The organism is Thalassospira xianhensis MCCC 1A02616 (genome assembly GCF_003326475.1).
GTDB lineage: Bacteria > Pseudomonadota > Alphaproteobacteria > Rhodospirillales > Thalassospiraceae > Thalassospira > Thalassospira xianhensis.
The window spans coordinates 1-57671 of record NZ_JPWA01000029.1 but is presented as its reverse complement, the minus strand read 5'-3'; the positions used below and the strand labels follow the sequence as shown (position 1 = coordinate 57671).

Sequence of the window (57671 nt, the reverse complement as noted above, 5' to 3'; positions counted from 1 at the left end):
AAGCGCCTCATCATCGACCGATCCGGTCGTGAAGGGCTGGATCACCTTATAGGCAACCTCGGCATAAGTCAGAGTTCGCAGCGCACGAATGTCATCCGCGGTGAAGGTCGGCCAGGTTTCCGGCACATACAATCCACCATCACGGGCCAGACCGGCCAAAAGGACATCATCAAACTGCAAAACGGGGGCGGTTCCCCGCGTACTGACATAACGCAACGACCTGTGCTCCTGAACTGGGCTTTCACAACATTCAGGCGACCCTGCCCCAAACGGACAAAGACACTCCAAACCCAGAGTTAGTGAGGGGAACAGCCGCCATAGTCAAGGGTCAATCAGGCAGATCAGGCGTGCTTTGCGCAATATCGCGCAAGGCCGTGTGATCCTTGCCTATTTATCAAGCTCGATCCCGTGTTCCTTGAGCTTGGCTTCGGCCACGGCGGCACGGCGCACCACGGTGCGATAGTTATTCAAAAGAATCCGCAGGATCGCCTTGATGAAGCGGTCCGACGCCGCCATTTTTTTCTCGAACATCTGGCGATTGATTGCAATCAGGACCGTCCGTTCGCAGGCGCGCGCGGACGCCATGCGCGGCTCGTTATCGACAAGCGCCAACTCGCCAAACAGGCCACCGGCTTCTATCCTGCCCAGAATGACTTCTTCGTCGCCATTCATGGTCTTATAGATTTCAACCCGGCCTTCCTGCACGACAAAGGCCGCACTGCCGGGCTTTCCTTCCCGGAAGATGACCTGACCGGCGGCATAAACATGCCGGTCCATGACTTTCTTGTTGCCGTCGGTTATTCCCATGACGCTTCCGGGAAAATGGACATTAAATCAAAATATCCTGATGTGGGGCCGGATGCCTGCCGTCACCTGTGCCGGAAGGACGATTGATGCTAGCAGATAAGCACTGCCAATCAATCAGTTTTACCCGCCATACCTGTTTTCCATATGTGCCTTGAACGCAGCCACGCCAAGGGGTTGCCCGGTTGCCTCGATCAATATCTCGTCGGTTGATTTGCTCGATGCCTTGCCATGGATATTTTCGCCAAGCCACCCCATCAAGGGGCTGAAATCACCGCGCGCCAGTGCCGCAGGAATTTCCGGCTTGGCCTTTTTCGCCGCGGCAAAAATCTGCGCTGCCGCCATCGCACCCAGCGTATAGGTCGGGAAATATCCCCACGCACCTGATGGCCAATGGATATCCTGCATGCAGCCATCCTTGTCATCGGGCGGCGTAATGCCCAGCAACTTGCCCATCATCTCGTTCCAGGCGCCCGGCAGATCGGCAAGCTTCATGTCGCCTTCGATCAGGGCGCGTTCCAACCGATACCGCAGGATCACATGCGCTGGGTACGTCACCTCGTCCGCATCCACCCGGATCAGGCCCGGCTCGACCCGTGTATAAAGCCGATGCAGGTTGCCTGCATTCCATGCCGCATCATCGCCACCAAATGCCGCCTTGAAGACCAGCCCGGCATAGGTCAGGAATTCTTCCGACCGGCTGGCCTGCATTTCCACCAGAAGCGACTGGCTTTCATGCATGGTCATGCCGCGTGCCTTGCCGACCGGCTGATTGCGCCACGCGCCGGGTAATCCGCGTTCATACATCGCATGGCCGGTTTCATGCAGAACCCCCATGATCGCCGATGTGAAATCATTTTCGTCATAGCGCGTCGTGATGCGCACATCATCGGGAATGCCGCCACAGAACGGATGATGCGAAATATCCAGACGCCCGTGGTCGAAATCAAACCCGACCGCCTTCATCAGATCAAGGCCAACCTTGTTCTGAACCGAAACCGGGAACGGCCCGGTCGGACGGGTCGGGGCCTGTTCGGATTTCTGGCGCTCGATCACCTCGGCGGTAAAGGACGGCAGAAACGCCTCAAGTTCGGCAAACAGGCTGTCAATCCGGTCTGATCGCATCATCGGATCATACTGATCGAGAAGCGCATCATAGACCGACGTGCCCAGCGCCTCGGCCTTTGCCTTGCCCGCCTCGATCGACAGGTCCAGGACGGTCTGAAGTTTCGGCAACAGTCCGGCAAAATCGTTATCGGCACGTGCCCCGCGCCACGCGACCTCGCACGAAGTCGCCGCCAGTGACATTTTCTCCACCAGATCGGATGGCACCGCCGTGCCATGCACCCAATTGCGTTTCATCTCGGCCAGATTGGCTTTCTGCCACGCATCAAGGTTTTCGCCCCCGGCGGCTTCGATCAGATCGCCCATATCGGGTGCATTGACCAGTTCGTTGGCCATGACATCAAGGGTCGCCAGTTGCTCGGACCGGGCATTGGCCCCGCCATTGGGCATCATTGCCGCCATATCCCAATGCAGCATGCCGCCGATATCGGACAGCACATTGATCCGGCGAAAACGGGCTTCAAGCGATTTATAGGCGTCAGTCATGGGAACTCCTGTTCGGCGGAACCGGAAAATCTGGCAAACCGGGCAAACGAAACGCCGCAACCGGTATCGGGCAGCGTTGCGAAAAGCGGCTGGAAATATCGTCAGAAAGGATCAGCTTTCGGCGTCATCTTTCTGCGGGCGGCGGTGATACAGAATAAAGATCACAATCAGCGAAAGCGCAAGGCTGTACCAGGTGATCGCATATTCAAGATGATTGTTCGGCAGATCGATTTTCGCCTGACCGCCAATCGGCAACCCGCCGGGGATTTCCGTTTCGTCAAGTTCAAGATAATAGCGGCTGGCAAGGTCTGCCCCACTATCCTCGGCCATCGCATCGACATCGACAAAGAACCACTGGTTTTCCAGCGGTTCGTTTTCCGGCTGCACCCAGTGGCGGGTTTGCGGCAGGCGCAACACACCGGTTACCCGGACATTGCCGTCAATCAGGCTGTCGGGCCGTGTCGAAGGATCGCGATAATCCTGCGGCACCCAGCCGCGATTGACCAGAATGATCCGGCCATCTTCCTGTTCAAGCGGCGTGATCAGATGAAACCCGATATTGCCGCGGCGTGTGCGCGCCATCAGATACATTTCCTGATCGTTCAGAAAATGCCCTTCGGCATAGGCAGCCCGGAATGCCATCGCCGGGTCGGGCGCAACATCTGTCGGCACGGCAATAGGCGGCTGGGTCGCCTGCGCCTGGCGTTCCGCGATCAGGTTCTGTTTCCAGAACAGGCGATCCACCTGCCAGGAGCCAAGTCCCAGAAGGATCACAAGGGCAAGACCGGCACAGATTTTGATCGCGGGGCTTGGGCGTGTCGTCAGAAGCGGCATCTATTGAGTTCAATCCTGTTCGGAAGTCGACCGGTGGCGATATTGCAGCGCCACCATGAGGCCTTTTAACGGTCGCAGCAAGGCCAGTGTTACCCCGATGATGGTCGGAAACCATAACACCGCATGCAGCCACAAAGGCGGCATATAGGTCATCTCGACCCAGAGCGCCATCGGCACCACGATAAAACCGAGAATGAAGATGATAAAAACGGCCGGGCCATCACCGGCGTCATGACCGCGAAGATCAAGACCGCATTGCGAACAGCTTTCGCGAACATTGAGAAAGCCCGAAAACAGCTTTCCCCCGCCACAGCGGGGGCATTTGCATGCCAGCCCGGTGCGGATGGGGGAAAGTGCAGGATAATAATCCAGGGTCATTGGCTGACCGGTATCCTTTATTCGCCGCCCCAGATGTAAACGGCAAAGAACAGGAACAGCCAGACAACGTCAACGAAATGCCAGTACCATGCGGCGGCTTCCAGACCGAAATGATGGTCGGGTTTAAAGCCGTCCTTGATCGCCCGCACAAGGCAGACCGCAAGGAACACGGTGCCGACAAACACGTGGAAACCGTGGAAACCGGTCGCCATATAGAAGGTCGACGAATAAATGCCATCGGCAAAGCCGAATGCGGCATGACTGTATTCATAAGCCTGCAGGCACAGGAAGATGACGCCAAGGGCAACCGTAATCGCCAGCCCCTGCACCATGTCCTTCTTCTTGCCTTCAAGGCAGCCATGATGCGCCCAGGTCAGCGTGCAGCCCGACAGAAGCAGGATCAGGGTGTTGATGAACGGCAAATCCCACGGATCAAGGACTTCAACGCCTGCGGGCGGCCATTCGGTCACACCGGGGCTGAAAATAATGAACGCGTTGTGGAAGAACGCCCAGAAGAAGGCGACAAAGAACATCACCTCGGACGCGATAAACAGCGACATGCCATACCGCAAGCCGATCTGCACAACCTTGTTGTGGTAGATGGTGGACTCGCTGATCACGTTGCTCCACCAGCGGAACATCACGAACAGAATGCCCGCCAGTCCAAGTGCTGCCAGCCAGAAATCTGTCGGCGCACGATCCGAATGCATGAACATGACCATGCCACCGGTAAACAGTCCCGCAGACAACGCAGCCACCAACGGCCACGGGCTCGGGTCTACCAGATGGAACGGATGTTTCTGAGCGTGATCACTCATTCCTCGCCCCCCTCAATCCTCACAAATGAAACCTTCAAAGCTCTCTTCATTGGAAACACGGAACCTGCCAACCGGTCAGGCCCCTAGCCTCCTTTTCCTTTATCCCCGCCCGGACCTTCAACCGATGCCTCGGTCTTATAGAAGGTATAGGACAGGGTAATCGTCTTCACGTCCTGGGTATTCGGGTCTTCTGCGATCGCCGGATCGACATAGAAACTGACAGGCATATCCACGCGCTGGCCGGGTTCAAGCGTCTGCTCGTCAAAACAGAAACAGGCGATCTTGCTGAAATACTGCCCGGCCTTAAGCGGCGTTACATTGTAAAGCGCCTGACCGGTGACCGGTTTGACCGACATGTTTTCGGCGACGTAATAGGCAAGGTTGTCCTCGCCCAGCTTGACGGTGATTTCACGCTGCTCGGGCTTGAACTGCCACGGCAGGCGGGAATTCACATCGGCATTGAAGCGGATTTTGATGGTCTTTTCCGAAACATCACGCGGCGCGTCGGTGGCGACCTGTGTGGTGCCGCCATATCCCGTCACCTGACAAAACAGCGCATAAAGCGGGACCGAGGCATAGGACAAACCGATCATGCCGCCAACAATGGCAACACAGCTCAGCAATACGCGCTTGTTGCGCGCCTTTGTTTTATCCGCATGCTTCTGATCAGCCATATATGCCCTAGCTCATCTTAAGAATGGTGATGGCGAAAAACAGAACCGCCAGCCCGCCAAGAATGGCAAGAAACGCCCAGTTCTTCTTGCGCCGCTTGGCGTAAAACGCATCCAGTTCGGCTTTGCTCATTTTGGGTTCGGTCATGCCAGATATCCTTTGATCCAGACATCGGCGACCATCGCACCAAACAGAACGAACAGATAAAGGATCGAATATCCGAACATCTTGTGCGGTGCTTTTTCTTCGGCATTGCGCAGCACGCGAACCGCATGGCGCAGGAACCACAAACCGGTCAGTCCCGCCGTCACACCGTAAAACACGCCAAGCAACCCGGTCGCGACCGGCACAAACGTGATCGGCAACAACAGGATCGTATAGATCAGCATCTGTTTCTTGGTCGCGACTTCACCGGCCACAACCGGCATCATCGGTACGCCGACCTTGGCATAATCGCCACAGCGAAACAGGGCCAGCGCCCAGAAATGCGGCGGCGTCCACATAAAGATAATCAGAAACAGCGCAATCGAATTGATATCGATCCCGCCGGTCACCGACGCCCAGCCGATCATCGGGGGGAATGCCCCGGCTGCACCGCCAATGACGATATTCTGCGGTGTGCTGCGTTTCAGCCACATGGTGTAAACGAACACGTAAAACGCAATAGACACCGCCAGAAGGGCGGCGGCGGCAAAATTGATCGCAACCGCCATGACGGTCACGGAAAGGATGGATAACGCGATCCCCAGTGACAGCGCCTCGTCGGCGGGCACGCGGCCGGCCGGGATCGGGCGGTTCTGGGTGCGTTTCATGTGGATGTCGATATCGCGGTCGTACCACATGTTGATTGATGCCGCCGCCCCGCTGGCAACGGCAATACAGGCAATCGCAACCAGCGCCAGGAACGGATGCATTGTTCCCGGTGCAATCAAAAGACCCACGGCACCGGTGAACACCACAAGGGTCATTACACCGGGTTTCAGCAACGCAATATAGTCGCGCACTTCCGATACCGGTAATGCGGCGATGTTATCGATTGCAAGGGTCTGCTGGGCGGCCTGCTTGGTCATGTAATCCTGGTCTTTTCTTCTTTGGGCGGTCGTATGTTCCCCGCCGGGACCGGCTGGTCACGGCGGGGAACGCAAGATCGGATCAATTACTTGATGCGCGGCAGTTCGTCAAAGGTATGGAACGGCGGCGGCGAGCTGACGGTCCATTCCAGTGTATCCGCACCTTCGCCATATGGGTTGGCTTCGGCCTTTTTGCCACGGATGAAAGCATGCGCCACCAGCCCGACAAAGAAGATCGTCGCCGCGAACGAAAGATACGCGCCATAGGATGAAACCAGGTTCCAGCCCGCGAACGCATCCGGGTAATCGGCATAACGACGCGGCATGCCGGCCAGCCCCAGGAAGTGCTGCGGGAAGAAGGTCAGGTTCACACCGATAAAGAACAGCCAGAAGTGGATTTTACCGCCGAGATCGGAAATCTCGTAACCCGACATCTTGCTGAACCAGTAATAGAAGCCCGCAAAGATCGAGAACACGGCACCCAGCGACAGCACATAGTGGAAATGCGCCACCACGAAATAGGTATCGTGCAGCGGCAGATCCATGCCGGAGTTCGCAAGGATAACCCCCGTCACACCGCCAACGGTGAACAGGAAGATAAAGCCGATCGCCCACAGCATCGGTGCGCGAAGCTCGATCGAACCACCCCACATGGTTGCAATCCACGAGAAGATTTTGACCCCGGTCGGCACCGCAATCACCATCGTTGCCGCGGTGAAATAGGCGCGGGTATCAACATCAAGGCCGACGGTATACATGTGGTGTGCCCACACGATGAAACCGACAACACCGATTGCGACCATGGCGTAAGCCATCCCGAGATAGCCAAAGATCGGCTTGCGCGAGAAGGTCGAAATGATGTGGCTGATGATGCCAAAGCCCGGCAGGATCATGATGTAAACTTCCGGATGCCCGAAGAACCAGAACAGGTGCTGGTACAGGATCGGGTCACCGCCACCGGCCGGATTGAAGAAATCCGTGCCAAAGTTACGGTCGGTCAGAAGCATCGTGATCGCGCCACCAAGAACCGGCACCGCCAGAAGCAGCAGGAACGCTGTCACCAGCATCGCCCATGCAAACAGCGGCATCTTGTGAAGTGTCATGCCCGGTGCGCGCATGTTGAAAATGGTGGTGATGAAGTTCACCGCCCCAAGGATCGAGCTCGCACCGGCAAGGTGCAGGGCAAAGATCGCCAGATCAACAGAAGCATCCGGATGACCCAGCGCGCTTGAAAGCGGCGGGTAAACCGTCCAGCCGGTCCCGGCACCGCTGCCGACAACCGCCGACAGCATCAGAAGCGCAAAGGCCGGAACGATCAGCCAGAACGAAATGTTGTTCAGACGCGGGAACGCCATGTCCGGCGCACCGATCATGATCGGCACGAACCAGTTGCCAAAACCGCCAATCATGGCGGGCATGACAACAAAGAACACCATGATCATGCCGTGCGCGGTGACCAGAACGTTAAAGAACTGGTGGTCTTCGATGATCTGGGTGCCCGGATGGGCCAGTTCCATACGGAACCAGACCGAGAACGCCCCGCCGATCAGACCGGCAACCAGCGAGAACGCAAGATAAAGCGTGCCGATATCCTTGTGGTTGGTCGAAAGGAACCAACGGGTAAAGAAACCGGGCATGTGATCATCATGCGAATGTGTGTCAGCGTGAGCCATAAATCTCTCCCTCACTCTGCCGAAGCTACGGAAACCGCCGACGGCAGGTCAACCGACGCGAATTTCTCCTGGGCCTCTGCGACCCATGCCTCGTATTCTTCCATGGTCACGGCTTTCACCGCGATCGGCATGTAGGCGTGGTTCACGCCACACAGTTCCGAACACTGGCCATAGAAGGTGGTGCCTGCATATTCGCCCGGAATGCGGGTCCAGGTTTCGTTCAGGCGGCCCGGCACGGCATCCAGCTTGATGAACAGCGACGGCATGGCCCAGTTATGGATCACATCGTCCGATGTCATGATCAGGCGGATATTGGTGTCAACCGGCAGAACAACGGGGTTGTCCACATCCAGAAGGCGAATTTTGCCTTCTGCAACGGCGGTTTCCTCGTCGATCATAAGGGAATCGAACGTGAAATTGCCATTGTCGGGATATTCATACGTCCAGTACCACTGTTTGCCGATGATCTTGAGCGTCATATCGGCATCTTCGACGTGATCTGCATAATACAGCAGACGGAACGACGGGATCGCAATGATCAGAAGGATCAGTACCGGCGCCACGGTCCATACGATTTCAAGAAGCGTATGGTGGGTGGTCTTGGACGGGACGGGATTGCGTTTCCGGCTAAAGCGGAAAAGAACATAAAGCAACAACAGCAGGACGATCACCGTAACGGCGGTCATCAGCCATGTCAGAAGAATAAAGAAATCATGGCCCTGTACAGCCACCGGCGAAACCGGGTGCTGAAGACCCAGTTGCCATGGCTCAGGCTGACCAACCGCGGCAAGCGCGGCACTATCCAGTCCGGTCAGAACTGCCAATCCCAGCAAAAGAATGGGAAACAGCATCTTGATCGACATGCGAATCTGCCCCCTCGCATTACATCTCAAGGCAATTTGTCCAAAGGAAAGCCACATCGTGACCATCGACATTTACGAACATAACGGGTTGTTCGTTCACCGAAAAGGCATGCCGTGATGACTCAACCATAAATCGGCAAGCCATCAGAATCACAACACAACATCAGACAAACCTGATTTTTAAACCCGCATGCACTGCGGCACAACGGTATGGCAGGCAAATAGCCTATCTTCACTACCTGTTCCAGAAAAAACCTCGCTGCGTTGCACAAAAATATTACTTGTCCTTTCAGGAATTTAGCGCACTGGTTCAATTTTTTTCTAAATCCAATGCCCTACCCCTGCGATAGAAATCCTGCCATTCCTTATCGCGCCGGGCCATCATAGCCCCGATTGCTGCCACGCAACAGACAGCAGGAAATTATCCTTTAGACGATACAAACCGCAGGTAAAATAATCATTTAGGTACGGATTTATCGGCATCCCCCGAACGACGCGACTTTGATCGCAAAACCGGGGCCGGTTCTGGCAAGTTATCCACAGGCAAAGCCATCGCAATCAATCATTTACCGCCCCACCGAGTCGTAAAACCCGCCCGACCTGATCTGTACCCGACCTGCACCCGCTCTGCCCCGTCCTGTTGGTTTCGATCCTCAGAAACCGGATCGCGCATGAAGTTTTTCGAATGCACCGCACAAAGGTTGATAATCGCCGCGATCTCTGTGATTGTTGGCACAAGGAACCTGCCGGATCACTTGCGCGCCGGGCTTCCGCTTTCGGGACACGAAACCTACATAAAAACGCGCATATGCCTTTAATTGCGGGATTTTTTCCCAATATCAGGAGAATGGTATCAGCAACCTGACCGGTTGGCTGGAACTGTTCTATTCGAAAGTATTATTTTTCCTGTCCTTCCGATAATTCTCGATTATCATCCGGGCAGGATTACCGTGACGTTTCAGATCGAGGTTCGCTCATGTCCCGCCAAGGAAGCAAAAAGCTTTTCACCGCAGAGCTCCGGCTGCTCAACAAGCTGGAAAGTATGAGTGATATCGTATCCATGCCGTTACCGGCACCGGCCGCTGATGGCGGTGCCACCGGTGGTGCGGATATGTCCTCACTCCATAATGCGATCGAGGATCTGAAGGTGGAACTTCTGTCCGACATCCGCATCATGATGGAAGAACAGAAAAAGCTGAATGCGCGCGCCGATGACGAAGATCAGGACGATGCGCGCAACGAGCTTCGCATGCTCAAGACCGAAATCCGCGCACTCGCCAATTCCATTCAGGAAACCAAGCGCGAAATCGCCGCCCTCTATACCGCCCCGGATGATAGCAGCGGCACGCGGCTTAACATCGTCAAGGGCGAGCTTGATTCCGTCGTCGCCGCGACGGAGGATGCCACCGCCAACATCCTTGAAACCGTCGAGAAAATCGATGCCGTCGCCCACAATATCCGCTCCGCCGCCCCGGATGACTACACCCAGGGGCTGGCCGACGATATCGTCGATCTGGTGGTCAAGGTGTTTGAATCCTGTAACTTCCAGGACCTGACCGGGCAGCGCATCACCAAAGTCGTCAACACCATGAAATATATCGAGGAACGCGTGACCCGCGTGATCGAAATCTGGGGCGAGGATGACTTTGGCGAGTTCGATCTGCCCGCCGATCCCAAAGGCCAGGACAATCTCGATAAAACCGTCACCCGCGCCCCACAGAATGTCGAGCGCGTCAGCCAGGACGAAATCGATCAGATTTTCTCGCAGGAAGAAATCGACGCCCTGTTCGACTGATCCGTTTATTGGCCTGAAACGTCACCAAAACACCAAAGCCTGCCGGAAACGGCAGGCTTTTTCATGTGCGGAGTTTGGTCCCGTGGTCTGACGCATGCTCTCAGGCGTGGCCCGCCTCACCCGAAAGAAGTTCGGGGGCAAAGCCCAGCTTGGCAAAGGCCCGTTCCCATTTGTCTTCGCAATCGGTATCAAACAGAAGGTCGGCATCCGCATCAACATGCAGCCAGCCATTGGCAAGGATTTCACTTTCAAGCTGCCCGCTGCGCCATCCGGCATAACCAAGGGCGAGAATGCTGCTTTTCGGACCTTCGCCGAGCGCAATCTGTTCAAGGATATCGACCGTCGCCGTCACCGACACACCGGGATCGACATGCAGGGTCGCCTCGTTTTCAAAATCGGTACTGTGCAGAACAAACCCCCGCCCGCTTTCAACCGGGCCACCGAAATGTACCTGAATATCGGCAATCGTCGGTGCCGGGCGCGCAATGCCAAGCTGTTCAAGCAGTTCGGGAAACGTGATGCTGTCGATCAGCCGGTTGACCACCAGCCCCATCGCCCCATCCTCGTTATGGGCACAGATATAGACCACGCTTTGCGAAAAGCGGGGGTCACGCATGCCCGGCATCGCCACAAGCAGCTTCCCTTCCAGATATTCGCCAGTGTGTTCTTTAATTCCCATTCCCGAACTTTTCCTGTTTTGCTCATACAAACCTAACGCGATCCGTCGTCCATTACCACCGAAAGCCACCTTTGCCTGAAAACAGTCCAAAAATGACATCGATCAAAGACGAAACGCGCCACTGCTTTACATGTAGGTAGTCCAACATGCAATCGACAGGAATATCACCATAAATTTGATGGCATCCTGCAATTACACGCCCCGGCACACAACCCGGTAACGCAGTCGTGCCTTGCATTGAACATGAACCGGGATTAGCCATGATTTCCGTTGCATTTCCATGGCATGCCGGTGGCACAAAGCCCGGTTTCGTGCCATATCCATCAGACGGAATATCGTCGTGCCTGTGTCGAAAACCAGAAGGAAACACCCGTGATCCGGTCTTTGCTTGTCACCCTCGGCCTGTTTATCGCCGCCCTCGCCCCGCTCGGCGCAGGTCCGCATGCCCAAACAGCCGCCAGCAACCGGGTTGACGAGGATTTCGCATCGGTCCGCCTGCTCAGCGCACGCGACGCCATCAATGGCCGCGATGAAATCCGCCTTGGTCTTGAATTTGAACTTGAGCCCGACTGGAAAATCTATTGGCGCAGCGCCGGGGATGCCGGTTTCCCGCCGCAGCTTGACTGGGCCGGATCAACCAATATCGGCAATGGCGAAATCCGCTGGCCCGCCCCGCACCGCTTTTCGATCTTTGGGCTGGAAACATTCGGCTACAAGGATCACATCATCCTGCCGATTGATGTCCCGGTGACCGATCCCGCACAGGCCGCCCATATCGAGCTTGATGTCGATTATCTGGTTTGCAGCGATGTCTGCATCCCCGCACAGGCCCACCTGACCCTTGATATCCCGGCAAGCCTTTCGGGCGGCACAAACATCGATAACGCCGCCATCAGCAGCTTTGCCCATGACATCGAAAAATTCGCATCCCGTGTCCCGCTTCGCGGGGATAACCTGCCGATGTCGGTCACCGATATCTGGCAGTCGGTCGACACATCGGGCGAAAATGACAAAACGGTTCTCAATGTCACCGTCTCGGGACTTGATCAAACCGCGACCGACCCGGTCGAAATCCTGATCGAAGGCAATGTCCGCCTTGGCTTTGGCGTGCCGGTCCCGACCGCGACCGATGACGCAACCGGCACGCAGCAGTTCCAGATCCCGATCTATGGCCTGAAGGACGGTCAGACCACGATTGGCGATGACGTGATCGTCACCGTCATTGCCGGCCCCCTTGCCATCGAACAGGACCGCCAGATCGCCGCTTCCCCGTCTGGCTCCGGCACCAGCAGCAACACCGTTTCCGGCACCAGCATCGCCGCCACCAGCCTGTGGCTGATCGGTGCACTCGCCCTTCTGGGCGGTTTCATCCTTAATTTCATGCCCTGCGTCCTGCCGGTCCTGTCGATCAAGGTCATGTCGGCGATGAAGGCCCAAGGTTCTGAGCGCAGCGCCACCCGGCGCGGCTTCCTTGCCAGTGCGGCGGGCATCATCACGTCCTTCTGGCTGATCGCCGCCATGCTGATCGCGATCAAGCTTGCCGGTGGCACGATTGGCTGGGGCATTCAGTTCCAGCAACCCCTGTTCCTGACCGTGATGACCATCATCGTGGCCCTGTTTGCCTTCAATATGTGGGGCCTGTTTGAAATCAATGGCCCGGCCGAACTCGGCAATGCCGCCAATGATGCGATCACCACGCGCGAACAATCCGGAAGCCACCTTGGCGGTCATTTCCTGACCGGCATGTTTGCCACCCTGCTGGCAACCCCGTGTTCGGCCCCGTTCCTTGGCACGGCGGTCGGTTTCGCGCTGGCCGGCAGCAGCTTTGATATCTTCTGGATATTCACCCTGCTGGGTATCGGCTTGGCCATTCCTTATCTCGCGATTGCCACCCGGCCCGAAATTGCCCGCCTGCTCCCCAAACCGGGCCGCTGGATGGGCTTTGTCAAAGGGGTTCTGGGCGTGGCCCTTGCCGGAACGGCTGTCTGGCTTCTGTCGGTTCTGGCGGTTCAGATCGGCATGGGCGGGGCGATTGCGGTTGGTGTGGCCCTTGTGATTGCGGGCATCCTTCTGTTTGCCCGCCACCGCACAACGGTGCAGAAACGCAAATTTACCTTCACCGCACTCGCAACCCTTGGCGTTCTGGCCGCCCTATTTGCGCCGGGCTTTTCCAAGGCCCCGGTGCGCAACACGGGGGCGACCGAAACCGCCACCGGCAAACTCCCGTGGCAGCCCTTCGCCCCGGATGAAATCGCCCGCCATGTGGCCGATGGCAAAACCGTTCTGGTCGATATCACCGCCGAATGGTGCGTCAGTTGTCAGGTCAACAAGAAGCTCGTGCTTGAAACCGATGAAATCGCCACCGCCCTGTCGGCGGATGATGTCATTGTGATGCAGGGCGACTGGACCCGTCCCGACCCGGTCATTGCAGGCTACCTTGCTGGCTACGGCCGCTATGGCATTCCGTTTAACGCGGTGTTTGGCCCGAACGCCGAAAAAGGCATCCTGCTTTCGGAACTTCTCAGCAAAAAAGAAGTTCTGGATGCACTGGCCGAAGCAACCGGCAGGGCCGACCTTGTCAAAAACTGATCCGGTCCATGTCTTTGCATGGCGCTGCCAGCATGCCGGAATGGATGACAAAGATTTGAAACCATCGCAACATCACCGGATATGATTGAAGATCAACCCGTTTTGCTGTTTGATGGCCCTATCCCAGAACAAGGGCGGCAATAAAGCCACCCGCATGACGGAGAAAACCCCAATGACCATCGAAATCGGCAGCACACTGCCCGAAGTTACCCTTTTCCGCGCAACGGCTGACGGCCCCGAAGCCGTCAACACCAAGGAATTTTTCGCCGGTCGCAAGGTCGTTGTCTTTGCCGTACCGGGAGCCTTCACCCCGACCTGCTCGGCCAAGCATCTGCCGGGCTTCGTTGCCAATGCCGATGCCATCAAGGCAAAGGGCGTTGATGAAATCGTCTGCCTGGCATCGAACGACGCCTTTGTTCTGCGTGCATGGGCCAAGGCGGAAAACGCCGGTGACAACATCACCATGCTTTCGGATGGCGATCTCGCCTTCGTCAGCAAGACCGGTCTTGAACTGGACCTGACAGGTCGCGGTCTTGGCAAACGCGCCAACCGTTTTGCGATGATTGTCGATGATGGCAAGGTCACCGACCTCGCGGTCGAAGCACCGGGCGCGTTCGAGGTATCAAACGCTGAAACCGTTCTGGGCAAACTCTGATCGGCTCTACCCAAACGACACGGCCTGAAAACAAAAAAAAGCTCCGCAGCAATGCGGAGCTTTTCCTTTAAAGGCGCTTTTTCTTCAAAGACGGGCGCCTAACGCGGCAGCAGAACCGGAATCGGATCCGACTTGCTGTCAAAATCGCATTCAAAAGTCGGATTGGTGTGTTTGGCAATGAAATGCACCACACCTTCGCGGTAATCCGCCTTGATCGGGGACCAACTCATGAATACGCCGCCCCGATTATCATATTCGCGAATATCGCGATCACGGAAAAGCTCGCGGAAACTGTGGCCAAGATCCTCGGTCGCTCCGGCAACCAGCCACGACGGCTTCAAACCACCATGCCAAAGCAGATAAACACCACCAACATTGTCGAGCTTCAGTTCGCTGAAATCATCAATCATGAACAGACGATAATATTCGCCACGCGGGCTTTTCCGCCATTTGATATCTTGTGCCTTTGGCTGACGCATACCGCCAAGCGACCAGAATCCCATTTCATCCTCCAAGCGTGCCTGAATGCGCGCAACTGCCCGTCACACGCATCCCAACACAAGCTTTTGTTTTTATGAACAGTACGATATCGGGAAACTGTAAACTTTTGGTTGACCGATTACAGTTCGCGATTTCGCAAGATCTTGTTCTGGCGCAAGACTCACTCCGGGTTTCAACCTGGAATATAATAATCCTGCCAGCATTTTGGAATAGTCAGTCAAACAATTTATCGATGTCGTCCTGGCTGATTCCCTCGCCTTCAAGCTGCGGACCGTTCAGAAGATCGTCGTCTTCATTCCTCGGTGTTCCGTCATCATTTTCGGGAACCGGAAGATCGCTAAAGGCGTCCTCGCCCCAGATCAGGATCATGTTGTGAACCCGTTCCTCAACAAATTCAAGGGTTCTGACCACCTTGTTGATGCGCTGTCCGGTAATATCCTGGAAGTTACAGGACTCGAAAACCTTGGTGACCAGAAACGCAATCTGTTCGACATGGTCGGCAACAAAATCGTTCGGCGCCGCATTTTTAAGCGTCATCGCCAGATCATCGATCTGTTCGGCGGACTCAAGGATCGTATGCGTTGCCATTTCCGTATCCTTGATGATCGCATCAAGTTCGGTGGTCGCACTGACCAGACGGTCATCCTCAGCCTTCGGATGACGCAGCGACGCGATCTGCATCTTCGCCCTGTGAATATGTTCGTTCATTTCCTCGATCTGCTTGCGAATCAGTTCGAGGTCGTCACGGTCGGGCTCGGATGCCCCCGGACGGTTGCTGTGGGTAAAATTGCTGCTGACCGGCTCGGGCAGAACATCCATCGCGCTGTCACCGGATGCGGCCGAGCTTTCAAGATGGGCCGGCTCAACCGTGCCACCGGCACGAACCGCATCGCGAAGCTGGGCGACTTCGGATCGAAGGGCACGGATTTCATCCAGAACCGCCTGATTGATCCCCGTCGCATCCGCCGTTGCAGCCGTTTTGGGTGCCGGCAGCGCTTCCCCCGCACCGATACCGCTTTCCAGCGTCGGATCGAAAAAGGAATCCGACCAATCTTCGACCACACCACCCGAACGTTCTTTTAAACGGCGTTCTGCGGTGAAAACCTTCTGCACGCGACGTGACATGACTGACTTCAATCCTCCGGCAACGGGGTGCATTCCCCGATCCCAATTCCCCCGATCATCCGTCCCCGTGGTCAGATGATCACATTAAAACAAGTATAAGGGTCCAGATTGCTACAAGTCCAATGGGTTTCAAGAACAACCCTTTGAAAAAGAACACCCCGGCCAAATGACCGGGGTGTGCAAAAAGGCTTTGCTGCGTTGCAAATCAAGCAGATTCAGGCATCCAGCGCAGAACCGGCTTTCTTGCGGCCGCCGTTTCGTCAAGACGACGGCGCGGCGTCAGATACGGCGCATTTTTGAAGAATTCCGCATCGCCCGATTCTGCCTTGGCCACCAATGCCAGAACCGCATCGCAGAACTGGTCAATCGATTCCTTGGTTTCGGTTTCCGTCGGCTCGATCAAAAGCGCACCATGAACCACCAGCGGGAAATACATGGTCATCGGGTGGAAGCCCTCGTCGATGATCGCCTTGGCAAGATCCAGCGTCGAAACACCGGTATCTTTCAGGAAATCATCGTCAAACAGCGCTTCGTGCATGCAATAACCGGGGAATGCCACGCTCAGCTTGTCTTTCAGACGCGCAAGCAGATAGTTGGCATTCAGCACCGCATCGCCCGATGCCTGACGCAATCCATCCGCACCGTGGCTTTTCATATAAGACAGCGCCCGAATGAACATGCCCATCTGACCGTGGAAGCCCTTCAGACGGCCGAACGGCTTTTTGCCATCCTGTTCTTCGGCGGTTTCCACCAGATGGAATTTCTCGCCCTTGCGCACGACATAGGGGATCGGTGCAAACGGGGCCAGTGCGTCGGAAAACACAACCGGACCCGAACCCGGTCCACCGCCGCCATGCGGGGTCGAAAAGGTCTTGTGCAGGTTGATATGCATCGCATCAATGCCAAGATCGGCCGGGCGCACCCGTCCGACAATCGCGTTGAAATTCGCCCCATCGCAATAGAAATACCCACCGGCCGCATGGACCAGATCGGCAATCTTGCGAACGTCGCGTTCAAACAGGCCACACGTATTCGGGTTGGTCAGCATGATACCCGCCACATCGTCGCCAAGCTTGGCTTCGAATGCCGCAAGGTCCACACGGCCATCTTCGGTTGCCGGGATCGAATCAACCGTGAAACCACATGCGGCTGCGGTTGCCGGGTTGGTCCCGTGGGCTGATTCCGGCACCAGAACACGACGACGGTTTTCACCGCGCGCATCAAGGGCCGCACGGATCGCCATCATGCCGCAAAGCTCGCCCTGTGCACCCGCTGCGGGCGACATGGAAACGGCGGGCATCCCGGTCAGAACCAGCAACCAGTGCGCACAACTGTCAATCAGTTCAAGCGCCCCCTGAACCGTGCTTTCGGGCTGCATCGGATGCAGGTCGGCAAGACCGGGCATACGGGCAACCTTTTCGTTCAGGCGCGGGTTGTGTTTCATCGTGCACGAACCCAGCGGGAAGAAGCCGGAATCAATACCAAAGTTTTTCTGCGACAGGCGCGTGAAATGGCGCACCACCTGCGGCTCGGACAGGCCCGGCAAACCAACATCGCTATCGCGATCAAGGCCGCCAAGGCGTGATTTGATGCCCGCTGGCTTCGGAAGGTCAACACCGGTACGACCCGGTTCGCCCTGTTCGAAAATCAGCTTTTCCTCAAGAACGAGGCCGCGGTTACCGGTATGGGTGGTAAAGCTCATGCCAGCACCTCCTTCAATGCAGACGCAAAGTCCGCGATGTCTTCGTCGGTGTTGGTTTCGGTCGCCGCCACCAAAAGGTAATTGCCCAGATCGTCACGGTTCGGATAGAGGCGCGACAACGGAACGCCGCCAAGGATACCCTTGCCAACCAGTGCCTCGACCACCTCGGCTGCCGGTTTGGCAAGCTTGACGGTGAACTCGTTAAAGAAGCTGTCATTGACAACTTCCGCACCCGGCACCGCATCAATCGCATCGGCGGTCTTGCAGGCGGTTTCATGGTTAAGCATCGCCACACCACGATACCCGTCTTCACCCAGAAGGCTCATATGCACCGTAAAGGCCAACGAACACAGACCGGAATTGGTGCAGATGTTCGATGTCGCCTTTTCGCGGCGGATATGCTGCTCGCGGGTCGAAAGTGTTAGAACAAAACCGCGTTTGCCGTCCTGATCGACCGTTTCACCGCACAGGCGACCCGGCATCTGGCGTACCAGTTTGCTGGTCGTCGCAAACAGACCGACATACGGCCCGCCATAGTTCAGGTTGTTACCAATCGACTGGCCTTCGCCGCAGACGATATCCGCGCCAAAGCTGCCCGGCGATTTGATCGCGCCAAATGCCATGGCCTCGGTAAACACCACGATCAGAAGCGCCCCCTTGGCATGGCACGCGTCCGCAAGCTTCGTGTGATCCTGAATACGGCCAAACACGTCCGGATACTGGACAACCACGCACGCGGTCTGATCATCGATCAGATCGTCAAGCTCATCGGCGGTTGCCTGCTTTTCCGGGTGCCCGTCACGACCAGCAACTTCGGTATCGCTATACTGGCAATAGGTTTCCGTGACTTCACGGTAATGCGGATGCAGACCACCCGACAGAACCGCCTTCTTGCGCCGCGTGGCGCGGCACGCCATCAAAACGGCCTCTGCGCACGACGTTGCCCCATCCCACATCGATGCGTTCGCCACATCCATGCCGGTGATCGATGCCACCTGGGTCTGGAATTCGAACAGATACTGCAACGTACCCTGTGCGATTTCCGGCTGATACGGGGTATAGGCCGTCAGGAATTCACCGCGCTGGATGATGTAATCGACCGTGGCCGGAACATGGTGGCGATATGCGCCCGCGCCCAGGAAGCTCGGCACGCTGGCCGTGCCCATGTTTTTGGCGGCCAATTTCGCCATGTCGCGTTCGACCTGCAATTCGCCCAGATGATGGGGCAGATCGACCGGCTCGGACAGCAACGCGCCTTCGGGCACGTCGCTATATAATTCGTCAACGGACTTTGCCCCGATGGTTTCAAGCATCGAGACGCGATCCGCCTTGGTTAGCGGAAGATAACGCATAACTTACAGGCCTTCGACAAAGTCTTTATACGCAGCTTCGTCCATCAGCTCATCAAGCTGGGACTCATCGGAAAGTTCCATGCGGAAGAACCAGCCATCGCTTTCCGGTGCTTCGTTCACCAGTGCCGGATTGTCATCAAGCTCTTCGTTGGCTTCGACAACCACGCCATCAAGCGGCGCATAAACGTCGCTGGCGGCCTTGACCGACTCAACAACTGCCGCATCGCCATCCTTGGTCAGCTTTTTGCCAACTTCCGGCAGCTCGACATACACGATATCGCCAAGCGACTGCTGGGCGTAATCGGTAATACCAACGGTCGCGACACCGTCTTCATATTCAACCCATTCATGTTCCTGCGAGAATTTTTTAGCCATTGTAATCGTCCCTGTAAGATCAGTTGTCTCTAAAATCTGTGGTCTGTCCGGTCTTCCCGTTTTCCGGGATGTTCCGGTTTTGCGGCGTCCCGGTTTTTCCGGTTGTTCCGCTAATTCAATCCCGGAAGGGCGACGTCGCGCCGCCCGCCCGATCCGTTCTGGCGATCAGCCGCGATAATAACGGTGCGGTGCAAACGGCAGCTCGACGATTTCCGCCGGGCGGGCCTTGCCGCGCACCATCAGATCGACTTTGGTACCCGGGGCGGCAAATTCAATTGCGACATATCCCATCGCAATCGGGCCATCCACGGTCGGGCCGAAACCACCGCTGGTGATTTCGCCAATTTCTTCACCGTCACTATTCAGGACCGGCGTATGTTCACGCGCAGGTGCCTTGCCTTCGGGTTTGATCCCGACACGTTTGCGATCCGCCCCATTGGCAAGCTGATCAAGGATGATGTCTGATCCCTTGAACCCGCCTTCTTCGCGGCGACGCTTGTTGATGATCCAGTTAAGGTCGCCTTCGACCGGGGTGGTCGTGGTGTCGATATCGTTGCCATACAGGCAAAGACCGGCTTCAAGACGCAGCGAATCACGCGCGCCAAGGCCAATCGCCTCGACTTCTTCCTCGGCCAACAACTTGCGCGCCAGTTCTTCGGCGCGCTCATTGGGCACGGAAATCTCATACCCGTCCTCGCCGGTATAGCCCGACCGGGTGACAAAGCACGCGATACCGGCAATATCGATCTCGGCAAAGCTCATGAATTTCATATCGGCAACCGACGGTGCAAACCGTGCCAGCACGCGGGCGGCGTCTGGTCCCTGCAAGGCCATCAATGCCCGGTCGTCAATCTCGATCAGCTCCACACCGTTATCCAGATTGGCCCGCATATGGACAATGTCATCATCCTTGCACGCGGCATTGATCACCAGAAACAGGCTGTCGCCCGCATTGGTGATCATCAGATCGTCCAAAATCGTGCCATCGTCATTGGTAAAGGCGGAATAACGGGTGCGACCGGGCTTCAGGATCGCGATGTCACCGGGCACAAGCTTCTCCAGCTCGGCCACGCGATGTTCACCGTTCAGGCGGACCTGCCCCATATGCGAAACGTCAAACAGACCGGCCTTCGCGCGGGTATGCAGATGTTCGCCCTTAACCCCCAACGGATATTGCACCGGCATGTCATAGCCTGCGAACGGCACCATCTTGGCACCCAGTTCCACATGCAAATCATAAAGGGCGGTCTTAAGCAGTTCGGTTTGATGATCGGCCATCAAGGTCTCCAGACAGGCGTTGCGAAACATAGCCGACCAATGGCCAACCACGTCCCCCTCTGTCTTGGAGCCTGAAAGAATCACAGCCGGTTTGGACACCGGTCTGCTTACATCTTCGGCGAGACGCACATCGATTTCTGATGCCGCCTGCTTTCCAGAGTCCCATCTCCCCGCGGTCCGTTTGCCTGAGAGTTTCCGGGGTGGTTGCTCCTTCGGCGTCCGCGCAATCCCTATCGATGCGATCACACACATCGATCAAGACCGTGGCACTCTCCCACGGGGATCATTTGGGTATGCCCCCTTATACGGATTTGAATCCGACCAGACCAGCCCCAAAAATCATATCCTTTCGACCCCACCCATTGGTATGAGGATTAAAAGCCCTTTTTTAGTCCCTCCGGCAAATGTCCATTATTTTGTATGAGGATTACCGAAAACGAACTTTTGTCCAAAAACGAAAATCCCGCCACGCGATGCGGGCGGGATTTGATTACTCACTAAAAATGAATAATAGGCCGGATTATTAATTTTTTCCGAAGCGACGATTATAATCAAGCTGGTCGGCACTCAGCTGGAAACCAAGATAGATTTCATAATCCGGACCTGCCCAGACATCGTCCAGCGGCACGTTCAAAGTCACCTGCTCGTCGCGATACCGCGCCAGGTTCAGGTTGTTCGGAAAGACCATGTCGACATCAAACAGATTCTTCTGGATGAACTCGCCAGACGGGTCCTTAAGGGCTACGAAATACTGGAGTTTTGCGTTGCGTCCCTGTGCTGCCGGGCCCAGTTCGGCATTGATGATCGGGCTGATGACGACATTCAGGACCTTGTCATCAAGGTCATAACCGCAATCGCCAAGATAACCGCCAAACTCGGCTTCAAGGATCACATCGGTCAGGTCCTTGCCCTGACCATTGAACTGCACCAGACGGGCGGTATCATTGGGCAAAAAGGCCCGCGGGCATGCCGGGACCGGCTCTTCTTCGAACGTGCCACACGCCGCCAGGAAACCGGCAAACGACACCAAACCCAATGCACAAATACGCCGCAGTCCGTTCGCAATCGTCATCCAAGCCTCTATAGAACTGGTCAAATTCGCTGTCATGCCCGATCCGGGCACAGCCGCGCGCAGTCTATTCGCTCCGATATGGCGACACAACCCGCTTCCGTTTCAAATCACGGTATGCGCAACAATTACATCGCCAAACATACCTGAACACGCATCTTTACACGGTTTTACACGGTGTCTGTCATTGCGTGTGCGGTGCTGGCGGGTTATGTAACGAAGACATTTGAATAACCGTGCCATTGCATGGCGCGCATCATGAACATTCGGACCCGTATCATGTCTGACAAAGCCGACCTTCGGATCATTCTTGCCAACCCGCGCGGTTTCTGTGCCGGGGTGGATCGCGCGATCGAGATCGTCGAAAAGGCGCTGGTGAAGTACGGCGCGCCGGTCTATGTCCGCCACGAAATCGTCCACAACAAATTTGTGGTCGACCGCCTGCGCGATATGGGGGCTGTTTTTGTCGATGAACTTGATAGCGTCCCGGACGGGGTTCCGGTGATCTTTTCCGCGCACGGGGTACCGAAATCGGTCCCCGAAGCCGCCGAAAGCCGCCAGCTTGAATATCTTGATGCCACCTGCCCGCTGGTCTCCAAGGTCCATCGTGGTGCGGAACGCCACCACGCGGATGGCAAGCATATCCTTCTGATCGGCCATGCTGGCCACCCCGAAGTCATCGGCACCATGGGGCAGTTGCCACCGGGCAGCATGACCCTGATCGAAACGGAACAGGATGCCGAAAACCTTCAGGTCGAAAACCCGGAAAACCTTGCCTTTGTGACCCAGACCACCCTGTCGCTGGACGACACGGCCAAGATCATCTCGATCCTGCAAAGCCGCTTCCCCGCGATCGAGGTCCCGAAAAAAGAAGACATCTGCTATGCGACCACCAACCGCCAGCACGCGGTGAAACTGATCGCAACCGATGCCGATGCCATTCTGGTGCTGGGCGCGCCAAACTCGTCAAACTCGAACCGTCTGGTCGAAGTTGCCAAACGCGAAGGATGTGACCGTTCGGTTCTGGTCGAACGCGCCAAGGATATCGACTGGTCCAAGCTTGACGGCATTTCGACGCTTGGCATTACCGCTGGCGCATCCGCCCCGGAAATTCTGGTCGAGGAAGTCATTGATGCCTGCCGTGAACGTTATAACGTCACGGTCGAAACCCTGACTTTGACCAACGAAAACGTCACCTTCAAGCTGCCCCGACAGCTTGCCAGCTAACCCAGCTCTGATCCAGGAAATCCGGACATCACATGGCCGTCTATACCGACGTTTCTGACGAAGACATCGCCCGTTTTGTTGCCGAATACGATATCGGCAATGTGATTTCGTTCAAAGGCATCGCCGAAGGTGTCGAAAACACCAACTTCCTGCTTCAGACCGATCAGGCATCCTTCATCCTGACCCTGTATGAAAAGCGTGTGAACCCCGATGATCTGCCGTTTTATCTCGGCCTGATGGATCATCTGTCGGCCAAGGGGCTGAACTGCCCGACGCCGATCCACGGCAGGGACGGGGTTGCATTGCGTCGCCTTTGCGGACGTCCGGCCGCCATCACATCCTTCCTGAACGGCATGTCGCCGCGCCGGATCATGCCCCATCACTGCACGGGTCTTGGTGCGGCACTGGCGCAACTGCACACCGCCGGGCAGGATTTCGAGATGTATCTTGGCAATGCGCTAAGTGTGAAGGGCTGGCGACCGCTGTTTGAAAGCTGCCGTGCCGATGCTAACGGCGTTCAGCCCGGCCTTGAAAAACTGATCGAGGATGAACTGGTTTTTCTTGAAGCCAACTGGCCCCATCAATTGCCCGCAGGCGTGATCCATGCCGATCTGTTCCCCGATAACGTGTTTTTCTTCCCGGGCAAGGATGACGTATCGGGCCTGATCGATTTCTATTTCGCGTGCAATGATCTGCTGGCCTATGACATTGCGATCTGCATGAATGCATGGTGTTTCGAACCTGATAACAGCTTCAACGTCACCAAGGCGCGCAACCTTCTGTCAAGCTACGGCAAGGTGCGCGCATTGTCCGATGACGAACTGGCAGCCCTTCCGATCCTTGCGCGCGGGGCGTCTTTGCGGTTCCTGCTGACCCGTCTGTATGACTGGATCAACACGCCCAAGGATGCGCTGGTCACACCGAAAAATCCGCGCGAATACATCAATAAACTGCGTTTCCATCAGCGCATCGACAGTGCCGGCGCCTATGGCCTGGGCGAGGAATAGGATCTAATGGCGGCAACCGAAGACAACCGCGTCGAGATTTACACAGACGGCGCGTGCAGCGGCAATCCCGGCCCCGGTGGCTGGGGCGCAATCCTGCGATTTCGCGGGGTGGAAAAGGAAATGTCGGGCGGTGATCCCGAAACCACCAACAACCGTATGGAAATGATGGCAGCGATCAGTGCACTTGAAGCATTGAAACGCCCCTGCATCGTCGACATTTATACCGACAGCAGTTATGTCCGGGACGGAATTACCAAGTGGATTTGGGGATGGCAAAAACGCGGATGGAAGACCGCTGACAAGAAACCGGTCAAAAATGTCGAGCTATGGCAAAGGCTTCTGGATGCCCTGAAACCTCATAAAGTTGAATGGCACTGGGTCAAAGGACATGCCGGGCACCCCGAAAACGAGCGGTGTGACGAGCTCGCACGACAGGCCGTGCCAAAATAAACTTCTCCGACAAGTGCTTGAAGCTGCTGGACTTCGATCCAAAATAGATGGATCGGGACAGTTTTTCTGAACGCTATATGAAAAAAATGAAATCAAACTTGCTTTTGGGCTGACTTCCAGATTGAGTAAGGACAGTCTTAGGGGTATTGGAGCCCACCCGAAGGTCGAGTATGGTTGCCATTAACTAGTCGATAGTGGGTGCCGAGGAGAAATACGCTTGTCGCGCGGATCGTACGGCTTTTTACAACGGAAGTCGCTTAGCAGCCGATTGCTTTTTATCGCGCTGCCGCTGGTTTCCTTGTTCTCCCTCGCCCTGTTCGTTGTCTTCGGATACGTCAGTTACACTGTGCTGCGCGACGATCTGACGGAAAAAATCGAACAGACGGCCGATATCAATGCTCGCGTTCTGGCAACACCTTTCTGGTATCTGGATGTCGATAATATTGAATCAGCCCTGAACGCCATGAGCCGCGATCGCGATATCGTCGCGGTGCAGGCATTGGGGGCTGATGGCACCGAATTTGCCCATACCGGCGTATCCCAGTCCGAACTGAAAGACACCCTGCGCCTGTCGCGTCGCGTGTTTTTTGAACGCAACAATGTGCGCCATGATGTCGGCGAACTTGTGATCTTCTTCACAGAAGCCCGCGTTCAGGATCTGTTGTTCCGCCGGATCGTGATCGACATGATCCTGTTCGGCCTGCTGATTGCGGTTGTCGCCGCAAGCCTCCTGATCGCGAACAAGCGTTCGATCAAGGAACCGCTAAACCGGCTTTTGCATTCCATCCGCATGACCAAACATGGCCGGCTCCGCCGCCCCGTGGAATGGAACAGTTCGGACGAACTTGGCCTTCTGATCCGCGAATATAACGAAATGGTCGCCCTGCAGGGGCAGGCACAGGAAGAAGCCCAGCGCAAACAGGCCCTTCTCGAAGCCACCCTTCACAATATCGGCCAGGGGATATGCCTGTTCGATCAGGACCTGAACCTGATGGTCTGGAACGAACGCTATATCGAATTGCTGAACCTGCCGCGCGATCTGGTCAAGGAAGGCACGCCGCTTTCCGATATCCTGCGCTATAACGCCGAACGCGGCGAATATGGTGATGTCAGCATTCAGGCCCTGATTTCCGACCGCGTTGCGATTGCACGCCGTCGCGAACCCTATCGCATGGAACGCACCCGCCCGAATGGCCGTGTGGTTCAGGTCGATCATAACCCGATGCCCGGCGGCGGTTATGTTGCAACCTATACCGACATTACCGAACGCAAACAGACCGAAGCCCGCATGCGCCATCTCGCCGTGCATGACGTGCTGACCAGCCTGCCGAACCGCACCCTGTTCCTTGACCGTCTGCGTCAGGCATTGCTGTCCGCCCGCCGGTTCCAGCGCGGGGTCACGGTCCTGTTTGTCGACCTTGACCGGTTCAAGGACATCAACGATCACTTTGGTCATGATGTCGGCGATCTGATGATCCAGGAAATGGGGCAGCGCCTGTCGCGGATCATCCGCGATTCCGATACCGCCGCCCGTCTTGGCGGTGATGAATTCGCCATCATCCAGACCGACGTTCAGAATATCGAAGACACCATCGCCCTTGCCCAGCGCATCATTGATGAACTGTCCCAACCGTTCGATTGCCGTGGCATCCGCCTGCATTCGACCGCCAGTGTCGGCATCACCCTGTTCCCGGAAGACGGCGAAAACCCCGAACAGCTGGTCAAAAACGCCGATATGGCGATGTATGCTGCCAAGGCCGAAGGCCGCAACAATTATCGCTTCTTCCTGCCGTCGATGCATGAACGGGTCAAGGAACGCAAAACGATCGAAGAAGATCTGCGCAACGCGCTCGAATATGATCAGCTCGAACTTTACTATCAGCCGAAAATCGATTGCCGCACCGAAAAGGTCGTCGGGGCCGAGGCACTGGTGCGCTGGCACCACCCGGATCGCGGTATGATCCTGCCGGGCGAATTCATTTCGGTGGCCGAGGAATGCGGCCTGATCAACCGTTTGGGTGCGTGGGTTCTGAACAAGGCCTGCAAACAGACGCAAATCTGGCGTGAAACCACCTTGCCGGGCCTTCGGATTGCGGTAAACCTGTCACCGGCACAGTTCCAGGATGCCGAACTGGTCAGTTCCGTCACCCAGATCATGGATCAGACCCGCCTGCCCGATGGCACGCTGGAACTGGAAATCACGGAATCGATCCTGATGAACAACCCGGAAAAAGCCGTTTCGACCTTGAACGAGCTTAAGGCGCTTGGCGTACGGATCGCGATTGACGATTTCGGCACCGGTTATTCATCGCTGAACTATCTGAAACGTTTCCCGGTTTCATCGATCAAGATCGACCGGTCATTTGTCAACGACATCCATGTCGATATGGATGACAAGGCGATTGTCGATGCGGTCATCGGTCTGGGTCACAGCCTTAATCTTGAAGTCGTCGCCGAAGGTGTGGAAGAAGTCGAACAGCACGAATATCTGCGTGACAAGGGATGCGACTTCATTCAGGGCTTCCTGTTTGCCAAACCGTTACCTGCCGTAACCTTTGAAAACTGGGTTCTTGAACGCCACAGCCGCCAAACAGCACGGATTGCAGTCAAGAACTGATCGGGCTTTAAGGGTTCAGGCAACAGGGATTGCGACAACATGGCGTTGCGTTCATTCACCGACATCATCACTGAAACCGCCGCCCTCAAGGGTGGCATGGATGCCATTGACGCCCGACTGATCACCCCCAAAACCCCCGATGAAATCCGTAAAATCCCGTCGGACCGATGGCTTTCGGTCATGACGATGTGTGTGTTTCAGGCAGGGTTTAGCTGGAAGGTGATTGAAAACAAATGGCCGAACTTCGAAGCCGCCTATGACGGGTTCGATATCAGCCGCTGGTCGATGATGCATGACGAGGACATTGATCGCCTGATGGCGACCGACGGGCTTGTCGCCCATGCGCCCAAAATCAGATCCGTTGGCCCCAATGCCCATTTCCTGTGCCAGATCGAAGACAGGCACGGCACCGTCGGCACATGGTTTGCCGATTGGCAGATTGCCGATTATTGCAACAATCTGCGCATCGTTCAAAAAGGCGGATCGCGCCTTGGCGGCAAAACCGGGCAGATGTTCCTGCGCCGGATGGGGGTCGATACGCTGGTCTTTTCCAACGACGTGATCAAGGCCCTGGGCCGTGAAGGCGTGGTTTCGAAAATGCCATCATCGGGCAAGGATTTTGCCGCTGTTCAGGACGCGATTAACCACTGGCACGGCGAAACCGGCCGTCCGCTGACGCAGATCAGCCAGATACTGGCATTGTCGGTGGACTGACTAGCCTGCCCACCGGCAACGTTATTTCGCCTTTAACAGAAACCCCGTTTCCGTTACGCATTCATCCCGCTATCGACCGTAAATTCCGAACCGGTCACAACCTTGGCCTCCGGCCCGGCAAGCCATGCGACAAGCCCGGCTGTATCATTGGCATCGCTGTAATCAGGGATGGCCATGACGCTGCGTGCGGCATCGGCGATGTCGCCTTCTGCCGGGTTCATGTCTGTTTCGGTTGGTCCGGGGTGAACGACATTGACGGTAATCTTGCGCGGCCCCAAATCACGGGCCGCCCCACGGGTAAAGCCAATCAGGGCCGATTTTGACAGGGCATAAAGGCTTAAGCCCGGCCATGGCACCTGGTGCGCAAGGTTGCTGCCGGTCGTAATGATCCGCCCGCCATCGGGCATATGCGCCAGAACCGCCTTGGTCGCGACAAAGACAGCACGGACATTGACATCGACCGTCCGGTCGAACTGCTCGATGCTTAATTCACCGACCGGTCCCATTTCGATAATCCCGGCATTATTGACCAGAATATCGATCTTGCCGAATTTCGCGGCCACCTCGTTGATCGCCGTCTCGATTTCCTGTGCTTTGCGGTTGTCGGCCTTAATCGCCAATGCCACGCCGCCTGCTGCTTCGATTTCACCGGCGACGTCACGGGCCCGGTCCGGCGTGCTGACATAGCTGAAGGCAACTTTGGCACCTTCACGCGCCAGACGTTTTGCAATGGCGGCACCGATTCCACGGCTGCCGCCGGTAACGAATGCGACCTTGCCTGCAAGGTTCTGCATGATGAACTCCATTTATGTAATGATCACTACATAATTGGTGACAGGCTTGCATTTTTCCGTCAAGTGATTTATTTAGTGATCGTTATATAATTAGATGAGCAGAAGATGGCGCCACGCGGAAGACCACGTGCATTCGACCGGGACAACGCCTTGAACAACGCCCTGGCCCTGTTCTGGGAACGGGGATATGACAACACGTCCATGGCGGACCTGAGTGCGGCCATGGCACTGAGCCCACCCAGCATCTATGCCGCCTTTGGCAGCAAGGAAACGCTGTTTGACGAAGTCATCACGCATTACACCAAACATCATGGTGCATCGATCTGGGAAAATCTGGAACGCTTCAAACTGGCAAGCGAGGCGACCCGTCATGTGCTGATCGCGTCCGCCCATGCCTTTACCCGCGACGATACGCCGCATGGCTGCCTGGTTGTTCTGGCGGCACCACAGGCGGAATCAAACCATACGACGGTCAATCAGACCCTGCGCGGTCATCGCCGCCAGGTGACAGAAATCCTGAAAAACCTGTATGAAGCAGGCTTGGATCGCGGCGACATCCCGCGCGGGACGAATATCGATAAAATGGCGAACTATTACGCAACCGTGCAGCATGGCATGTCAATCCAGGCCCGCGATGGCGCGACGCGTGACGAACTGATCGCCGTTGCCGAGGCCGCCATGGCAACCTGGCCCGTCCTGATCAGCACCACCTCATCGGTCGAAGCCTGAAACGGAACCCGCCACAATCAATAGATCGCCGTTCCGGCCCCTTCCGATTTGCCCCCGGCATTACGCGGCGCCGGATGTTCGGTTGATTTGCGATCCACCAGATCGACAATTTCCGAAATCACACGGACCAGTTGGTAATCCTTGGGCGTATAGACCGCCGATACCCCCATCTGACGCAGAACAAGCATATCCGCATCCGGGATGATGCCGCCAACAACGACGGGGATATGCCCCGCCCCGTGGGCGCGCAGTCCATTCACAACCTCGCGCACCAGTGGCACATGCGACCCTGACAGGATCGAAAGCCCGATCACATGCGCGCCTTCGTCAATCGCATTGCGCACCAGTTCATCGGGCGTCCAGCGAATGCCATCATAAAGCACGTCGATCCCGGCATCGCCCGCCTTGACCGCAATCTGTTCGGCCCCGTTGGAATGACCATCCAGCCCCGGCTTGCCAACCAGCATCTTCATGCGTTCGCCAAGCTTCTCGGAAACTTCATCCACACGACTGCGCAATTTTTTGATGTCTTCTTCGTCGCCGGTCACAATCATTGATGTGATGCCGGTCGGCGCGCGATATTCACCAAACACCTGACGCAGCGTTTCGGACCATTCCCCGGTCGTGACCCCGGCATGGGCACAGGCAATCGAACTTTCCATGATATTGCGGTCTTCACGGGCGGCAGCTTCAAGATCGGCAAGGCTTTTGGCAACCGCGGCCTGATCCCGGCCGGACCGCCATTCTTTCAGTTTTTCGATCTGTTCCTGTTCGGCCATGTCATCGACCGTCAGGATCGATTTTTCACCCGATGTCAAAGGCGATGGCTCGGTTTCGGTATAGGCATTCACACCAATCACCTTGGTCAGCCCGGTTTCGATATCGGCCAGACGGCGCGCATTGGACCGCACCAGTTCCTGTTTCATATAGCCGCGATCCACCGCCGTAATCGCTCCGCCCATCTCATCGATTTTCGCCAGTTCCGCACGCGCCCCTTCCTTAAGCAATCCGACCTTGCGTTCAATCGCCGGGTTGCCGTCAAACAGGTCGTCATATTCCAGAAGGTCGGTTTCATAGGCCATGATCTGTTGCAAACGCAGCGACCATTGCTGATCCCACGGGCGCGGCAGACCAAGGGCCTCGTTCCACGCAGGAAGCTGCACGGCACGCGCCCGGGCATTTTTCGACAGCACCACGGCGAGCATTTCGATCAGGATGCGATACACATTGTTTTCGGGTTGCTGTTCGGTCAGGCCAAGCGAGTTGACCTGCACGCCATAGCGGAACCGGCGATATTTTTCGTCAGCGATGCCGTAACGATCCCGCGTGATTTCATCCCACAATTCGCAAAATGCCCGCATCTTGCAGATCTCGGTCACGAACCGGATGCCGGCATTCACGAAAAATGAAATGCGCCCGACAACCTTGGCAAAATCTTCTTCGGGCACCTGACCGGATGCCTTGACCGCATCAAGCACGGCAATCGCGGTCGCCAGCGCATAGGCCAGTTCCTGTTCAGCCGTCGCCCCGGCTTCCTGCAAATGGTAGGAGCACACATTCATCGGGTTCCATTTCGGGACCTCGCGATAGGTAAAGGCCGCAACATCGGTAATCAGTTTCAGGCTGGGTGCCGGCGGAAAGATATAGGTCCCGCGTGACAGATATTCCTTGATGATGTCGTTCTGGGTCGTCCCCTGCAGGCTGTCGCGCGGCGTTCCCTGCTTTTCGGCAACGGCAATATATAACGACAGCAACCATGCCGCCGGCGCGTTGATCGTCATGGATGTGTTCATCTGATCAAGCGGAATACCGTCAAACAGGGTCATCATATCGCCCAGATGCGATACCGGCACGCCGACCTTGCCGACCTCGCCGCGCGCCAGAACATGGTCCGAATCGTAACCGGTCTGGGTCGGCAGATCGAACGCGACCGACAGTCCCGTCTGCCCCTTTGCCAGGTTCTGGCGATACAGCGCGTTCGATGCACTGGCCGAACTGTGCCCGGCATAAGTCCGGATCAGCCACGGGCGATCGCGTTCCGACTTTGCTGCACTGCGTTGATTTTCCATCGACATGCCGACCTCGCGTATCTTTATTACCCAAAAGCTTTTTGTTTATTACAAGAAAACGTTATTAAATTACCCACTAGACATCAGTTGGATAATTATATAACAATTTGTGCAACGCGATAAAAGCGAAAACTAAGAAAGCATTCGGGAACCCCATCCAGAAACCAAGGGAAACCGGTGCATTTCAGGGAAAATATCACAAAATCCGTGGCTTGGAGGATTCGTCGACCGCAGCGCAACACAGGATAATTTTATTACCATCCTTTTACAGCGCGATTCGGATCGACCCGAACAAGGAGTGAAGGCCATGAATACGACTGCTGAAGTTCTGCCGTTCCGTGGTGGTCATGAAGAAAAAGACCTGTATGAAATCGGTGAAATCCCGCCGCTGGGTCATGTGCCAAAGAATATGTATGGCTGGGCCATTCGCCGCGAACGTCACGGGGAACCTGATACCGCTATGCAATGCGAAGTCCTGCCAGTCATTCAGCCCGACAGTCACGAGGTCCTCGTTCTCGTGATGGCGGCCGGCGTGAACTACAACGGTGTGTGGGCGTCACTCGGCAAGCCGATCTCGGTCTTTGACGTGCATGACCTGCCCTATCATATCGCAGGATCGGATGCGTCGGGCATTGTCTGGGCGGTCGGGTCAAAGGTCACGCGCTGGAAAGTCGGCGATGAAGTCGTCATTCACTGCAATCAGGATGACGGCGATGACGAGGAATGCAACGGCGGTGACCCGATGCTGTCCCCCACCCAGCGCATCTGGGGTTACGAGACACCGGACGGATCATTCGCCCAATTCACCTGCGTACAGGCGCAGCAGCTTATGCCGCGCCCCAAACACCTGACATGGGAAGAAAGTGCGTGTTACACGCTGACCCTTGCCACCGCATACCGCATGCTGTTTGGCCATCGCCCGCATATCCTGCGCCCCGGACATAATGTTCTGGTGTGGGGGGCCTCGGGCGGCCTTGGATCGATGGCGATCCAGTTGATCACCACGGCGGGTGCCAATGCGATTGGCGTGATTTCCGATGAAAGCAAACGCGATTTCGTGCTGGGCCTTGGGGCCAAGGCCGTGATCAATCGCAAGGATTTCAATTGCTGGGGCCAGTTGCCAACCGTGAATGGTCCGGAATTTGGCGACTATATGAAAGAAGTCCGCAAATTCGGCAAGGCGATCTGGGACATCACCGGCAAGGGCAATGACGTCGATATCGTCTTTGAACATCCGGGCGAACAGACCTTCCCCGTATCGTGCAACGTGGTCAAACGCGGCGGGATGGTCGTGTTCTGTGCCGGGACGACGGGCTTTAACCTGACCTTTGATGCGCGCTTTGTCTGGATGCGCCAGAAACGCATTCAGGGCAGCCACTTTGCCAACCTGAAACAGGCCGCCCAGGCCAACAAGCTGGTAATTGAACGCCGCATCGATCCCAGCATGTCCGAAGTCTTTGGCTGGGACGATATTCCGCGCGCACATATGAAGATGATGCGCAACGAACACAAACCCGGAAACATGGCCGTTCTTGTCCAGGCCAAACGCCCGGGCATGCGCACCCTTGAAGAAGCAGTCGACGCCTAAGCCCACATAAAGCGTCGGCTGACCGTTGGTGGCCCTGATGCGTTCTCGCCCGATCCGCATCGGGGCTGCCACTTTTCAATTCCTGTCGAACCGGCAGGACAAGATGATAGTCTGCTTCATGCACCAAATGGACCGAACCCGAGGACCAGACCGATGAGCGATAAAGCCCTGCTGCCTGAACTGACCCGGCTTTGTGATGATGCGCTGGCGGCCCTTGCCCCGGTGCATCAGGCCGCCGAAACCGCAATGCGCGAAATCGTGACGGTGGATGGCAAAATCGATGCGAGCGCACTGGATGAAAACCAGTATGCCGCCCACGGCTTTGCATGGTTTTCAACCTATGTCACCGCCCTAAAGCAGATGAAGGCATGGGCTGATCGGCTTACGACACAGGGAAAGTTCGGAACGCTTGAACAATTGATCCTTCAGGCGGCCTTTGGCGAATATCTGGCACAGATTCAGGGCGGCATTGCGATGTCGCAGGGCGAATTCATCCGCCTTTCAACCCTTGGCGTTCCGGGCGATGTGATTGCTGCCCTTGGCGATAGCCGCGCGGTTGCGACCCTGACCGGCATGGGCAACAGTGACGCCACCCGGCGCGCCATTGCCGATCAGATCAAGGACAGCCTTGATACCGGCCGCTTTGGCGAAACCGGGCTTGAAGACGAAACCCTTGATATGGTGCGCGATCAGTTCCGGCGATTTGTTGACGAAAAAGTCAGCCCGCATGCCCATGGCTGGCACGAACGCGATGAACTGATCCCGATTGAAATTATCAACGAAATGTCCGAACTGGGCGTTTTCGGTCTGACCATCCCCGAAGAATTCGGCGGGCTTGGCATGGGCAAAACCGCGATGTGCGTCGTGACAGAAGAACTCTCGCGTGGCTATATCGGGGTCGGCTCGCTTGGCACACGGTCGGAAATTGCCGCCGAACTGATCCGCCTTGGCGGCACCGACGCGCAGAAAGAACATTACCTGCCGAAACTGGCATCGGGTGAAATCCTGCCAACCGCGGTCTTTACCGAACCCAATAACGGATCGGATCTGGCACATCTGCGCACGCGCGCGATCAAGGATGGCGATACCTATAAGGTCACCGGCAACAAGACATGGATCACCCATGCCGCCCGGTCCGACCTGATGACCCTTCTAGCGCGCACCAACCCCGATGAAACCGGGTATCGCGGGTTATCCATGCTGCTTGCCGAAAAGCCGCGCGGCACGGATACCGATCCGTTCCCGGCCAAGGGTATGAGCGGCGGCGAGATCGAGGTGCTTGGCTATCGCGGCATGAAGGAATACGAACTGTCCTTTGACGGCTTCGAAGTCCCCGCCGAGAACCTTCTGGGCGGGGACGAGGGCCAGGGCTTCAAGCAACTGATGGCGACCTTTGAATCCGCCCGCATCCAGACCGCCGCCCGTGCCGTTGGTGTCGCGCAGAACGCGCTTGAAATCGGCATGCGTTACGCACAGGACCGCATCCAGTTTTCCAATCCGCTTTACAGCTTCCCGCGGGTTTACGGCAAAATCGCCTGGATGGTGGTTGAAACCATGATCGCCCGTCAGCTCACCTATTTTTCCGCCATCGAAAAAGATCAGGATATCCGCTGCGATATCGAGGCCGGCATGGCAAAACTTCTGGGCGCACGCGTTGCGTGGTCGAACGCCGATAACGCGCTTCAGATCCATGGCGGTAATGGCTACGCGCTTGAATATCAGATCAGCCGGGTTCTGTGCGATGCCCGCATCCTGAATATTTTCGAAGGAGCGGCCGAAATTCAGGCGCAGGTCGTGACCCGCGGTCTTTTGGGCCGATAGATGGGGCAGTCTCCCCCAGAAGCCTCTTTTAGTTCCTGTTCCAGCGAACCGTGGCCCCGGTGAGAAACCTGGGCAAACTTGGCCCGTCACCCTTGACGGGCCTCTTTCTTATATCAACCTAAAGTATGATATCTGTATACCTACCCTGCGGTGGTAACATCACTTTAATCAACAGGTAAAAAATCGAAAAATCGAAGCCTGTGCGGCCTGATGTGCCGAAGGGGAAATAGGGAGAGACGTTTTTATGAATCACGCGTCTGCATCACCGGAAAATACAATTTTCACGCGTGCACATGCTGCGCGCGAGGTCTTTGACAAACATGCCGACAAGCTCGCCGAAAGCCTTCTGGCAGAGCTGTTTGGCGCTGGCCAAAGCAGCAGCGATCCGCACGACCCGAAAGCCCATGTCAGCGCACTGGCAAAGCGCCTGCGCACATTGATGGCCGCCACCAGCGGATCGGATTTTGACGCCTGCTTTGCCGATCACATTCTGGCCGATGCCATTACCGGCACCCCGGCAAGCCGCATCGTTCAGGCCTACCACAACACGGTCGAAAATTTCGCCCGACTGGCGGCGTCCGAGGGACGCGGGCGACGTGATCCCGGCGTGCTGGACGCCTGCCGTTCGGTGCTGATGGGGGATATGGCCTGCCTGATGGCCAAGGCCGAACGCCGGTCGGCACAGGAACGATCCGCATCGGAAATCCAGTCGATGTCGGAAATCATCGAACGCGAAACCGATAACATGATCGCCGAAGTCGGGTTTCAGGCCGGTCGCACCAATGACGTCGCCCAAACCATGGCATCCGATGCCCATGACCTGTCGGAACTGGTCGAACGGATCACGTCAACCACCGCCATTGCCAGCAACAATGTATCCACCGTTGCCTCCGCGACCGAGGAATTGCAGGCATCGAGCGAGGAAATCGCCGATCGCATCCACAAAACCAACGATATCGCCAGTCAGGCCGTGACCCGTGCGCAGGAAACATCTGTCACGATGAACAGCCTGTCAGACACCGCAAGCGAGATCGGCAAGGTTGTCGATATCGTCAAACGCATTTCCGATCAGACCAAGATGCTCGCCCTTAACGCGACCATCGAGGCCGCCCGCGCAGGCGATGCTGGCAAGGGCTTTGCGGTTGTGGCAAACGAGGTCAAGAACCTCGCATCGCAAACCGAAAAGGCCATTTCCGATATCAACGCCCAGATCACCGCCATTCAGGATGCCACATCCGAGGCGGTCGGCGCGATTGAAGGCATTGGTGGCGCGATTGACGAAGTCAGCCAGTTGTCATCTGATATCGCCTCATCCGTCCAACAGCAAACCGCCGCCATCAGCGAGATTTCAACCAGCGCGCAGGAAGTTTCCACCCATATGCAGGGCATTTCCAGCGACATCGCACTGGCCAGCGAAAGATCGCACAACGCCAGCAAGACATCGGAAAACCTGCGCATTCTGGCATCGAATATCCGCAAGGATATCAACGAAATGGAAAACCGGTTCCGCGTTGTCCTGCGTTCGGCGGACTCCGGCAACCGCCGCAATCAGGAACGCGTCCCGATTGCCGTTGATATCGAAATGGATTTCGGCAATGGCGACAAACGCAAGGGCGTTACCGCCGATATGTCGGTTGCCGGTCTTCTGGCCCGCATCAAGGCCACCGATCAGGACAATGGCAAACCGGTTTCGATCCTGCTCGATGGCAGCACGCGTTTGCATGGCATCCTGAAAGCGGTTTCAGGTCTGGGATCGCATGTCCAGTTCACCGAACTGGACGAAGAAGCCAACCGCACGATCATGGGGCTTTTGCAAAAAACCCGCGATCACGACAACAAGATCGCCGAACTGGGCGCCCCCCTGGCGGCCCAACTGGCAAAGACACTCGAAAACGGCATCCGCAATGGCGAGATCAGGAAAGAAGATCTGTTCCGTCCCCGCTATGAACCGATCGAGGGCTCTGATCCGATACAGTTCATGACGCCCTATATCCCCTACACCGACCGGCATTTCACCCCGTTACAGGAAGAAATCCTGCAAAAGGACAAACATATCGTGTTTGCCGCCGGGGTGGATATCAACGGCTTCCTGCCGACCCACAACAAGGTCTACAGCCAGCCACAGCGCCCCGGTGAACCGGCATGGAACATGGGCAATTGCCGCAACCGCCGTATCTTTGACGATCGGGCCGGCCTGATGGCGGCGCGCAACACCAAACCCAAACTGTTGCAGACCTACTTCCGCGACATGGGATCGGAAGTCGTGTTCATGAAGGAATGCGACATCCCGATTGTCGTGAATGGCGAACAATGGGGCAATCTGCGCATCGGATATCGCGCCTGATCAAATAGGCAGCCAGACAGATCGCAGATTGAAAAAAGGGGCAGGTCGCAAGGCCTGCCCCTTTCGCATTCTGGCTTATCTAAACTCGAACAGTTCAGTGTGGAATGATTTGGCAGGCAACCCCTGACGGACCAGATCGCGTTTCAGGGCTGCCGCAAACGGCTGCGGCCCGCAGAACCAGAAACTGGCGGCATGCCAGTCGGGAATATCGGCTCGAACCCGGTCCGCTTTCAAAAGGCCATCCACATCGTCGCGCCAGACATGCAGGACAACCCCGGCTTTGTCCGCCAGTTGCCGGATGCGGTCCATCAGGGTCGCATCCTCGCTCGGGGCGACCTGATAGAAATCGATCTTCTGTTCGCCCGCAGCCGGTTTCAGCGCGAGCTCTTCAAGTTTTGCAAGGAACGGGGTCAAACCGATACCACCGGCAATCCAGACCTGACGATCATTTCCCTGCTCGAAGGTGAACCGGCCATAGGGCCCTTCAAGCCGGACGTCACCCCCGACGCGCAAATTATCCGGCAGTGTTTGCGTATAATCGCCCAGCGCCTTCACCAGCAGGGTGATCTGCGGGAATTCCGGGTTCCAGTGCGACGAAATCGTAAAGGGATGCGGGCGTTCACCATCCCCAAACGCGATGCAGACAAACTGACCGGCCTTGTGCCCCTGCCAGCCCGCCTCGGGCATGATGGTGATCTGCATGGTATCGATATCAGGCAGACGCACCAGATTGACGATCTTTCCGGCGACCTGCCGGTTACGGCCCACCCGCCCGGCAAGGACAAGACATGCCGATATCGTGCCCGCAACCAGAAGCACAGCCGTCACAATGCCAATCGGGCTGATCCAGTTGCCAAATTCAAACAGGAACATCGCATGCACCACCAGCACCAGATACGCCCCGGCGATGAAGGTGTGTGTTTTGGCAAACCAGCGATAGGGAAACCATTTGATCAGGGCAATGATCATCAGGGCCACGGCAACATAGAACGCCCATTCGCCAATCCCCTCGGCAAAGCCGCGCTGACCGGCAAAGAAGCCCTGTAACTGGGAAAATCCGGTCTGATCCCCATGCGACCTGCGCCGACCGCCTTCAATCAGGCCAAGGGCCGATGCCCATTTCGGGCCATTCGACCAAAGCCAGTGGATCACGGATGTCACCAGAACCGTAATGCCAAGCCATTTGTGTAGCCGATAGGTTTTATCCAAGCCGCCGGTATAATCTTCAAGCCATACCGGACGTGTCGCCAGGATCATGATCAGGCTCATGATAGCAATCGACAGGGTGCCGAAATACTGGACCATGAAATTTCGAAGCTGAATGAATTCGGCAACCTCGAACAGGCCCGGATTGGCCGCCAGCCAAAGCAGCGTAACGACAGAAAGAAAACCGGCATAAATCAGCGATATGTTTTTCATGGTCGTGGTCCCGAATGTCACCCCGCAGTCGGGAACGCCCCGACACCGCGATGAATTAACCAGAAAAACTTCACCATATTATGCCAGATGACACCTTAAGTTGTATCAAACCGTATCAAAATACCGGTTCTGATACAGAAAGGCGGGAAATCGATATCCCCCGCCCTGTTGCATTTTCAAGATTGTCAGCTATGCGACCGTAAAACCGCCTCGGCGATTTCACGTTCAACGTCCGCCGGATAATCATAGAATCCCGGCTTGAACGACGATGCCCCACCCGATGCCAGCCAGTCGATCCCGCGGATCAGAATGGCGGAAAACGGATCAAACAGGTCCTTGCCCGAACCGCCCATGCCAGGCGCCAGATTAAGCAGACTGCCACGGTTCAGAAGGTAGACTTCCTTGCCATTCTCAAGCGTGAAACGTTCGATATAGCGGCGCATGCGGGTGCGTTCCTGCGTATCAAGCCATTTGACGTCAATTTCGGTATTGGAATGCCCGACATTGACCAGAATGACACCACGACGCGCCAGCTTGATCTGATCCGCGCCAAGAATGCCGGAAAAACCGGTGGCGGTAACAACAATCGCACATTCCCGAAGGCCGTCTTCAAGCGCCACAACCCGGCAACCATGATGCTGGGCTTCAAGCGCCCGAACCGGATCGCGTTCGGCGACCGATACCACAGCACCCAGATTGCGCGCCCGTTCGGCAACGCCGCGTCCGACCGGCCCAAAACCGATCACAAGAACCGAACGGCCATAAAGCGCCAGACCGGTCACATTGGAAAAGACCGGCCACATTTCCTGTGCCACGTGATGGCGGTTATGCAGGCGATCCTTGATCGCGATATCGTTCCAGTTAAAGACCGGGAAGGTGAAATCAAGCTTTTCAACCCGGTGAACGCCGGTCGTGGTCGCTTCAAGTGCACCATCAACCTTATGGCCCTTTTTCACGAACGCCTCAATCAGCTCACCCCCCATGTCGGCCACGATATCGGCCGGGCTGTCTGACAGGATATCGATGCTTTTGGCGTATTCATCGGGCGTCATGCCGGAAAAGGCATGGACCTCAACCCCGTTCGCCGCCAGATAGGCCGCCGCAACATCATCGGTGCTATCGGGGTTGCACGCACCGACCTTGACCGTGGCACCTGCTTTGACAAACGGCAGAAGGGTCGGAATGGTGTCTTCAAGAACGTGCTGGAAACTGACGATGGTTTTGTCACGCAGATCGCGTTTGGCAACGTAATTGCCGTATTTGGCGGTCACCGGGCAGATCACCTCGCGCCAGGCAAGGGTTTGATCGGTGATATTGGCGGCAAGTGCCGGGTCCTTGATGCGGCTGATGGTCTGGGCGGTCATGGGTGGGCTCGCTTGAAACGTGGGACGAATACTGGATTACCCCCATGTGTTAATCCCAGCCCGACCGGATGAAAAGCATTTCTGACCGTCTGGTCAGATTTTTCATCCGGTGGGCAGGATCAAGGACGCGAACCCCGTACTTTAAGGACGCGCCGGAATTTCCAAACCGCGCTTCACCGCCGGTCGCGCAAGCCCGCGTTCAAGCCATGCCGGAACGTTTTTCAGGCTGTCATAATCCACCAGTGCCCCGGCATCATAGAAACCGACCAGATTGCGCACCCAGCCAAGGGTTGCGATATCGGCAATGGTATATTCATCACCCATGATCCAGTCACGCCCGGCAAGACGCCTTTCCAGAACACCGAGCAGGCGTTTGGATTCTCCAACATACCGATCCCGCGGGCGTTTATCCTCATACTCGCGACCGGCAAATTTGTGGAAGAAGCCAAGCTGGCCAAACATCGGGCCAATTGCCGCCATCTGGAAAAACACCCACTGGATGGCTTCGATCCGGGAAATCGGATCAGACGGCAGGAATTTTCCGGTTTTTTCTGCCAGATACAAAAGAATTGCGCCCGATTCAAACAGGCCAACCGGTTTTCCATCCGGGCCGTTCGGGTCAATGATTGCCGGGATTTTGCCATTCGGGTTCAGCGAAAGGAATTCCGGCGTCCAGGTTTCGTCCTTGCCGATATCGATGAAGTGCGGCTCGTAATCGATGCCGGTTTCTTCCAGCATGATCGAAACCTTGACCCCGTTTGGCGTCGGCAGGGAATAAAGCTGCAATATATCGGGGTTCTTGGCAGGCCAGCGTTTGGTGATGTCAAATGCGGACAGATCAGCCATCTGATTGTTATCCTTCGTAATTATGGTCATTCCGGCTGATGGGCCCGGCATTGCGCCAGATCACCAACCCTTATCCAACGTGATGCCCCCAAGATGTAGGATAAGATGGCCTTCCCGCCAGCGCGAATTTGGCAATGGACTGTTTCCCGCCCCGTTTCAGTCCTGCGGCAAAAACAGATCAGGCCAACCCGCAAACGCAGATTGGCCTGACTGGACTGCGACATGCGGACCAATAGTCATCCGCTGCCGATATGGGATTGCCTTAACCGCGTGTGATATTACCAGGCGCGATACGGCAGGAATTTACCATCAAGGGTCACGACGACGCGGTCGCCCTTCGGATCGGCCTTGCGTTCGATATACATCTCGTAATCGATCGCGCTCATGATGCCGTCGCCGAACTTCTCATGGATGATTTCTTTGATCGTTTCGCCGTAAACACCCATGATTTCATAAATGCGGTAAACCGCCGGATCGGTCGGCACCGCCTGTTCCCAGATTTTCATCGGGCATTCCTGCAACACGGCGGATGCCTCCGCCGGAAGCTCCAGCAGGGCCACCAGCATGTCGGCCTTTTCCTTGGGCGCGGAATTCATGCCAAGGCAGACCGATGTGGTCCAGACCGGGGACATGCCGATCTTGCTGGCGATTTCTTCCCAGCCAAGCCCCTTAGCTTTTTTGGACGTAATGATCAGTTCTTTCACATCTGCTTTTTTCACAGCTTTTCTCCACTTCACTGTCTGTGTCGTTACGGATTAGTCGGCACCATTCACCACCCGCGCACGCGCAGGTGGTTCCTCGGCACCTTTGTTGGATTTATTGGCAACCGGCCCGTTCAGGCCAAAACGGATGACGTTTGGTTCTGAAACGCCGTCCTCGTCGCGTTTTCCGGCCAGTTCGCGGGACCGCTTGGCAAGGAATTCGACCAGATGGTTGCGAATGTCGTAATAGTCGGGATGATGGATGATATCGGCGCGAACACGCGGGCGTTCGATATCGACCTGTACCGATTCCGCGACCCTGGCATAGGGGCCGTTGGTCATCAGAAGGATGCGGTCGGCAAGAAGGATCGCCTCGTCCACATCATGGGTGATCATGAAAACAGTCTGATCCGACCCGGCCCAGATACGGATCAGTTCATCCTGAATGCTGCCACGCGTCAGGGCATCAAGTGCCCCAAACGGTTCATCCAGCAGCAACAGTTCCGGCTGAATGGCAAAGGCCCGCGCAATCGAAACGCGCTGGCGCATGCCACCCGACAATTGCGATGGCTTGCGAAGCTCCGCCCCGCCGGTCAAACCCACCATTTCGAGATATTTGATCGAATGATCATGGACCTGCTTCTTGGTCCAGTTGCGATGACGGGCCTGCACGGCAAAGGTCACGTTTTTAAGTGCGGACAACCATGGCAACAGGGAATAGTTCTGAAACACGATACCGCGGTCAAGACTTGGCCCCGATACTTCCTTGCCATTCATGATCACCGCACCGTCGGTCGGCTCGTCCAGCCCGGCAAGGATATTCAGGATCGTCGATTTGCCGCAGCCCGAATGACCGATAATGCAGACAAATTCGCCCTTTTCGATCCCCAGATTGACATTTTCAAACACGGTTAACGGATCGGATCCCTTTGGACCGGGGAACCGTTTGCTTAGTCCCTGTACGCTCAGGAAGGGTGTTGGCATGGTGCTTTTCCTTATTCCTGGTACTGCACAAGGCGGGCGCAATAGGCGAACGCCGTATCAAGTAGCATGCCGACAAGGCCGATCATCAGGATCGAGAACACGACACTGGTCAGATCCAGATTGTTCCATTCGTTCCAGACGTAATAGCCAATGCCGGTACCACCCACGAGCATCTCGGCGGCCACAATCACCAGCCACGCAATCCCGATGGAAATCCGCATCCCTGTCAGGATGGTCGGTGCCGCCGCCGGAAGAATGACGATCCACGCGGTTTTAAGCGTGCCAAGTTCATGGGTGCGCGCGACATTGACCCAATCCTTGCGCACACCGGCAACGCCAAAGGCCGTATTGATCAGCATCGGCCAGATCGAACAGATAAAGATCACGAAAATCGCCGATGCCTGACTGTCCTGAATGACAAACAGCGCAAGCGGCATCCAAGCCAGCGGCGAAATCGGGCGAAGGATCTGGATGAACGGATCAAGTGCGCGATACATCAATGGCGACATGCCAATCAGGAACCCGGCCGGAATGGCAATTGCGGCGGCCAGAAAATATCCCGACAGCACGCGATAAAGCGAATAACCGATCTGAATGCCAATCCCCTTGTCGTTGGGACCGGCATCATAGAAAGGGTTGGAAAGTTCTTCCCACGCCTTGACGAACACCGCAGATGGTGGCGGCACGGCTGCCTTTGGCTCTGCCCCGCCCATCAGGATTTCATATTCCGTCAGTTCACTGCCCAGTTTCTGCTGGGGGCTGGCGGCCTCCCATATTCCAAGAAGAACCGCCAGCAAAACAGCAGACAACAGCAGCGCCCTGGCATTCAGGGATGCGATCATATCAGCTTACCCCTTTGCCAATCGGGAAGCTGTTGACATAGGCCTCGGGCTGATCAGGATCGAACTCTTTGCCCATTATCGTGTATTTCTGATAGGTGCTGTCTGGTGCTTCGTAACCAAGGTCCTTCATGATCTTGGCGCAATCGCTCGCGACATAGACTTCTTCGGCGATTTTCTTGTAATCGACATCGCCGTCGATATAGCCCCAGCGCTTCATCTGCGTCAGAATCCACACACCCATCGAATGCCACGGGAACGGATCGAAATCGATGCGGTCCGGCACGTTCTTGACCTCGCCCAGACCATCGGCATAACGCCCGGTCAGGACCTGTTCGATGACCGGCACCGGCTGGTTCAGATAGTTGGTCGGCGCGATTGCTGCCGAAATTTCCTTGCGGTTTTCCGGCTTGGATGCGTACTGCGTCGCATCGACAATCGATTTCAGAAGCGCGCCATAGGTATTGGGCATTTCATCGGCAAACGCCTTGGAACAGGCAAATGCGCAGCACGGATGACCTTCCCAGATATCCTTGGTCAGGGTGTGGATGAAGCCGATTTTTTCCCAGACGGCACGCTGGTTGAATGGATCAGGCGACAGATAGCCATCAAGGTTCCCCGCACGCAGGTTGGCGACCATTTCGGGCGGCGGAACGACACGGATCTGGATGTCTTTATCCGGGTCCAGACCATGTTCGGCGACGTAATAACGCAGCAGGAAGTTATGCATCGAATATTCGAACGGCACACCGAACTTGAAGCCCTTCCACTGTTTTGGATCGCGTTTATCAAGATGGTCGTTATGCAGGACAATCGCCTGCCCGTTGATGTTTTCAACTGCCGGCATCAGGAACGGGGTCGCGGTCGAACCCGCCCCCATGGTGATCGCAAGCGGCATCGGGGTGAGCATATGCGACGCGTCATATTCATTGTTCAGGGACTTGTCGCGTGCGACTGCCCAGCCCGCGGTTTTGATCACATCAACATCAAGACCGTATTTCTCATAAAAGCCCATCGGCTGGGCCATGATGATCGGGGTAGCGCAGGTGATCGGAACAAAGCCAATATTAAGCTTGGTCTTTTCCGGCGTGCCCAGATCATCAAGGATCGCCGCCTTGACCTTATCAAGCGGCAGGACCGACGCCAGTGCCGCCATCATCGTTCCGCTGCCAACCATTTTGGCAAAGGAACGACGCGAAATTTCGTTATGCCCGAAGACAGAGCGGACCACCGCACTTTCAATCGCGCGATCCAGCATTTCCTCGTTGCTGGCAAGCTTGCCAGACGGTGACGCCGCGCCATCCACAGCCATATCGCTATGGGCGGGCATCGATGCCAGATCGTATGTGTCTTCGTGATGGTCATGACCGGCATGGTGATGTTTGCCGGTTGCGCAAGCCTCGCAGCCGCACGATTTGCTATGCCGCAGATCGCTTTCGCCACTGAATGGATCGCCCAGACTTTTGATAGACATGTGGTCACCCCCTGTTTTGTTTACGCCGCCCGTCAGGCGACACCGATATTCGGGGTGATAACAGCAACCGGCGTGCCAGATTTGTGCGGCGCGAAAAACTCTAGGGAAAGACTGGACTTTGGCCCGAAACAGGCGCAATCTCGGGTCATACGAAATTTCGTAATTTACGATATTTCGTAACCATATTTACGAAATATCGTAGGTCGATCATGATGGATCAGATTGCAAACCCGCCACCCCCAACGGTTTCGGACGCCCTGTATCAACAGGCGCTTGCATCGCATATTCATCCGACTTTGCTGGTGCATCCGCAAAGTGATCGCATCATGTTTGCCAATCAGGCGGCGGCGAACTTGCTGGGCCGCAGCATTTCCGATCTGAAATCCACCGCCATGAGCAGCCTGCACAAGGGGCAGGTGCCAAGCCTTGTGGTGTTCAGTCAGGCCGCCCTTTATCACGGCTTTGCCTGGACGCGGGGCCTTAACCTGATGCATGCGGACGGCACCGAAATCCAGCTTGAACACGAAGCCCGCGCCCTGCACTGGGAGGGCGAGGATTACCTGATCATCATCCTGTGCGATCTTGATGCCCGCCACCGCCGCGACGTCGATGCAGAGGCCGATAATTACCTGCGCGAAGGCATTGCCGAATGGCGGCGGGCCGAACGGTTTTTCCGTGAAATCGAACGCGAAAACCAGTTGATACTGGGGGCGGCGGGCGAAGGCATCTATGGGGTCAACAGCGACGGCATCACCACCTTCGTCAATCCGGCTGCCGAACGGATGCTGGGCTGGACGGCCGAGGAACTGGTGGGCAAGGAAATCCATTCGATCATCCACCATTCGCATATCAATGGCGATCCCTACCACGCCGAACATTGCCCGATTTACAATGCGTTTCGCGAAGGCATCGTCCGGCGCGTTGATGACGAGGTTTTCTGGCGCAGCGACGGCAAACCGATCCGGGTGGAATATACCTCCACCCCGATCCGCGATCATGGGCTGGTGATCGGGGCTGTGATCGTGTTTCGCGATATCACCGAACGCAAGATTGCCGAGGAAAAGCTGCATGCGGCCCTGGCCGAGGTCGACCGCCTGCGCGAAAGGCTGGAACTTGAAAACGCCTATCTGCAGGAAGAAATCCTCTCGACCAACAACCATCACGAAATCATCGGCCAGTCCGAGGCAATCAATAGTGCGCTTAAACAGATTGATCTGGTCGCCCCCACCGATGCCAACGTCCTGATCACCGGGGAATCGGGCACCGGCAAGGAACTGATCGCGCGCGCCATCCATCAGGCAAGCCACCGGCGCGACCGCGTTCTGGTCCGCGTGAACTGTGCCGCCATCCCCCATGAACTGTTCGAAAGCGAGTTTTTCGGCCATGTCCGCGGTGCCTTTACCGGGGCTGTGCGCGATCGCGTCGGGCGGTTCGAACTGGCCGATGGCGGCACGCTATTTCTGGACGAGGTCGGCGAAATTCCGCTGGAGCTACAGGGCAAGCTTTTGCGCGTTCTACAGGATCAGAAATTCGAACGCATCGGCGAGGAACGCACGCGCGAGGTCAATGTAAGGCTACTGGCCGCCACCAACCGCGATCTCAAGGAAGAAGTCCGGTTGGGCCGCTTCCGCGAAGATCTGTATTTCCGCCTCAATGTGTTCCCCATCGAATGCCGGCCCCTTCGCGAACGGCCTGACGATATTCCGCCCCTGGCGACACATTTCCTGCGCAATATCTGCCAGCGGCTGAACATCCCGCAACTGACGCTCACCAACGGTCAGGTCCGAAGCCTGATGAAATATGACTGGCCCGGCAATGCGCGCGAACTTGAAAACATCATCGAACGTGCCGCCATTCTGGCCCGCGACGGCAAACTGAATTTTGACCTGCCCGAACCCAATCGCCGCGAAACCGACCATGGCAATGCCAACCCCGCGCGTGATCAGGCAAGCCCCCAATCGGCAATCCTGACCGAAGATGACCGACGCAAACACGAATATGACAATATCATCCGCGCCCTTGAAACCACACGCGGCCGGATTTTCGGCCCCGATGGCGCAGCGGCCCTTTTGAATGTAAAGCCGACAACACTGGCATCGCGGATCAAAAAGCTTCGGATTGACCGGCGTGATTTCACGCCATCAGGCCAACCCTAGGATACGGCTATAGGAACCAGTCATCGGAAATCGCAAAGATTTTTCGATCTGCGACCTTGCCCCCGCCCGCAGTTTGACGCAGCATGTCGCCCCGCCCGGCACATCACACCCGCAAGGGCGGCACAAAGGAGTAGTCCGGTATGGCTGGATTTTTACAGATTGGCGTTCTGATCGCGATGGCCGCGGTCGCGGTTATTCTGGTGCTTGGCATCATCACCATGGCACGTGGCAAGGATGCCAGAAAATCCAACAAGCTGATGCAGCTTCGCGTACTGGTACAGGGGATCGCCCTACTGCTTCTGGTCATCCTGTCCTTCATGGCGCTGGGTAAATAGGCTGCCGATGATCCACCCCGAAAGTCACGCATCAGGACAACGGAATTCAAGATGGTTCAACTGACCCGCATCTACACCAAATCCGGCGACAAGGGCAAAACCGCCCTTGGTAATGGCACCCGCGTTGCCAAAAACGATATTCGCGTTGCGGCCTATGGCACGGTGGACGAAACCAATGCGGTGATCGGGGTTGCCCGCCTGCATGCGAGTGGCGATGTCGATGATATGCTCGCCCGCATCCAGAACGACCTTTTTGATCTTGGTGCCGATCTGTGCACGCCCGGTGATGGCAGCGACGACAACCCGGAACGCCCGGCCCTTCGCATTACACCCAAACAGACCGGGCGGCTGGAAAGCGAAATCGATGCGATCAATGCCGGCCTTGATCCGCTGAAATCCTTTGTCCTGCCCGGCGGCAGCGCCCTTTCCGCCCAGCTTCATGTCGCGCGCACCGTATCGCGCCGCGCGGAACGGCTGATTGTGGAGCTCTCGGGAATCGAGGCGATCAACCCCGAAGCGGTGCGTTACATCAACCGCCTGTCGGACCATATGTTCGTTCTGGCCCGCCATGCCAATAATGGTGGCAAGGACGATATCCTGTGGCAACCCGGCCTGACCCGCTAGGCAAATATTCGAACAAACCCCTGTCTTTTCAGGGTTCGGTTGCGTATCAAGGCAGCCCGAGACTTCAGAATTTCAGTAAAGAAGTTGTCGTTAACGTTAACCTCTTTACGTAAATTGACAAGCCCCGTAGCACCCCCTATTGTGCATCGCGGGGAAAACAGTAACATCGGGCCCCACTGCGGACTGCCCCGGCAGAACGCAGCAAGCCCATAGCTTCGACAACAAAAACGAACAGGTCTGTCATGAAGGTTCTTGTCGCCGTTAAGCGCGTTGTGGATTACAACGTCAAGATCCGTGTCAAACAGGACCAGTCTGGCGTTGAATTGAACAACGTCAAAATGTCCATGAACCCGTTTGACGAAATCGCCGTTGAAGAGGCCGTCCGCCTCAAGGAAGCCGGCACCGCGACCGAAGTGGTCGCTGTATCGCTGGGTGTGAAACAGTGTCAGGAAACACTGCGTACCGCCCTTGCCATGGGTGCCGATCGCGGCATTCTGGTCGAAACCGACGACGAACTGCAACCGCTTGCCGTTGCCAAACTTCTCAAGGAAGTCGTTGCCAAGGAAAGCCCGGATCTCGTGATCCTCGGCAAACAGGCAATTGATGACGACGCCAACCAGACCGGTCAGATGCTGGCCGCCCTTCTGGACTGGCCGCAGGGCACGTTCGCGTCCAAGGTCGCCGTTGCCGATGGCAAGCTTGACGTCACCCGCGAAGTCGATGGTGGCCTTGAAACCATCAAGATCGATCTTCCGGCAATCGTCACCACCGATCTTCGCCTGAACGAGCCGCGCTATGCGTCGCTTCCCAACATCATGAAAGCCAAGAAAAAGCCGCTTGATACGCTAAGCCCCGCTGATCTTGGTGTCGACACCGCGCCGCGCCTGAAAACCCTGAAAATGACGGAACCGCCGGCACGTCAGGCAGGTGTAAAAGTTGCCAGCGTCGCCGAGCTTGTCGACAAGCTTCGCAACGAAGCCAAAGTGATTTAAGCGGGGGCCGATCAAATGAGCATTCTTGTTATTGCCGAACACGACAATACCGAACTGAAGGGCGCAACGCTCAATACCGTTGCCGCCGCACAGAAAATCGGTGGCGACATCACCATTCTGGTCGCTGGCGAAAACTGCCGTGCGGTTGCCGATGCGGCCGCAAAGGTGGCGGGCGTCTCGAAGGTTCTGGTTGCCGATAACGCGGCCTATGGCCATTTCCTGGCTGAAAACCTCGCCGGTCTCGTCAATGAACTGGCCGGTGATTACAGCCACGTTCTAGTGGCCGCTTCGACCACGGGCAAAAACTTCATGCCCCGCGTTGCAGCATTGAAAGACGTCGCGCAGATTTCCGACATCACCGATGTCGAAAGTGCCGATACGTTCGTCCGTCCGATCTATGCCGGTAACGCGATGGCAACCGTTCAGTCGTCAGACAGCCTGAAACTGATCACGGTCCGTACCACGGGCTTTGATCCGGTCGCGGCCGAAGGCGGTTCTGCATCGATCGAAGATATCGCAACTGCGAAAGATGCCGGAAAATCCGCTTTTGTCAGCCAGGAACTGACCGAGTCGGAACGTCCGGAACTGACCGCAGCCAGTGTTGTCATCTCTGGCGGCCGCGGCATGGGCTCGGGCGAGAACTTCCACCTGATCGAACCGATTGCCGATAAACTCGGCGCTGCCATTGGCGCTTCGCGTGCCGCAGTCGATGCGGGATACGCCCCGAACGACTGGCAGGTCGGCCAGACCGGCAAAGTTGTTGCACCGCAGCTATACATTGCGGTAGGCATTTCAGGTGCGATTCAGCACCTTGCCGGCATGAAGGACAGTAAGGTCATTGTTGCGATCAACAAGGACGAAGAAGCGCCGATCTTCTCGGTTGCCGATTACGGTCTTGTCGCGGACCTGTTCGAGGCCCTTCCCGCACTGGCGAGCGAACTCGACAAATAATCAGATCCCATCTAGGGTCAGAACAATCTAAAGAACGTTGTTCTGACCTTGTTTTGACCCTGGGGGATGAGTGGGGAACAAATGGCTTCGCTTGAAGATATCAAGACCATTGGCGTAATCGGCGCCGGTCAGATGGGCAACGGGATTGCTCATGTGATTGCGCTTGCCGACTACGACGTCCGACTGCTTGACGTATCGGCAGAGGCGCTCGACAAGGCGCTTGGCCTGATTGGCAAGAACATGGATCGTCAGGTCAAGAAAGACCTGATTACCGAGGCACAGAAAGAAGCGGCCCTTGCCCGGATTACCACGGGTACGGATTACAGCTTCCTGTCTGACTGCGATCTCGTGATCGAGGCCGCAACCGAAAACGAAGAGACCAAGAAACAGATTTTCAAGGCTCTGTGTCCGGTTCTGGGTCCCGAAGCCATCATTGCGACCAACACATCGTCCATTTCGGTGACGCGTCTGGCTTCCTATACAGACCGCCCGTCGAAATTCATGGGCATGCACTTCATGAATCCGGTGCCGCTGATGAAGCTGGTCGAACTGATCCGTGGTATTGCCACGGACGAGCCGACCTATCGCACCATTCATGAATTGACCAAGAAACTGGGCAAGGACACGGCAAGTGCCGAAGATTTCCCGGCTTTCATCGTCAACCGCATTCTGCTGCCGATGATCAACGAGGCGATCTATACGCTTTACGAAGGTGTCGGCAATGTCCGGTCCATCGACGATGCCATGCGCCTTGGCGCGAACCATCCGATGGGGCCGCTGCAACTGGCCGATTTCATTGGTCTGGATACCTGCCTGTCGATCATGCATGTCCTGCATGATGGTCTGGCCGATACCAAATATCGGCCCTGCCCGCTTCTGGTCAAATATGTCGAAGCCGGCTGGCTCGGCCGCAAGGTCGGTCGCGGCTTCTATGACTATAGCGGCGACGAGCCGGTTCCGACCCGCTGATCATCGCCGGATCAAAAATTCAAAAGGCCACTGCATCCCTGCGGTGGCCTTTTTGCATTGGGGGCATACCCCCTCCTTCATGATTTAACCGACGTGCAAAGCTTTTGATCTTTCGATCAGAAATTGCCCTGCTATGATGACCCATAAGAAACCAAGACCAAAAAGAATCCAGGAGGCCGTCCCACATGTTTCTCGGAATAGATGTCGGTACATCTGCCGTTAAAGCGCTTCTGATGGATGAACATTCGGTCACCGTCGCCGAAACAGATGTGCCCCTGACGCTCAGCAACCCCAAACCATTCTGGAGCGAACAGCACCCGGATGACTGGTGGGCTGCGACCTGCACGGCGATGGATCAGTTAAAGGCATCCAATCCCGCCGCCCTTGCCGCGGTTCGCGCGATTGGCCTGTCTGGCCAGATGCACGGTGCGGTGATCCTTGATGCCGATGACAAACCGCTTCGTCCGGCGATCCTGTGGAATGACGGCCGGGCCAAGGCCGAATGCGATGAATTGCAGGCCGCCCTGCCCGATCTGCCATCGCGTGCCGGTGTGGTCGCCATGCCGGGCATGACCGCGCCCAAACTGATGTGGCTGCGCAAACACGAACCCGAAATCTTTGCCCAAATCAAAACCGTCCTGCTGCCCAAGGATTACATCCGTTTCTGCCTGACCGGCGAAAAGGTCACCGAAATGTCGGATGCCGCAGGCACACTCTGGCTTGATGAAGAAAGCCGAAGCTGGAATTTTGACGCCATTGCCGCAACCGGCATGGATATCGCCCAATTACCCCGCCTTGTCGAAGGAAGCGATCCCACCGGCCATCTGCGCGGTGAACTGGCCGCCCGCTGGGACATGAAACCGACCGTGATTGTTGCGGGCGGCGGCGGAGATGCCGCGACCGGTGGCATCGGTGTCGGCGCGGTCAGCCATGGCGACGGCTTCATTTCGCTTGGCACCTCGTCACAGATTTTCGTCGCATCGGACCGTTATCGCCCGAAACCCCAGGAACTTTTGCACAGCTTCGCCCATGCCGTGCCGCAGCACTGGTTCCAGATGGCGGTATTGCTCAACGGGGCAAGCTGCCTTTTGTGGGCGGCAAACCTGTTGGGCGAAAAGGATATCGGCGCATTGCTGCAACGCACCGAAGCCGGGCATAAGGCCCCGTCGGATGTTGTGTTCCTGCCCTACCTTAATGGCGAACGGACCCCGCATAACGATCCCTATGCGCGCGGCGTGTTCTTTGGCCTTGGTAGTGACACATCTCGCGAAACAATGGTGCAATCCGTGCTCGAAGGGGTCGGTTTTGCCCTTCTGGACGGACAATCGCGCCTGCATGCCGCCGGAACGCATTGCGAATTGCCCGGTGTCATTGGCGGCGGTGCGCGCAGCCGATACTGGATTCAGTTGATATCCGATATCATGGGCTGCCCGCTTGCCCGATACGAAGGGGCGGCCAAGGGCCCGGCATTTGGCGCGGCCCGTCTGGGGCGGCTGGCGCTCGATAACGAAACGGTCGAAGATGTCTGTCAGAAACCGGCGATCCAAGAAGTGATCGAGCCCGATATGAACAGACACGCGGCCTATCAACCGCGATTTGCCAAATTCAAACGCATCTATTCCGCGCTCCGCGAGGAATTCCAACCCGCCTGATCCACGCCACCAGACTGATACCTTTTGCCCCACCTGATCGGTTTTTTGCGGTGTGATGCATTTCACCTGAAATGTTGCACCGGGTTCTTTAATCACTTCAAAAGATGCCAATATCAGCAAAAGGTATTAGAAATTTGCCAATCGGATAACCCATGACCATTGCCATTGTCGGAAGTTCCAATATCGATTTTGCCGCCCGCGTTGCCGAATTGCCCAAACCCGGCCAAACCGTGTCGGCCAAGGATTACATCACCGGCCCCGGCGGCAAAGGCTGCAATCAGGCAATTGCGGTGGCCCGTCTGGGACAGAAACCCGTTTTCATTTCCAAAATCGGCAATGATGTTCTGGGGCGCAGCCTGATTGAAACGCTGAAAATCGAAGGATTTGATACCAACCAGCTGATCCAGACGACGGATGCTCAGACCGGAACCGCCCTGATATCAATCGACGATGCCGGGGAAAACATCATCACGGTGGCCGGTGGGGCCAACATGACCATGAGCCGCACCGACATCCGCGAAAAACAGGTTTTCCTCGAACATTGCACGTATCTGCTCGTGCAGCTCGAATGCCCCGTCGTCGCCGTGGCGTGCGCCATGAAATATGCCCGTGACGCCGGGGCCACCATCATTCTTGATCCGGCACCGGTACCCGACCGGGTTGTTCTGCGGGATCTGATGGCGCTAACCGATATTGTCACCCCCAACAGCAGCGAATGTTTCGCCATGACCGGCATTCTTCCCGATAACCTTGAAACCGCCAATCAGGCAGCCGCAAAACTGCGCGAAATGGGGGCACGTATCGCGATCATCAAAATGGGATCAAAGGGCGCCTTTTATTCAGATGGCGATCAGTCCGGGATGGTCCCGCCATTTGATGTCTCGGCGATTGATACGGTTGCAGCGGGCGATTGCTTTAACGGCGGGCTGGCCGTTGCCCTGCATGAAGGACGGTCCTTGCGCGATGCCGTCCGGTTTGCCTGCGCGACCGGGGCACTGGCGACCACGCGCTATGGTGCGGCCGATGCCGCCCCGACCCTTGATCAGGTTTTATCGCTTCTGGAACAAGATACCGGCACCTGATCCAGATCAGGACGCGGCATCAATCAGGCTGTTGAAATAGTCGATCACCCCGTCGGCATCCCATTTGGCCGTGCCTTCCAGCTTGCCAATAACCTGCCCGTTGGCATCAATCACGAAACTGGTCGGAAGGCCGCGTGCGCCAAAGGCCCGTGCGGTCGCCCCGCGCGGATCAAGCACGACATCAAGATTGCCGATTCCGTTTTCATCAAAGAATTCCTGCACGATTTCCGCCCCGCCGCGATCCTGACTAAGTGCGAGAATGCGAAACGGCTTGCCCTCCATTTCGGACGCCAGTCGATCAAGATCGGGCATTTCTTCGATGCAGGGTGCGCACCATGTCGCCCAAAGATTGACCAAAAGAACCTGACCTTTCAGGTCTTTAAGGTCACTTTCGCTGCCATCCGTTTCGATGAAAACCGCCTTTTCCGGCAGGCTTGTGCTATCAGGTGCGGTATCCATTTTCGAAAGTTCTTGCGGCAATTGCGTATCTGCAAAGGCAGGGCTTGCATAAATGGCCGATATGGCGACAATCACGCCCAGTTTTACGTAACGAAGCAGTGCCTTCACAATACTCACCTTTCCAACGCTTGCGGATCACAATGACCGATCAAAACGCCACCGACCAGAAAAATGCCAACGCCCTGTGGGGAGGCCGCTTTGAAGCGGGCCCGTCCGCCATCATGGAAGAAATCAATGCTTCCATTGGCTTTGACAAACGCCTGTATGCCCAGGACATTCAGGGTTCCAAAGCCCATTGCGCCATGCTGGTCAAGCAGAAGATCATTCCCGCAGAAGATGGCGAGAAAATAGTCGCGGGTCTAGACCAGATCCTTCAAGAAATCGAGAGCGGCCAGTTTACCTTCTCTGCCGCCCTTGAAGACATCCACATGAATGTCGAAAGCCGCCTACGTGGTCTGATCGGTCCTGCGGCCGGTCGCCTGCATACTGCACGCTCCCGCAATGACCAGGTCGCGACCGATTTCAAACTCTGGGTCCGCGACGTGGCACTGGCCGATCTTGAAGCCGGGCTCAAGGGCCTTCAGGAAGCATTGGTTGAACAGGCCGGCACCCATGCCGAAACCATCATGCCGGGCTTTACCCACCTTCAGGCCGCCCAGCCGGTCACCTTTGGCCATCATCTTCTGGCCTATGTCGAAATGTTTGGCCGGGACCGTGGCCGCGTTGCCGATTGCCGCACGCGCGCCAATGAAAACCCGCTGGGTTCGGCCGCATTGGCCGGAACGCCCTATCCGATTGACCGCCACATGACGGCATCGTCGCTTGGCTTTGATCGTCCGACCGCGAACTCGCTCGATGCGGTGTCGGATCGTGACTTTGCGCTGGAATATCTGAACGCGGCATCGATCACGGCGATGCACCTGTCGCGCCTGGCCGAGGAAATGGTGATCTGGTGTTCGGCACAGTTCCGCTTTGTCGGCATGTCGGACAAGTTTTCCACCGGCTCCTCGATCATGCCGCAGAAACGCAACCCCGATGCTGCCGAACTGATCCGCTCCAAAATCGGCCGTATCGTTGGCTGTTACAACTCGCTGATGCTCTCGATGAAGGGGCTGCCGCTGGCCTATTCCAAGGACATGCAGGAAGACAAGGAACCGGTATTCGAAGCCCACGACCATCTGGGTCTTTGCGTCGCCGCCATGACCGGCATGATTGCCGACATGAAGGTTCACAAGGACAACATGCGTGCGGCTGCCGGTGCGGGTTACACCACCGCAACCGATCTTGCCGACTGGCTGGTGGCCGAACTTGGCATGCCGTTCCGTGATGCCCATCACGTGGTGGGTGCGACCGTGAAACTTGCCGAGGGCAAGGGTTGCGATCTCGATCAGCTTTCGCTCGAAGACCTTCAGGGGATCGAACCGAAAATCACCAACGCCGTTTACGATGTCCTGACTGTCGAGGCATCGGTCAGCGCCCGTCAAAGCTTTGGCGGCACCGCCCCGGTCCGGGTGAAGGAACAGGTCGCGGCGGCAAAGGAAAGGTTCCTGAAATGAGCAACCCGATCTTTAAACGCAGCACAGTGATCGTACTGGCGGTGATGCTCGGCCTGTCTGTTGCCGCCTGCGGCAAAAAAGGCCCGCTTGAACCACCGACCGACGAAGGCAACAAATATCCACGGACATATCCGGCACAATGAACCATTTTGAATATATTGATGGCGTCCTTCACGCAGAAGGCGTTTCCATCCCCGAGCTTGCCGAAAAAGTCGGCACGCCGTTCTATTGCTATTCCACCGCCACCCTTGAACGTCATTACAAGGTGTATGCCAGTGCGTTTGACGGGCTTGATGCTACGGTTTGCTATGCGATCAAGGCAAACTCCAATCAGGCTGTCCTGAAAACGCTGGCCAAACTGGGTGCCGGTGCCGACGTGGTTTCGGTTGGTGAAATGCGCCGCGCCTTGCGCGCCGGTGTCGCCCCGGGCAAAGTCATTTTTTCCGGCGTTGGCAAGGCCGATGCCGAAATGCGCGAAGCCCTTGATGCCGATATCGCCCAGATCAATGTCGAAAGCATCCCCGAGCTTGAAGAACTCAACCGGGTTGCCCTCGACATGGGCAAAAAGGCCCGGATCGCGATCCGCATCAACCCGCATGTCGATGCCAAAACCCATGAAAAAATCGCCACCGGCAAGGCCGAAAACAAATTCGGCATCGACTGGACCCGCGCGATCGAGGTTTACCGCATGGCCGCCGCCATGGACGGGATCGAGGTCACCGGCATTGCGATGCATATCGGATCACAGCTCACCGATCTCGCCCCCTTCCGGGAGGCATTCACCCGCCTTGCCGGGCTGGTCGAAAAGCTTCGCGCCGAAGGCATCAATATCCGCAATCTTGATCTTGGCGGCGGGCTTGGCATTGCCTATCAGGGCGAAACGCCGCCCCTGCCCGATGCCTATGGCCAGATGGTGCGTGAAACCGTCGGTCACCTTGGCTGCCACATCACGCTCGAACCGGGCCGCCTGATCGCAGGCAATGCCGGTGTGATGATTTCGCGCGTCATGTATATCAAGGATGGCGAGGCCAAACGCTTTGTCATTCTCGATGCCGCGATGAACGATCTGATCCGGCCAACCCTTTACAACGCCTATCACGAAATCATCCCGGTCGATGAACAGGGTGAAGGCGACAAACAGGCCACCGTCGATATCGTCGGACCGGTCTGCGAAACCGGTGACACCTTCGGCAAGGATCGCAAACTGCCCGATGATCTGAAACCGGGCGATCTGGTCGCAGTCATGTCGGCAGGTGCCTATGGTGCGGTGATGTCATCGACCTATAACACCCGTGCCCTGACGCCCGAAGTTCTGGTCAAGGGCGACGACTTCGCCATCGTCCGCCCGCGTCAGTCGATTGACGACCTGATCGGTCTGGACCGCATTCCCGACTGGCTGGACTGATCCGAACCGGCAAAAACCGGAAAAACTTTACAAGGCGGTCTTTCAACACGAAAGGCCGCCTTCTGCATATCCGCATCCTGCCCGACAGGGTTCATCTGACCTGCCCCCATCTCCTTCGATCTCCCGGATGGTTCCGGGGACCAACGGCAGGACAGGAACACCAGACTCCGAAAGCACGGCAACAGGGTGATTTTCCCCGAAGCAGGCGAAATGCCCCACCCGAACAAAACACGGCCTTCCAACAGACGTCCCACTGACAGCCAAAGGCTTACCGCCCGCTCCGGTCCCTTCCGCCAACGCCATGACCACGAAACCCGGACGTACCTCGGGCCTCCACCAGCCCTCGCCAGCAGATGGCCCACTGACGGTCGACAACCTAGCTGCCCGCTCCGACCCTTTTCGGCAATGCCATGATCACCGACGCCCGGAAAAAACTCGGGCTTCCAGCAACCGTCGCCGACAGACCCTCATCGGCCGCTCTGCCGCCTCGATCACCGTCCGGCCAAGGCGACAACCTGCCACCTCGACGACCAGACACACCTCGGGCCACCGCCATCGTCACCAGCAGATGGTCCAGGGGCTCGCTGCCCACTTCGGGCACTTCCCGGCCACGGCGACAACCTACCACGCCGACATCCAGATACACCTCGGGCCGCTGCC

General features: G+C 56.6%; 53 protein-coding genes and 2 riboswitches (1 of these 55 running past the window's edge). Of the genes, 23 read left to right on the top strand and 30 right to left on the bottom strand.

The window, feature by feature from the left end; translation table 11 throughout:
• From thrC to coxB, 11 genes are all read right to left on the bottom strand, one after another.
• On the bottom strand, positions 1-216 hold the 5' portion of the coding sequence (gene thrC / locus TH5_RS19275) for a threonine synthase (RefSeq protein WP_114123216.1). 1182 nt of this gene lie to the left of the window's left edge; the window shows 216 of its 1398 coding nt (coding positions 1-216); it begins with the start codon at positions 214-216; the stop codon falls past the left edge of the window.
• Between the two features lie 171 nt (positions 217-387).
• The gene (locus TH5_RS19270; RefSeq protein ID WP_114123215.1) at positions 388-807 is read right to left on the bottom strand and encodes a Crp/Fnr family transcriptional regulator; all 420 of its coding nucleotides are present in this window, start codon (positions 805-807) and stop codon (positions 388-390) included.
• Positions 808-927: 120 nt separating this feature from the next.
• On the bottom strand, positions 928-2415 hold the full coding sequence (locus TH5_RS19265; protein WP_114123214.1) for a carboxypeptidase M32: 1488 nt from the start codon (positions 2413-2415) through the stop codon (positions 928-930).
• Positions 2416-2526: 111 nt separating this feature from the next.
• Positions 2527-3249 (bottom strand): SURF1 family protein, encoded by a 723-nt coding sequence (locus tag TH5_RS19260; protein WP_114123213.1) that lies wholly within the window; start codon positions 3247-3249, stop codon positions 2527-2529.
• A 9-nt stretch (positions 3250-3258) separates the two neighbouring features.
• On the bottom strand, positions 3259-3627 hold the full coding sequence (locus TH5_RS19255; protein ID WP_114123212.1) for a DUF983 domain-containing protein: 369 nt from the start codon (positions 3625-3627) through the stop codon (positions 3259-3261).
• Between the two features lie 17 nt (positions 3628-3644).
• Entirely contained in the window at positions 3645-4445 is an 801-nt protein-coding gene (locus tag TH5_RS19250; protein ID WP_114123211.1) for a cytochrome c oxidase subunit 3, read from the bottom strand.
• Between the two features lie 83 nt (positions 4446-4528).
• Entirely contained in the window at positions 4529-5119 is a 591-nt protein-coding gene (locus tag TH5_RS19245; protein WP_114123210.1) for a cytochrome c oxidase assembly protein, read from the bottom strand.
• A gap of 7 nt (positions 5120-5126) precedes the next feature.
• Positions 5127-5264, bottom strand: coding sequence for a hypothetical protein (locus TH5_RS25660; protein WP_167443599.1), 138 nt, complete (start codon positions 5262-5264; stop codon positions 5127-5129).
• Positions 5261-6187, bottom strand: coding sequence for a heme o synthase (cyoE, locus tag TH5_RS19240; protein ID WP_208638490.1), 927 nt, complete (start codon positions 6185-6187; stop codon positions 5261-5263). The genes TH5_RS25660 and cyoE overlap by 4 nt, the downstream gene beginning before the upstream one ends.
• Positions 6188-6273: 86 nt before the next feature.
• On the bottom strand, positions 6274-7860 hold the full coding sequence (gene ctaD, locus TH5_RS19235; RefSeq protein WP_114123209.1) for a cytochrome c oxidase subunit I: 1587 nt from the start codon (positions 7858-7860) through the stop codon (positions 6274-6276).
• An 11-nt stretch (positions 7861-7871) separates the two neighbouring features.
• Positions 7872-8723, bottom strand: a complete 852-nt coding sequence (gene coxB, locus TH5_RS19230; protein WP_062948368.1) for a cytochrome c oxidase subunit II — start codon at positions 8721-8723, stop codon at positions 7872-7874.
• 976 nt (positions 8724-9699) lie between these two features.
• On the opposite strand from coxB, the gene TH5_RS19225 reads away from it, so the two are divergent.
• A complete protein-coding gene (locus tag TH5_RS19225; RefSeq protein WP_062948370.1) occupies positions 9700-10518 on the top strand; it encodes a hypothetical protein in 819 nt (272 codons plus the stop codon).
• A 100-nt stretch (positions 10519-10618) separates the two neighbouring features.
• On the opposite strand, the gene TH5_RS19220 is transcribed toward TH5_RS19225, so the two are convergent.
• Positions 10619-11197, bottom strand: coding sequence for a YqgE/AlgH family protein (locus TH5_RS19220; protein ID WP_062948372.1), 579 nt, complete (start codon positions 11195-11197; stop codon positions 10619-10621).
• A 285-nt stretch (positions 11198-11482) separates the two neighbouring features.
• Here TH5_RS19220 and TH5_RS19215 point away from each other — a divergent pair, with 285 nt between their 5' ends.
• Both TH5_RS19215 and TH5_RS19210 read left to right on the top strand, forming a co-directional pair.
• A complete protein-coding gene (locus TH5_RS19215) occupies positions 11483-13786 on the top strand; it encodes a protein-disulfide reductase DsbD family protein (protein ID WP_244204980.1) in 2304 nt (767 codons plus the stop codon).
• 172 nt (positions 13787-13958) lie between these two features.
• Positions 13959-14441 (top strand): peroxiredoxin, encoded by a 483-nt coding sequence (locus tag TH5_RS19210; RefSeq protein ID WP_114123224.1) that lies wholly within the window; start codon positions 13959-13961, stop codon positions 14439-14441.
• A 98-nt stretch (positions 14442-14539) separates the two neighbouring features.
• On the opposite strand, the gene TH5_RS19205 is transcribed toward TH5_RS19210, so the two are convergent.
• The 7 genes from TH5_RS19205 to TH5_RS19175 all read right to left on the bottom strand — a co-directional run bounded on the left by TH5_RS19205 (position 14540) and on the right by TH5_RS19175 (position 21882).
• A complete protein-coding gene (locus tag TH5_RS19205) occupies positions 14540-14944 on the bottom strand; it encodes a hypothetical protein (protein ID WP_114123208.1) in 405 nt (134 codons plus the stop codon).
• Between the two features lie 211 nt (positions 14945-15155).
• Complete coding sequence (locus TH5_RS19200) at positions 15156-16067, bottom strand: protein phosphatase CheZ (RefSeq protein ID WP_114123207.1); 912 nt, start codon at positions 16065-16067, stop codon at positions 15156-15158.
• Positions 16068-16272: 205 nt separating this feature from the next.
• Positions 16273-17769 (bottom strand): aminomethyl-transferring glycine dehydrogenase subunit GcvPB, encoded by a 1497-nt coding sequence (gcvPB, locus tag TH5_RS19195; protein ID WP_062948380.1) that lies wholly within the window; start codon positions 17767-17769, stop codon positions 16273-16275.
• Positions 17766-19121 carry an aminomethyl-transferring glycine dehydrogenase subunit GcvPA gene (gene gcvPA / locus TH5_RS19190; protein WP_114123206.1) on the bottom strand — a complete coding sequence of 452 codons (1356 nt, stop codon included), beginning with the start codon at positions 19119-19121 and terminating at the stop codon, positions 17766-17768. Before gcvPA ends, gcvPB begins: the two co-directional genes overlap by 4 nt.
• A gap of 3 nt (positions 19122-19124) precedes the next feature.
• Positions 19125-19496, bottom strand: coding sequence for a glycine cleavage system protein GcvH (gene gcvH, locus TH5_RS19185; RefSeq protein ID WP_007092285.1), 372 nt, complete (start codon positions 19494-19496; stop codon positions 19125-19127).
• A 165-nt stretch (positions 19497-19661) separates the two neighbouring features.
• Positions 19662-20774: a glycine cleavage system aminomethyltransferase GcvT gene (gene gcvT, locus TH5_RS19180; protein WP_114123223.1), complete on the bottom strand. Its 1113-nt coding sequence runs from the start codon at positions 20772-20774 to the stop codon at positions 19662-19664.
• 57 nt (positions 20775-20831) lie between these two features.
• A riboswitch (glycine riboswitch) is annotated at positions 20832-20934 on the bottom strand.
• Between the two features lie 3 nt (positions 20935-20937).
• Positions 20938-21061: riboswitch (glycine riboswitch) on the bottom strand.
• A gap of 236 nt (positions 21062-21297) precedes the next feature.
• Entirely contained in the window at positions 21298-21882 is a 585-nt protein-coding gene (locus tag TH5_RS19175; protein WP_244204979.1) for a hypothetical protein, read from the bottom strand.
• A 240-nt stretch (positions 21883-22122) separates the two neighbouring features.
• Between TH5_RS19175 and ispH the strand changes: the two genes are divergently transcribed.
• From ispH to TH5_RS19150, 5 genes are all read left to right on the top strand, one after another.
• Positions 22123-23070 carry a 4-hydroxy-3-methylbut-2-enyl diphosphate reductase gene (ispH, locus tag TH5_RS19170; protein ID WP_114123222.1) on the top strand — a complete coding sequence of 316 codons (948 nt, stop codon included), beginning with the start codon at positions 22123-22125 and terminating at the stop codon, positions 23068-23070.
• A gap of 32 nt (positions 23071-23102) precedes the next feature.
• Positions 23103-24077 carry a homoserine kinase gene (locus TH5_RS19165; protein ID WP_114123204.1) on the top strand — a complete coding sequence of 325 codons (975 nt, stop codon included), beginning with the start codon at positions 23103-23105 and terminating at the stop codon, positions 24075-24077.
• 6 nt (positions 24078-24083) lie between these two features.
• Complete coding sequence (gene rnhA, locus TH5_RS19160) at positions 24084-24527, top strand: ribonuclease HI (RefSeq protein WP_114123203.1); 444 nt, start codon at positions 24084-24086, stop codon at positions 24525-24527.
• A gap of 217 nt (positions 24528-24744) precedes the next feature.
• The gene (locus TH5_RS19155) at positions 24745-27144 is read left to right on the top strand and encodes a putative bifunctional diguanylate cyclase/phosphodiesterase (protein WP_244204978.1); all 2400 of its coding nucleotides are present in this window, start codon (positions 24745-24747) and stop codon (positions 27142-27144) included.
• A gap of 39 nt (positions 27145-27183) precedes the next feature.
• On the top strand, positions 27184-27858 hold the full coding sequence (locus TH5_RS19150) for a DNA-3-methyladenine glycosylase I (RefSeq protein ID WP_114123201.1): 675 nt from the start codon (positions 27184-27186) through the stop codon (positions 27856-27858).
• Positions 27859-27911: 53 nt separating this feature from the next.
• Here TH5_RS19150 and TH5_RS19145 read toward each other — a convergent pair whose 3' ends face one another.
• Positions 27912-28652 (bottom strand): SDR family NAD(P)-dependent oxidoreductase, encoded by a 741-nt coding sequence (locus tag TH5_RS19145; RefSeq protein WP_114123221.1) that lies wholly within the window; start codon positions 28650-28652, stop codon positions 27912-27914.
• 150 nt (positions 28653-28802) lie between these two features.
• Between TH5_RS19145 and TH5_RS19140 the strand changes: the two genes are divergently transcribed.
• The gene (locus TH5_RS19140) at positions 28803-29381 is read left to right on the top strand and encodes a TetR/AcrR family transcriptional regulator (RefSeq protein ID WP_208638489.1); all 579 of its coding nucleotides are present in this window, start codon (positions 28803-28805) and stop codon (positions 29379-29381) included.
• 17 nt (positions 29382-29398) lie between these two features.
• Here TH5_RS19140 and TH5_RS19135 read toward each other — a convergent pair whose 3' ends face one another.
• Entirely contained in the window at positions 29399-31456 is a 2058-nt protein-coding gene (locus tag TH5_RS19135; RefSeq protein WP_114123199.1) for a protein meaA, read from the bottom strand.
• 301 nt (positions 31457-31757) lie between these two features.
• Between TH5_RS19135 and ccrA the strand changes: the two genes are divergently transcribed.
• From ccrA to TH5_RS19120, 3 genes are all read left to right on the top strand, one after another.
• A complete protein-coding gene (ccrA, locus tag TH5_RS19130) occupies positions 31758-33038 on the top strand; it encodes a crotonyl-CoA carboxylase/reductase (RefSeq protein ID WP_007092360.1) in 1281 nt (426 codons plus the stop codon).
• A 153-nt stretch (positions 33039-33191) separates the two neighbouring features.
• Positions 33192-34859: an acyl-CoA dehydrogenase family protein gene (locus TH5_RS19125; protein WP_114123198.1), complete on the top strand. Its 1668-nt coding sequence runs from the start codon at positions 33192-33194 to the stop codon at positions 34857-34859.
• A gap of 244 nt (positions 34860-35103) precedes the next feature.
• Positions 35104-37203, top strand: coding sequence for a methyl-accepting chemotaxis protein (locus TH5_RS19120; RefSeq protein WP_114123197.1), 2100 nt, complete (start codon positions 35104-35106; stop codon positions 37201-37203).
• A gap of 75 nt (positions 37204-37278) precedes the next feature.
• On the opposite strand, the gene TH5_RS19115 is transcribed toward TH5_RS19120, so the two are convergent.
• From TH5_RS19115 to TH5_RS19085, 7 genes are all read right to left on the bottom strand, one after another.
• Positions 37279-38622: a ferredoxin reductase family protein gene (locus TH5_RS19115; RefSeq protein WP_114123196.1), complete on the bottom strand. Its 1344-nt coding sequence runs from the start codon at positions 38620-38622 to the stop codon at positions 37279-37281.
• Positions 38623-38807: 185 nt separating this feature from the next.
• Complete coding sequence (locus TH5_RS19110) at positions 38808-39986, bottom strand: adenosylhomocysteinase (protein WP_114123195.1); 1179 nt, start codon at positions 39984-39986, stop codon at positions 38808-38810.
• Between the two features lie 141 nt (positions 39987-40127).
• Positions 40128-40832, bottom strand: coding sequence for a glutathione S-transferase N-terminal domain-containing protein (locus TH5_RS19105; RefSeq protein WP_114123220.1), 705 nt, complete (start codon positions 40830-40832; stop codon positions 40128-40130).
• A 278-nt stretch (positions 40833-41110) separates the two neighbouring features.
• Positions 41111-41551 carry a cyanase gene (gene cynS, locus TH5_RS19100; protein WP_007092354.1) on the bottom strand — a complete coding sequence of 147 codons (441 nt, stop codon included), beginning with the start codon at positions 41549-41551 and terminating at the stop codon, positions 41111-41113.
• A gap of 36 nt (positions 41552-41587) precedes the next feature.
• Positions 41588-42517 carry an ABC transporter ATP-binding protein gene (locus tag TH5_RS19095; RefSeq protein WP_114123194.1) on the bottom strand — a complete coding sequence of 310 codons (930 nt, stop codon included), beginning with the start codon at positions 42515-42517 and terminating at the stop codon, positions 41588-41590.
• Positions 42518-42528: 11 nt separating this feature from the next.
• The gene (gene ntrB / locus TH5_RS19090; protein WP_114123193.1) at positions 42529-43359 is read right to left on the bottom strand and encodes a nitrate ABC transporter permease; all 831 of its coding nucleotides are present in this window, start codon (positions 43357-43359) and stop codon (positions 42529-42531) included.
• 1 nt (position 43360) lies between these two features.
• Positions 43361-44830 (bottom strand): CmpA/NrtA family ABC transporter substrate-binding protein, encoded by a 1470-nt coding sequence (locus TH5_RS19085; protein ID WP_114123192.1) that lies wholly within the window; start codon positions 44828-44830, stop codon positions 43361-43363.
• Between the two features lie 212 nt (positions 44831-45042).
• On the opposite strand from TH5_RS19085, the gene TH5_RS19080 reads away from it, so the two are divergent.
• The 8 genes from TH5_RS19080 (at position 45043) to rbsK (ending at position 53591) form a co-directional block, all read left to right on the top strand.
• Positions 45043-46986, top strand: a complete 1944-nt coding sequence (locus tag TH5_RS19080) for a sigma 54-interacting transcriptional regulator (RefSeq protein ID WP_114123219.1) — start codon at positions 45043-45045, stop codon at positions 46984-46986.
• Positions 46987-47126: 140 nt separating this feature from the next.
• Entirely contained in the window at positions 47127-47321 is a 195-nt protein-coding gene (locus TH5_RS19075; RefSeq protein WP_062961271.1) for a twin transmembrane helix small protein, read from the top strand.
• Positions 47322-47372: 51 nt separating this feature from the next.
• On the top strand, positions 47373-47945 hold the full coding sequence (locus TH5_RS19070) for a cob(I)yrinic acid a,c-diamide adenosyltransferase (protein ID WP_114123191.1): 573 nt from the start codon (positions 47373-47375) through the stop codon (positions 47943-47945).
• Positions 47946-48187: 242 nt separating this feature from the next.
• Positions 48188-48937, top strand: a complete 750-nt coding sequence (locus TH5_RS19065; RefSeq protein WP_114123190.1) for an electron transfer flavoprotein subunit beta/FixA family protein — start codon at positions 48188-48190, stop codon at positions 48935-48937.
• 15 nt (positions 48938-48952) lie between these two features.
• Positions 48953-49888, top strand: coding sequence for an electron transfer flavoprotein subunit alpha/FixB family protein (locus tag TH5_RS19060; protein ID WP_062948426.1), 936 nt, complete (start codon positions 48953-48955; stop codon positions 49886-49888).
• Between the two features lie 81 nt (positions 49889-49969).
• Entirely contained in the window at positions 49970-50857 is an 888-nt protein-coding gene (locus TH5_RS19055) for a 3-hydroxybutyryl-CoA dehydrogenase (RefSeq protein ID WP_062948428.1), read from the top strand.
• 185 nt (positions 50858-51042) lie between these two features.
• A complete protein-coding gene (gene xylB / locus TH5_RS19050; RefSeq protein WP_114123189.1) occupies positions 51043-52509 on the top strand; it encodes a xylulokinase in 1467 nt (488 codons plus the stop codon).
• A 152-nt stretch (positions 52510-52661) separates the two neighbouring features.
• Positions 52662-53591 carry a ribokinase gene (rbsK, locus tag TH5_RS19045; RefSeq protein WP_114123188.1) on the top strand — a complete coding sequence of 310 codons (930 nt, stop codon included), beginning with the start codon at positions 52662-52664 and terminating at the stop codon, positions 53589-53591.
• 6 nt (positions 53592-53597) lie between these two features.
• Here the strand turns inward: rbsK and TH5_RS19040 are convergent, their stop codons facing one another.
• Entirely contained in the window at positions 53598-54158 is a 561-nt protein-coding gene (locus TH5_RS19040; protein ID WP_114123187.1) for a TlpA disulfide reductase family protein, read from the bottom strand.
• A gap of 32 nt (positions 54159-54190) precedes the next feature.
• Between TH5_RS19040 and argH the strand changes: the two genes are divergently transcribed.
• From argH to lysA, 3 genes are read left to right on the top strand one after another with little or no spacing between them, the layout of a single operon-like run.
• Positions 54191-55606 (top strand): argininosuccinate lyase, encoded by a 1416-nt coding sequence (argH, locus tag TH5_RS19035; protein ID WP_114123186.1) that lies wholly within the window; start codon positions 54191-54193, stop codon positions 55604-55606.
• Positions 55603-55749, top strand: coding sequence for an LPS translocon maturation chaperone LptM (lptM, locus tag TH5_RS25360; RefSeq protein ID WP_147250134.1), 147 nt, complete (start codon positions 55603-55605; stop codon positions 55747-55749). The genes argH and lptM overlap by 4 nt, the downstream gene beginning before the upstream one ends.
• Positions 55746-57011 (top strand): diaminopimelate decarboxylase, encoded by a 1266-nt coding sequence (gene lysA, locus TH5_RS19030; protein ID WP_114123185.1) that lies wholly within the window; start codon positions 55746-55748, stop codon positions 57009-57011. Before lptM ends, lysA begins: the two co-directional genes overlap by 4 nt.
• Positions 57012-57387: 376 nt before the next feature.
• On the opposite strand, the gene TH5_RS25910 is transcribed toward lysA, so the two are convergent.
• Positions 57388-57671: hypothetical protein (locus TH5_RS25910; RefSeq protein WP_208638488.1), on the bottom strand; the 284-nt coding region annotated here is incomplete at its 5' end.

Bases quoted from the DNA above. Each gene is read 5' to 3' on its own strand.
- TH5_RS19145 (WP_114123221.1), bottom strand. From the start codon at position 28,652: ATGCAGAACCTTGCAGGCAAGGTCGCATTCGTTACCGGCGGCAGCCGT.
- TH5_RS19110 (WP_114123195.1), bottom strand. From the start codon at position 39,986: ATGACCGCCCAGACCATCAGCCGCATCAAGGACCCGGCACTTGCCGCC.
- TH5_RS19125 (WP_114123198.1), top strand. From the start codon at position 33,192: ATGAGCGATAAAGCCCTGCTGCCTGAACTGACCCGGCTTTGTGATGAT.
- TH5_RS19055 (WP_062948428.1), top strand. From the start codon at position 49,970: ATGGCTTCGCTTGAAGATATCAAGACCATTGGCGTAATCGGCGCCGGT.
- TH5_RS19175 (WP_244204979.1), bottom strand. From the start codon at position 21,882: ATGACAGCGAATTTGACCAGTTCTATAGAGGCTTGGATGACGATTGCG.
- TH5_RS19210 (WP_114123224.1), top strand. From the start codon at position 13,959: ATGACCATCGAAATCGGCAGCACACTGCCCGAAGTTACCCTTTTCCGC.
- TH5_RS19270 (WP_114123215.1), bottom strand. From the start codon at position 807: ATGGGAATAACCGACGGCAACAAGAAAGTCATGGACCGGCATGTTTAT.
- TH5_RS19115 (WP_114123196.1), bottom strand. From the start codon at position 38,622: ATGAAAAACATATCGCTGATTTATGCCGGTTTTCTTTCTGTCGTTACG.
- coxB (WP_062948368.1), bottom strand. From the start codon at position 8,723: ATGTCGATCAAGATGCTGTTTCCCATTCTTTTGCTGGGATTGGCAGTT.
- TH5_RS25660 (WP_167443599.1), bottom strand. From the start codon at position 5,264: ATGACCGAACCCAAAATGAGCAAAGCCGAACTGGATGCGTTTTACGCC.
- TH5_RS19150 (WP_114123201.1), top strand. From the start codon at position 27,184: ATGGCGTTGCGTTCATTCACCGACATCATCACTGAAACCGCCGCCCTC.
- lptM (WP_147250134.1), top strand. From the start codon at position 55,603: ATGAGCAACCCGATCTTTAAACGCAGCACAGTGATCGTACTGGCGGTG.
- gcvPA (WP_114123206.1), bottom strand. From the start codon at position 19,121: ATGCGTTATCTTCCGCTAACCAAGGCGGATCGCGTCTCGATGCTTGAA.
- gcvPB (WP_062948380.1), bottom strand. From the start codon at position 17,769: ATGAGCTTTACCACCCATACCGGTAACCGCGGCCTCGTTCTTGAGGAA.
- TH5_RS19065 (WP_114123190.1), top strand. From the start codon at position 48,188: ATGAAGGTTCTTGTCGCCGTTAAGCGCGTTGTGGATTACAACGTCAAG.
- TH5_RS19135 (WP_114123199.1), bottom strand. From the start codon at position 31,456: ATGTCGATGGAAAATCAACGCAGTGCAGCAAAGTCGGAACGCGATCGC.
- TH5_RS19105 (WP_114123220.1), bottom strand. From the start codon at position 40,832: ATGGCTGATCTGTCCGCATTTGACATCACCAAACGCTGGCCTGCCAAG.
- TH5_RS19250 (WP_114123211.1), bottom strand. From the start codon at position 4,445: ATGAGTGATCACGCTCAGAAACATCCGTTCCATCTGGTAGACCCGAGC.
- TH5_RS19215 (WP_244204980.1), top strand. From the start codon at position 11,483: ATGCCGGTGGCACAAAGCCCGGTTTCGTGCCATATCCATCAGACGGAA.
- gcvH (WP_007092285.1), bottom strand. From the start codon at position 19,496: ATGGCTAAAAAATTCTCGCAGGAACATGAATGGGTTGAATATGAAGAC.
- TH5_RS19265 (WP_114123214.1), bottom strand. From the start codon at position 2,415: ATGACTGACGCCTATAAATCGCTTGAAGCCCGTTTTCGCCGGATCAAT.
- ntrB (WP_114123193.1), bottom strand. From the start codon at position 43,359: ATGATCGCATCCCTGAATGCCAGGGCGCTGCTGTTGTCTGCTGTTTTG.
- ctaD (WP_114123209.1), bottom strand. From the start codon at position 7,860: ATGGCTCACGCTGACACACATTCGCATGATGATCACATGCCCGGTTTC.
- TH5_RS19220 (WP_062948372.1), bottom strand. From the start codon at position 11,197: ATGGGAATTAAAGAACACACTGGCGAATATCTGGAAGGGAAGCTGCTT.
- gcvT (WP_114123223.1), bottom strand. From the start codon at position 20,774: ATGGCCGATCATCAAACCGAACTGCTTAAGACCGCCCTTTATGATTTG.
- TH5_RS19245 (WP_114123210.1), bottom strand. From the start codon at position 5,119: ATGGCTGATCAGAAGCATGCGGATAAAACAAAGGCGCGCAACAAGCGC.
- cyoE (WP_208638490.1), bottom strand. From the start codon at position 6,187: ATGACCAAGCAGGCCGCCCAGCAGACCCTTGCAATCGATAACATCGCC.
- ccrA (WP_007092360.1), top strand. From the start codon at position 31,758: ATGAATACGACTGCTGAAGTTCTGCCGTTCCGTGGTGGTCATGAAGAA.
- TH5_RS19075 (WP_062961271.1), top strand. From the start codon at position 47,127: ATGGCTGGATTTTTACAGATTGGCGTTCTGATCGCGATGGCCGCGGTC.
- lysA (WP_114123185.1), top strand. From the start codon at position 55,746: ATGAACCATTTTGAATATATTGATGGCGTCCTTCACGCAGAAGGCGTT.
- TH5_RS19260 (WP_114123213.1), bottom strand. From the start codon at position 3,249: ATGCCGCTTCTGACGACACGCCCAAGCCCCGCGATCAAAATCTGTGCC.
- xylB (WP_114123189.1), top strand. From the start codon at position 51,043: ATGTTTCTCGGAATAGATGTCGGTACATCTGCCGTTAAAGCGCTTCTG.
- rbsK (WP_114123188.1), top strand. From the start codon at position 52,662: ATGACCATTGCCATTGTCGGAAGTTCCAATATCGATTTTGCCGCCCGC.
- TH5_RS19200 (WP_114123207.1), bottom strand. From the start codon at position 16,067: ATGTCACGTCGCGTGCAGAAGGTTTTCACCGCAGAACGCCGTTTAAAA.
- TH5_RS19080 (WP_114123219.1), top strand. From the start codon at position 45,043: ATGGATCAGATTGCAAACCCGCCACCCCCAACGGTTTCGGACGCCCTG.
- TH5_RS19070 (WP_114123191.1), top strand. From the start codon at position 47,373: ATGGTTCAACTGACCCGCATCTACACCAAATCCGGCGACAAGGGCAAA.
- TH5_RS19225 (WP_062948370.1), top strand. From the start codon at position 9,700: ATGTCCCGCCAAGGAAGCAAAAAGCTTTTCACCGCAGAGCTCCGGCTG.
- TH5_RS19120 (WP_114123197.1), top strand. From the start codon at position 35,104: ATGAATCACGCGTCTGCATCACCGGAAAATACAATTTTCACGCGTGCA.
- TH5_RS19085 (WP_114123192.1), bottom strand. From the start codon at position 44,830: ATGTCTATCAAAAGTCTGGGCGATCCATTCAGTGGCGAAAGCGATCTG.
- TH5_RS19255 (WP_114123212.1), bottom strand. From the start codon at position 3,627: ATGACCCTGGATTATTATCCTGCACTTTCCCCCATCCGCACCGGGCTG.
- TH5_RS19060 (WP_062948426.1), top strand. From the start codon at position 48,953: ATGAGCATTCTTGTTATTGCCGAACACGACAATACCGAACTGAAGGGC.
- ispH (WP_114123222.1), top strand. From the start codon at position 22,123: ATGTCTGACAAAGCCGACCTTCGGATCATTCTTGCCAACCCGCGCGGT.
- TH5_RS19205 (WP_114123208.1), bottom strand. From the start codon at position 14,944: ATGGGATTCTGGTCGCTTGGCGGTATGCGTCAGCCAAAGGCACAAGAT.
- argH (WP_114123186.1), top strand. From the start codon at position 54,191: ATGACCGATCAAAACGCCACCGACCAGAAAAATGCCAACGCCCTGTGG.
- TH5_RS19095 (WP_114123194.1), bottom strand. From the start codon at position 42,517: ATGCCAACACCCTTCCTGAGCGTACAGGGACTAAGCAAACGGTTCCCC.
- TH5_RS19165 (WP_114123204.1), top strand. From the start codon at position 23,103: ATGGCCGTCTATACCGACGTTTCTGACGAAGACATCGCCCGTTTTGTT.
- rnhA (WP_114123203.1), top strand. From the start codon at position 24,084: ATGGCGGCAACCGAAGACAACCGCGTCGAGATTTACACAGACGGCGCG.